The 43,808-nt window shown below is 70.3% G+C and carries 36 protein-coding genes and 1 pseudogene (1 of these 37 only partly in view); 12 read left to right on the plus strand and 25 right to left on the minus strand.

Annotated elements, in window-relative coordinates:
• A protein-coding gene (locus MET9862_RS05280) for an HPP family protein (RefSeq protein ID WP_142582059.1) crosses the window boundary here: on the plus strand, window positions 1-556 show its 3' end. The gene continues 581 nt to the left of window position 1, outside the view; only the last 556 of its 1,137 coding nucleotides appear in the window; its start codon lies off the left edge, out of view; it ends in the stop codon at window positions 554-556.
• 787 nt (window positions 557-1,343) lie between these two features.
• On the opposite strand, the gene MET9862_RS05285 is transcribed toward MET9862_RS05280, so the two are convergent.
• The 5 genes from MET9862_RS05285 to MET9862_RS05300 all read right to left on the minus strand — a co-directional run bounded on the left by MET9862_RS05285 (window position 1,344) and on the right by MET9862_RS05300 (window position 6,799).
• A complete protein-coding gene (locus tag MET9862_RS05285; RefSeq protein ID WP_142582060.1) occupies window positions 1,344-2,051 on the minus strand; it encodes a class I SAM-dependent methyltransferase in 708 nt (235 codons plus the stop codon).
• Entirely contained in the window at window positions 2,048-2,506 is a 459-nt protein-coding gene (locus tag MET9862_RS05290; RefSeq protein WP_142582061.1) for an Rrf2 family transcriptional regulator, read from the minus strand. The genes MET9862_RS05285 and MET9862_RS05290 overlap by 4 nt, the downstream gene beginning before the upstream one ends.
• 119 nt (window positions 2,507-2,625) lie before the next feature.
• The gene (locus MET9862_RS05295; RefSeq protein ID WP_210248089.1) at window positions 2,626-4,305 is read right to left on the minus strand and encodes a PAS domain-containing protein; all 1,680 of its coding nucleotides are present in this window, start codon (window positions 4,303-4,305) and stop codon (window positions 2,626-2,628) included.
• 359 nt (window positions 4,306-4,664) lie between these two features.
• Complete coding sequence (locus MET9862_RS29175; protein WP_185156753.1) at window positions 4,665-4,802, minus strand: hypothetical protein; 138 nt, start codon at window positions 4,800-4,802, stop codon at window positions 4,665-4,667.
• A 305-nt stretch (window positions 4,803-5,107) separates the two neighbouring features.
• Window positions 5,108-6,799, minus strand: coding sequence for a methyl-accepting chemotaxis protein (locus tag MET9862_RS05300; protein WP_142582063.1), 1,692 nt, complete (start codon window positions 6,797-6,799; stop codon window positions 5,108-5,110).
• Between the two features lie 788 nt (window positions 6,800-7,587).
• On the opposite strand from MET9862_RS05300, the gene MET9862_RS05305 reads away from it, so the two are divergent.
• The gene (locus MET9862_RS05305) at window positions 7,588-7,998 is read left to right on the plus strand and encodes a helix-turn-helix domain-containing protein (RefSeq protein WP_244612579.1); all 411 of its coding nucleotides are present in this window, start codon (window positions 7,588-7,590) and stop codon (window positions 7,996-7,998) included.
• 92 nt (window positions 7,999-8,090) lie between these two features.
• Here MET9862_RS05305 and MET9862_RS05310 read toward each other — a convergent pair whose 3' ends face one another.
• The 4 genes from MET9862_RS05310 to MET9862_RS05325 all read right to left on the minus strand — a co-directional run bounded on the left by MET9862_RS05310 (window position 8,091) and on the right by MET9862_RS05325 (window position 12,788).
• A complete protein-coding gene (locus tag MET9862_RS05310; RefSeq protein ID WP_142582065.1) occupies window positions 8,091-9,020 on the minus strand; it encodes a DMT family transporter in 930 nt (309 codons plus the stop codon).
• Between the two features lie 33 nt (window positions 9,021-9,053).
• Window positions 9,054-10,325: an arsenic transporter gene (locus MET9862_RS05315; protein WP_142582066.1), complete on the minus strand. Its 1,272-nt coding sequence runs from the start codon at window positions 10,323-10,325 to the stop codon at window positions 9,054-9,056.
• Between the two features lie 85 nt (window positions 10,326-10,410).
• Window positions 10,411-11,676 carry a metallophosphoesterase family protein gene (locus MET9862_RS05320; protein ID WP_244612580.1) on the minus strand — a complete coding sequence of 422 codons (1,266 nt, stop codon included), beginning with the start codon at window positions 11,674-11,676 and terminating at the stop codon, window positions 10,411-10,413.
• 440 nt (window positions 11,677-12,116) lie between these two features.
• Window positions 12,117-12,788, minus strand: a complete 672-nt coding sequence (locus tag MET9862_RS05325) for a DNA-binding protein (protein ID WP_142582067.1) — start codon at window positions 12,786-12,788, stop codon at window positions 12,117-12,119.
• A 306-nt stretch (window positions 12,789-13,094) separates the two neighbouring features.
• On the opposite strand from MET9862_RS05325, the gene MET9862_RS05330 reads away from it, so the two are divergent.
• Both MET9862_RS05330 and MET9862_RS05335 read left to right on the plus strand, forming a co-directional pair.
• Window positions 13,095-13,763 (plus strand): response regulator, encoded by a 669-nt coding sequence (locus tag MET9862_RS05330; protein WP_142582068.1) that lies wholly within the window; start codon window positions 13,095-13,097, stop codon window positions 13,761-13,763.
• A 5-nt stretch (window positions 13,764-13,768) separates the two neighbouring features.
• On the plus strand, window positions 13,769-15,226 hold the full coding sequence (locus MET9862_RS05335; RefSeq protein WP_244612581.1) for a sensor histidine kinase: 1,458 nt from the start codon (window positions 13,769-13,771) through the stop codon (window positions 15,224-15,226).
• A 36-nt stretch (window positions 15,227-15,262) separates the two neighbouring features.
• Here the strand turns inward: MET9862_RS05335 and MET9862_RS05340 are convergent, their stop codons facing one another.
• The 3 genes from MET9862_RS05340 to MET9862_RS05350 all read right to left on the minus strand — a co-directional run bounded on the left by MET9862_RS05340 (window position 15,263) and on the right by MET9862_RS05350 (window position 18,930).
• Window positions 15,263-16,021 (minus strand): response regulator transcription factor, encoded by a 759-nt coding sequence (locus tag MET9862_RS05340; RefSeq protein ID WP_142582069.1) that lies wholly within the window; start codon window positions 16,019-16,021, stop codon window positions 15,263-15,265.
• A gap of 275 nt (window positions 16,022-16,296) precedes the next feature.
• A complete protein-coding gene (locus MET9862_RS05345) occupies window positions 16,297-16,659 on the minus strand; it encodes a winged helix-turn-helix domain-containing protein (protein WP_142582070.1) in 363 nt (120 codons plus the stop codon).
• A 138-nt stretch (window positions 16,660-16,797) separates the two neighbouring features.
• The gene (locus MET9862_RS05350; protein WP_185156754.1) at window positions 16,798-18,930 is read right to left on the minus strand and encodes a molybdopterin-containing oxidoreductase family protein; all 2,133 of its coding nucleotides are present in this window, start codon (window positions 18,928-18,930) and stop codon (window positions 16,798-16,800) included.
• A 627-nt stretch (window positions 18,931-19,557) separates the two neighbouring features.
• Between MET9862_RS05350 and MET9862_RS05355 the strand changes: the two genes are divergently transcribed.
• On the plus strand, window positions 19,558-20,394 hold the full coding sequence (locus MET9862_RS05355; protein ID WP_142582072.1) for a formate/nitrite transporter family protein: 837 nt from the start codon (window positions 19,558-19,560) through the stop codon (window positions 20,392-20,394).
• A 64-nt stretch (window positions 20,395-20,458) separates the two neighbouring features.
• On the plus strand, window positions 20,459-22,195 hold the full coding sequence (locus tag MET9862_RS05360; protein WP_142582073.1) for a bifunctional protein-serine/threonine kinase/phosphatase: 1,737 nt from the start codon (window positions 20,459-20,461) through the stop codon (window positions 22,193-22,195).
• A 13-nt stretch (window positions 22,196-22,208) separates the two neighbouring features.
• Here MET9862_RS05360 and MET9862_RS05365 read toward each other — a convergent pair whose 3' ends face one another.
• Together MET9862_RS05365 and MET9862_RS05370 are read right to left on the minus strand one after the other, a co-directional pair.
• Window positions 22,209-23,774, minus strand: a complete 1,566-nt coding sequence (locus MET9862_RS05365; protein WP_142582074.1) for a PepSY-associated TM helix domain-containing protein — start codon at window positions 23,772-23,774, stop codon at window positions 22,209-22,211.
• Between the two features lie 10 nt (window positions 23,775-23,784).
• Window positions 23,785-26,121 carry a TonB-dependent siderophore receptor gene (locus tag MET9862_RS05370; RefSeq protein WP_142582075.1) on the minus strand — a complete coding sequence of 779 codons (2,337 nt, stop codon included), beginning with the start codon at window positions 26,119-26,121 and terminating at the stop codon, window positions 23,785-23,787.
• A 367-nt stretch (window positions 26,122-26,488) separates the two neighbouring features.
• Between MET9862_RS05370 and MET9862_RS05375 the strand changes: the two genes are divergently transcribed.
• Genes MET9862_RS05375 through MET9862_RS05385 form a run of 3 tightly spaced genes read left to right on the plus strand, consistent with a single transcriptional unit; the run spans window position 26,489 to window position 30,347 of the window.
• Window positions 26,489-27,736 (plus strand): MFS transporter, encoded by a 1,248-nt coding sequence (locus MET9862_RS05375; protein WP_142582076.1) that lies wholly within the window; start codon window positions 26,489-26,491, stop codon window positions 27,734-27,736.
• Complete coding sequence (gene fhuF, locus MET9862_RS05380; RefSeq protein ID WP_142582077.1) at window positions 27,733-28,605, plus strand: siderophore-iron reductase FhuF; 873 nt, start codon at window positions 27,733-27,735, stop codon at window positions 28,603-28,605. The genes MET9862_RS05375 and fhuF overlap by 4 nt, the downstream gene beginning before the upstream one ends.
• Window positions 28,599-30,347 carry an ABC transporter ATP-binding protein gene (locus MET9862_RS05385; protein ID WP_142582078.1) on the plus strand — a complete coding sequence of 583 codons (1,749 nt, stop codon included), beginning with the start codon at window positions 28,599-28,601 and terminating at the stop codon, window positions 30,345-30,347. The genes fhuF and MET9862_RS05385 overlap by 7 nt, the downstream gene beginning before the upstream one ends.
• A gap of 15 nt (window positions 30,348-30,362) precedes the next feature.
• Here the strand turns inward: MET9862_RS05385 and MET9862_RS05390 are convergent, their stop codons facing one another.
• The 8 genes and pseudogenes from MET9862_RS05390 to MET9862_RS05420 form a co-directional block, all read right to left on the minus strand.
• Window positions 30,363-31,547: an alanine racemase gene (locus tag MET9862_RS05390; RefSeq protein WP_142582079.1), complete on the minus strand. Its 1,185-nt coding sequence runs from the start codon at window positions 31,545-31,547 to the stop codon at window positions 30,363-30,365.
• A 123-nt stretch (window positions 31,548-31,670) separates the two neighbouring features.
• Window positions 31,671-32,153 carry a VOC family protein gene (locus MET9862_RS05395; protein ID WP_142582080.1) on the minus strand — a complete coding sequence of 161 codons (483 nt, stop codon included), beginning with the start codon at window positions 32,151-32,153 and terminating at the stop codon, window positions 31,671-31,673.
• 45 nt (window positions 32,154-32,198) lie between these two features.
• A complete protein-coding gene (locus MET9862_RS05400) occupies window positions 32,199-32,663 on the minus strand; it encodes an SRPBCC family protein (protein WP_142582081.1) in 465 nt (154 codons plus the stop codon).
• Between the two features lie 29 nt (window positions 32,664-32,692).
• A complete protein-coding gene (locus MET9862_RS29960; RefSeq protein WP_244612583.1) occupies window positions 32,693-33,106 on the minus strand; it encodes a VOC family protein in 414 nt (137 codons plus the stop codon).
• 114 nt (window positions 33,107-33,220) lie between these two features.
• Window positions 33,221-34,468: pseudogene (locus MET9862_RS05405) on the minus strand (RNA polymerase sigma factor); the annotation flags it as partial.
• Complete coding sequence (locus MET9862_RS05410) at window positions 34,465-34,857, minus strand: YciI family protein (protein ID WP_142582083.1); 393 nt, start codon at window positions 34,855-34,857, stop codon at window positions 34,465-34,467. The pseudogene MET9862_RS05405 and the gene MET9862_RS05410, both read right to left, overlap by 4 nt.
• A 127-nt stretch (window positions 34,858-34,984) precedes the next feature.
• Entirely contained in the window at window positions 34,985-36,163 is a 1,179-nt protein-coding gene (locus tag MET9862_RS05415; protein WP_142582084.1) for an amidohydrolase family protein, read from the minus strand.
• Complete coding sequence (locus MET9862_RS05420) at window positions 36,160-37,296, minus strand: NHL repeat-containing protein (protein ID WP_142582085.1); 1,137 nt, start codon at window positions 37,294-37,296, stop codon at window positions 36,160-36,162. Before MET9862_RS05420 ends, MET9862_RS05415 begins: the two co-directional genes overlap by 4 nt.
• Window positions 37,297-37,502: 206 nt before the next feature.
• Here MET9862_RS05420 and MET9862_RS05425 point away from each other — a divergent pair, with 206 nt between their 5' ends.
• Window positions 37,503-38,282: an ArsR/SmtB family transcription factor gene (locus MET9862_RS05425; protein ID WP_142582086.1), complete on the plus strand. Its 780-nt coding sequence runs from the start codon at window positions 37,503-37,505 to the stop codon at window positions 38,280-38,282.
• Here the strand turns inward: MET9862_RS05425 and MET9862_RS05430 are convergent.
• Window positions 38,258-39,733, minus strand: a complete 1,476-nt coding sequence (locus MET9862_RS05430; RefSeq protein WP_142582087.1) for a protein adenylyltransferase SelO — start codon at window positions 39,731-39,733, stop codon at window positions 38,258-38,260. The genes MET9862_RS05425 and MET9862_RS05430 overlap by 25 nt on opposite strands.
• Window positions 39,734-39,879: 146 nt before the next feature.
• On the opposite strand from MET9862_RS05430, the gene MET9862_RS05435 reads away from it, so the two are divergent.
• Window positions 39,880-40,359 carry a hypothetical protein gene (locus MET9862_RS05435; protein WP_142582088.1) on the plus strand — a complete coding sequence of 160 codons (480 nt, stop codon included), beginning with the start codon at window positions 39,880-39,882 and terminating at the stop codon, window positions 40,357-40,359.
• A 90-nt stretch (window positions 40,360-40,449) separates the two neighbouring features.
• On the opposite strand, the gene MET9862_RS05440 is transcribed toward MET9862_RS05435, so the two are convergent.
• Window positions 40,450-40,719: a hypothetical protein gene (locus MET9862_RS05440; RefSeq protein ID WP_142582089.1), complete on the minus strand. Its 270-nt coding sequence runs from the start codon at window positions 40,717-40,719 to the stop codon at window positions 40,450-40,452.
• 298 nt (window positions 40,720-41,017) lie between these two features.
• Between MET9862_RS05440 and MET9862_RS05445 the strand changes: the two genes are divergently transcribed.
• On the plus strand, window positions 41,018-41,491 hold the full coding sequence (locus MET9862_RS05445; protein WP_185156755.1) for a hypothetical protein: 474 nt from the start codon (window positions 41,018-41,020) through the stop codon (window positions 41,489-41,491).
• A gap of 108 nt (window positions 41,492-41,599) precedes the next feature.
• On the opposite strand, the gene MET9862_RS05450 is transcribed toward MET9862_RS05445, so the two are convergent.
• Window positions 41,600-43,720 carry a TonB-dependent receptor family protein gene (locus MET9862_RS05450; RefSeq protein ID WP_142582090.1) on the minus strand — a complete coding sequence of 707 codons (2,121 nt, stop codon included), beginning with the start codon at window positions 43,718-43,720 and terminating at the stop codon, window positions 41,600-41,602.
• Between the last annotated feature and the right edge of the window lie 88 nt (window positions 43,721-43,808).

Raw genomic sequence — 43,808 nt, forward strand, 5'->3', positions numbered from 1 at the left:
GACGGGAGACCTGCCCGCGCCGCTCCGGGTCGGCTTCAGGCCCGAGGACGTGGATGCGGCCCTGGGCGAACTGCACGAGACCTTGGACATCGACCGCGCCGACCTCGACCGGCTCCTCCGCCAAGTCGAGCTTCACGCGCTCGTCCGCTCGCAGGGCGAGCCGACCTGCGGCGCGGTCATGTCGCGCGATGTCGTCACCATCGGGTTGGATGGCAGCATCGCGCGGGCGCGGGACCTCCTGATCGCGCACAACATCCGGACGCTGCCCGTCGTGGACGGGGGTGGCCGGCTGGCGGGCACGCTCGGCCTGCGCGAATTGACGCTGCACGGCGACGGGGGCATCGCGCAGGTGATGTCCGAGGCGCAGACGGCCGGGCCGGACGAGCCCGTGGTCGCGCTCGCCGCCTCGCTGTCCGATGGCCGCACCCATGCGGTGGTCGTCGTGGACGCAGAGCGCCGCATCCTCGGGATCATCACGCAGACCGACCTGCTCGCGACTCTGACGCGTCTTCTGTCGGCCAAGGCCCTCGCGCGTCCCGACCCCGTCGCCGCATAGGCGGTCGCCGCAGCCCAAACGGAGATGCTCACCCGAACCCGCAACGGCGCGGTGCGCCGTCTCGGCTGTTGGCCCGGTTGTTGCCAGGATTCCCGCAATCCTGGCGCAGCCAGGCCCACGGGATTGATCCGATGCAAGATGGGCCGCTTCTCCTCCACCTGCTGCACGCCGCCTTGATGGCGTCGAGCATGATGCTGACGTGGCAGGTCTATCGCCTTCGCAACAAGGCGGAGTAGGACCGATTCCGGCGAGTGATACGGAAGCCGCTTGATCAGAGCGGGCTCCGTATCACCAAGCCCGCGCGGCGCTTGAGCGAAGCCCAGATTCGCCATCCCGAAGGGATCAACCGGATTTGGTATGATACGGGCTTCGCTTGATCGAAGCAGAGCCCGTATCGGAAGCCCGCGCGGCGCTTGAGCGAAGCCCAGATTCGCCATCCCGAAGGGATCAACCGAATCTGGTATGATACGGGCTTCGCTTGATCGAAGCAGAGCCCGTATCGGAAGCCCGCGCGGCGCTTGAGCGAAGCCCAGATTCGCCATCCCGAAGGGATCAACCGAATCTGGTATGATACGGGCTTCGCTTGATCGAAGCAGAGCCCGTATCGGAAGCCCGCGCGGCGCTTGAGCGAAGCCCAGATTCGCCATCCCGAAGGGATCAACCGAATCTGGTATGATACGGGCTTCGCTTGATCGAAGCAGAGCCCGTATCGGAAGCCCGCGCGGCGCTTGAGCGAAGCCCAGATTCGCCATCCCGAAGGGATCAACCGAATCTGGTATGACGCGTCTCACGCTCGCCCCACCCAACCACGCCACGTGAAGGCGGCGAAGAACGGCTCGACATCGCGGAAGCCGCCGCTCCGCAGGATGGCTTCGTCCTGATCGGGGTCGAGCGCCGGGAGGTTGGCGTCGACGGCCGCCCGGGCCCTCATCGCCTGCTCGGGATCGGCTCCCGATGCCACCGCATAGGCCTCGTAGCGCGCAAGCCAGCGCGCGCGGCTTCCGGCTCCTTGCGGAAAGCTGCCATGCGCCGCGACGAACGGGGCGCCCGGCCGCAGGCGCCGATGGATGCCCCGGACCGTCTCCTCGCGTGCCCCCGCGTCGAGGAAGTGCAGGGTGAGGAGGCAGGTTGCCGCGTCGAAGGGGCCAGCCGGCGCGTCCTCGATGTAGCCTTCGACCAGGGTGACGCGCGCCATCAGGGGGCCGAGCGTCCGCTCGGCCTGGCGGAGCATCGCCCCTGCCGGGTCGACGCCGACGAGGGTCCAGCCAGGATGGGCCTCGGCCAGGGCGCGCAGCTCCAGGCCGCCTCCGGCACCGAGAACCAGGACCCTTGCGTCGGGCGGGGCGCGCTCGGCGAGCAGGATCCCGGTCATCCGATGGAGCGCCTCGAAGCCCGGCACGAAGCGGCGCGGCCCGTCGGCATATCGTGCGGCGGCCTCCGGGTCGGAGAAGGCCGCCACGAAGTCCAAAGGCTGCGGGTTGGCGCTCAGCGTCATCTGTCGGAAAGCTCCTGTCCACAGAGGCCACGCTCGGCCATCCGCGCATGGAACTCGGCACTGAGACGGCCGAGGGTGATCTCGCGCAGCCGCGCGAGCAGCAGGGTTTCCGCATCCCGGAAGGCGCTCGCGAGGGACGCGTTGACCGCCTGCTCGACAAGGCAGCTCGGCGCTTCGCTCCGGTGGCCCATCGCGAAGACCTCCGGTGAGCCCAGGGCGACGTAGACGTCGTGCAGGGTCACGCGGTCGAGGTCGCAGGCGATGGTCCAGCCGCCGCCATGACCCTTCCCGGAGGCGACGAGCCCGAGATCGCGCAGGCCTGCCATGATCCGGCGCACCACGACCGGATTGGTCCCCATCGCGGAGGCCAGTCGCTCGGATGTCACCGGTCCATCCGCCTCGGCCATGTGGAGAAGGACGTGGAGGACGCCCGACAATCTGCTGTCCCGTCTCATGCAGCAAATCATGTTGCATGAGACGGGATGCTGTCAATCGGCATCCGGATCACGCGATCGCCGAGGTCCCGCGCGTCAGGCCAAAGCGGACGAGGTCCGACTCGGAGTTCTGCGTGGCGCTACGCTTGCGCGTGACCGAAGTCGGAGGTCTGTCGCCCGGGCCCGGTCCGCGCGCCCCTGCGCAACGCGGCCTGCACACGGTCGATCAGCTCGCTGCGCCGATAGGGCTTTCCCAACACGTCCATGGCGTGGGGCTGCGGACCGTCGATGGCCATCTCGTCGTTGTAGCCTGTGGTGAGCAGGATCGGCACATTCGGGTCGCGGCTGCGGACCTGCTCGGCGAGGACGAGGCCGTTCGCGCCGCCCGGCATGATCACATCCGAGAACACGAGCTTGAACCCGTCCCCGCTCGTTCGCGCCTCCTCGAACCGCTCCAGCGCCTCCTCGGCGCTGTGGGCGATCACGACGCGATAGCCGATATCCTGCAACGCCTCGCCCGCCATGGCGGCAGCCTCGCGGCTGTCGTCGACCACGAGGACGAGCGGCGGTGCGGCCAGATGGTCGAGCGGTTGGGCTTGGTATCCCGTCAGTGCTTCGGGGTATCCGGCCTCGTCCGCCTTCTGACGGAGCACGGGAAACAGCATGCGGATGGTCGTGCCGTTCCCGACCGCGCTGTCGATCTCCAGTCGTCCGCCCGATTGCTGGATGAAACCGTGCGCCATCGCGAGGCCGAGGCCCGTTCCCTCGCCGCGCGACTTGGTGGTGAAGAACGGCTCGGTCGCCCGGGCCGCGATATGCGGCGCCATCCCGGTGCCCTCGTCGGAGACGCACAGCAGCACGTAGTCGCCCGGCTCCAGGTGCCGCGAGGCGGCATCGCCGTTGAGGTGGATCTGCCGCGTCGTGACCGTGATGGCGCCGCCGTTCGGAGACGCATCCCGCGCATTCACGACAACGTTCAGGAGGGCCATCTCCAAGTGGGTTGCATCGACCCGGACCTGCGGCAGCCGCCGCTGCAGGTTCAGGTACAAGGTCGCCTTGCTGCCCACCGAGGTCTCCAGCAACTCGGCGACGGAATTGACCATCTCGCTCAGGTCGACGCCCTTCGGCTCCAGGCGGCCGCGGCGGGCGAAGGCGAGCAGCTGATGGGTCAGCTTCGCGCCCCGGTCGGCCGCGGACGTGGCCGCGGCGAGATAGCGTTCGAAGGCCTTGTCGTCGTGACGCTTGGCCGCCAGACGCTCCAGGCTGCCATTGATGACGTGCAGGAGGTTGTTGAAGTCGTGGGCGAGCCCGGCCGTCAGCTGCCCGATGGCCTCCATCTTCTGGGCCTGCCGGAACTGCTGCTCCGCGTCCCGTCGGTGCGTCACGTCCAGCTGGCTGGCGAAGTAGTAGATGATCTCGCCGTCCGGGTTGTGCACCGGCCCCATGAACACGGCATTCCAGAACGGCGTGCCGTCCCGGCGATAGTTCAGGATCTCCACGGCCGTGGCCTTGCCGGCCGCGAGGGCCTCCCGGAGCTGCCGCACGTGATCCGGGTCGGTGCCCGCACCCTGCAGGAAACGGCAGTTGCGGCCGAGCACCTCGCCCTCCTCGTAGCCGGTCAGGTCGAGGAAGGCGTTGTTGGCGAAGACGATCGGGATGTCGTCCTGGCGGGGATCGGCCAGGATCATCGGCATGCGAGTCATCTCGACGGCGGCGAAGAAGACGCTGCCGCGCTCGTTCAGGTCGGGATCGGTGATGGTGCTCTGTTGCCAGTGGCGCAGCCCCGGCTGCCCGAGCGGCTCCATGGCGCCCTGGTCCATGCGGCCCCGGGCCGGCTCGCCCGTGCTCGCGTCATCGTCTCCGCCGGCGCGATCCGGCGCTTTCTGGTCATCGTTCATGGCGGACATGTAGCGGAAAACGCGGCTGTCCGCCGAATGGTCCCGCTCCGGTGAGCCTCGCGCCGAAGATTGATGAATGCGGAGGCCAGAGCCGATCTCGGTCGCGCTTCAACCGGGACCGGACAGGCATCCGATGGATCCCTTCGGACGGCGGATGTCGACGTCGCGCAGGCGCCGCCCGGGCTTGCCGATCCCAGCCTGCCTCTCAGACACGACAAAGCCCGCCTCGGCGGACCGGGCGGGCTGCATTGGTCCGGCCGCGTCGGCGGCCGTGCCGTGGTTCAGGCGAGGGTCGGGACAGCGCCGGCGGCACCGGCGTTCCGCGTGTCGCCATCGAAGGTCTTGGCGAGCGCGATCACGAGCGAGACCTGAACGGCGGCGGCGAAGGGGAGGAGGGCGAGAGCGGTCAGGAGGGCCATCGGCGGTGTCCTTTGGTGCGGTGCGTTGAGAGGCTTATCGCACCGCAAACGCCGTCTTGGTATGCCACATGCCTCACGCCAGATATGCGATCGCTGCATGCGACCGGGAAGGATCGACCGGAAGTTGCATCAAAATGCATGGCTCGCGGCTGGGTCGGTGCAAAAAATTTCCGGGCTGCAGTCTAAGATTTCACCGCGACCGCCCAGGTCTGCCAACGCCGTGCGGCTCCTCAGTCCATGATCACAAACAGAAACCCCGCCCGATTCCGGGCGGGGCTCGTTGGTTGATCGTCTTTCGGGCCGTCTCAGGCTGCGCGCACGGTCGCCAGGAAGCGATGCACCTCGGCTGAAAGGTGTTCCGACTGACGCGACAGTTCGGAGGCCGACGACAGAACCTGGGATGCCGCTGCGCCTGTCTCTTCCGAGGCGTGGGCCACGCCGGCAATATTGCTCGTGACCTCGCCCGTGCCGATCGAGGCCTGCGCCACGTTGCGGACGATCTCCTGCGTCGCAGCACTCTGCTGCTCGACCGCCGCGGCGATGCTGGCCGCGACCATATCGATCTCGCGGATGCGATCGGTCATCGTGCCGATGGCCGTCGCCGCCTGATCGGTGACGCCCTGGATCTCGCCGATCTGACTGACGATGTCGTCGGCGGCCCGCGCCGTCTGGTTGGCGAGCTCCTTCACCTCCGCGGCCACCACCGCGAAGCCGCGCCCCGCCTCGCCGGCCCGCGCCGCCTCGATCGTGGCATTCAGCGCCAGCAGGTTCGTCTGGCTGGCGATGGTCGAGATCAGCCCGACCATGTCGCCGATCCGCGCCGAGGTGGTCTTCATCACCTGAACCAGACGGACCGTCTGATCCGCCTCGCCGACGGCGCCCTGGGCCAGATCGGCCGAGCCGTGCACCTGGCGGCCGATCTCCTGGATTGAGGCGCCGAGCTCCTCGGCGGCGGCGGCGACGGTGCCGACATTGGCGGCGGCCTCCTCGGCGGCCGCCGCGACGGTGTTCGACTGGCCGGCGGTCTCGGTCGCGGTCGCGGTCATCTGCTGGGCGGTGGCCTGCAATTCCGTCGCTGCCGACGAGACCAGCCCGACGATGCCGCCCACCGCGTGCTCGAAGCTGTCGGCGAGCTCCATCATCGTGCGCTTGCGCTCGGCCGCCGCTGCAGCGTCCGCGATCTGCTTGCGCTCGGCTTCCTCGGCCGCCTTCTTGGTCACCATGGCCTTGATGCCCTCGACGGCCCGCCCCACGGCTCCGATCTCGTCGCCGCGCTCCGCTTCCCGGATCTCCGCGTCGATCTCGCCCTTGGCCATGCGCTCGAGGACGCCGACGAGGCTCCCGAGCGGACGTGTGATGCCGGCCATCGAGATGAACGCCGCCGCAATCAGGCCGATCAGCATGCCGAGTGCGCTGAATCCCATGAGCGTGTACCGCGTGGCGTTGGTCTGGTCCGTGAGATCGTCGGATGCACGCGAGACATAGGCCGCGATGTCGTCGCCCAGCTTGCCGTTATCCTTTGCGATAGCGAAGAAGAGAGGATCGACCTTGCTGTGCATGGCATCCAGCGCCACGGAGTTGCGACCCGCCATGGCTTGACGGCGCGCCTCGGTCGCCTCGACGACCAACGTCTCGATCCGTCTCGTCAAGCTTTCGATTTCGGTCTGAAAGGTGGGGGCTTTGTCCTTCAGGTCCTTCACTTCGTCGTTAAGCCTGGGCAGCACCTTGTCGAAGGCCGCATTGGCCGCCGTTATCTGCTCGGGATCGATTTCGGCGATGGTCCGGTAGACCCAGTAGTTCAGCTCGATGACGAGCCGGTTGATCCGGCGTGACACGGCCTCCGCACGCGCCTCACGCACGATATAGATGCTGTAGGCGTCATCGATACGGGTCATGCGCGCCTGTGCGTACCAGATGCAGACGCCTACGGTCAGGGCGATCAGCCCGATCGCCAGGGACAGCTTGGGAAGGATTTTCAATCGAGCTAAAAGCAGCATTTGAGCCCTCGTCGCACGTAATCGTGATGTCATCGCGCAGGCCATGTTTCGATAATCTTAATGTGAGGCCTGGATTCGGAAAAAAGATACAACAGAGAATAGCATATTCATTGCCATGCACGCCTTGATTGTGTGCGGAGATCCATTGGTCAGGCGGCCCGCTGCTAGGCCCGCGGTGCCATCCGGCTCGCCGGCCTCCATCGCGGCAGGACGTTCCCGTCACGCATGATGCCCGGAAAGGTGACGCGCAGGGTGGCAACCATGCCGTGCGGTCTCGAAAGCGGCCGCTGTCGGGAGCCTGATGTTCAACGTCCGGGCTTCGGACGCCTCAATCCTGGGTTCGACGCGCCTTCGTTGGTCGAACCAGTGGCCACGTACCGGGCAAGACATGTGCAGAAAAACGCCGGTATCTGGCAAGACGATTGCCTTAGCTTGCACAATGGCGCGCTCCGGATGGCGCGACAAACCGTGCGACCCGACATGACGCAACACGCCGTAAGCTCGCACGACGGAGCGGTATATCGGATCTGAATGGATCGCTGATGAATTGGAATTGGACTTTGCTTCCGATTCGAAGGATAGTCTGAAGACTGTCCTCTCCATGGATCGATCGGACGACCGTCTCGAAGTTCTCGCCAGTCAGCGGTGTGTAGCGAAGACTATCGTAACTTAAATCAAGATCTGCCGATGTCGCTCAGGCGCATCGGCGTCCAATGCCCGGCTCCGTGGCTGCCTGCCGTCCGGATCCCGGTGTTCCCCTTGCCTGCCGGTTCCAGCCGAGTCCCGCCATGTCAGTCGATCCTGCCGTCGATCCCAAGGACGTCGCCAGCCTGCGCAGCGACAGGCTCGTGCGGCCGATGACCTGGATCCCCGCAGGGCTGTGGACGACGCCCGATCCTGGTCTGGACGCGCTGTTCGAGGCCGAAGCGACGGGCGCTCCGAGGCAAGATCCTCTGGCATCGGATCATCGGATCGAGAGCTGTCATATCCGCGCGGCCCGCGGCCTGCTCGACTGGTCCATGCAGGACCTGGCCGAGGCAAGCGGCCTGTCCTTCTCCACCGTGCGGCGTCTTGAGGAAGGACGTTCCAGCCGCGCCAGCCGCAGCCGCCGCGCGGCCCTGGCCGCGCTCAGGCAGGCAGGGATCCGTTTCCTTCTCCTGGAGGGCGGCTCGCTCGTCGCGGTGGCCCGGATCCCCTGAGCTGAAACACGGCAGGCCGTCCGGATGCCGTGCGGCTGGACCGGTCGCCCGCTCCGAGCGCCTGTCCCCTGCGCTCCTCGGGGCTCCCGCCCTCAGAACAGCGAGATGAGGACGATTCCGGCCACCATGAGCGCGGCCCCGCCGAGCCGTGCGGGGCCGGCGCGCACCTGCCTCATGCCGAGCCAGCCGAAATGGTCGAGCGCCACGGAGGTCAGCAGGTTGGCCGTGATCAGCAGGCCGTTGAAGGCGCCCGCCCCGACCTTGTCGACGAACAGCAGGCCCGCGAACACGGCCACCGCGCCGGTCAGGCCCGCGAGCGGCATCCACCAGCGCACGCCTTCGATATCCGCCCTCTGCGGCAGGGGCTTCTGGCGCAGCAGGAAGACCAGCACGAACACGAACACCACCGGCAGGAACGACACCAGCGCCGCGAGCCAGGGATTGACCAGGGCGCCGCGCAGCTGCGCGTTCCAGACGACGCCGATGGCCTGAAGCGCACCCGCGACGACGATGAAGGGGTAGAGCAGCTTCGGATTGAGGCCGTGCCCCGTCTCCTTCGTCTCGCCCTTGTCGGGGGTGACGCGGGCGATGAAGGTCACGCCCACGGCCATGAGCAGCCCGCCGAGCCAGGGCATCGGCTTGAAGCCGCCGCCCGCCAGCCCGAACAGGCCGAAGGAGTCCAGCGCGAGCGAGGTCAGGATGTTGGCCGTCAGCGTCAGGCCGTTGAAGGGGCCGGCGCCGACCTTGTCCACGAAGGCGAGCCCGCCGAACACCGCCACCGCGCCGGCCACGCCGCCGAGGGGCGCGTACCAGGGCATGGTGCCGAGGCTGTCCAGGCTGGGCAGCGGCGTCGGCATCACCAGGAACAGCGTCGCGAAGACGAAGACGATCGGCAGGAAGGAGACGGACGCCGCCAGGAACGGGTTGACGAGGTGCCCGCGCAGCTGCGCGTTCATGGAATTGCCGAGCGCCTGCAGGGCGCCGGCCACGATGATGAAGGGATAGAGCAGGGCGGCGGTCACGCGGTCACGTCTCCGGAGCGGGCGGGGGCGGGATCAGACGAGGATCAGGGCGGCGAGCGCCAGGGCGAGGGCCGGCGGCATCACGAGGAGCCCGAGCTTCAGGAAGGCCCAGGCGGACACGGTCTCGCCCTCGCGGCGGATGGCGGTGAGCCACAGGATGGTGGCGAGCGAGCCGGTCACCGACAGGTTCGGCCCGAGATCGACCCCGATCAGGATCGCGCCGGCGACCTTCTCCGGCACCTGGGCGGCCTGCACCGCCGCGCCTGCCAGAAGGCCCGCGGGCAGGTTGTTCACGAGGTTCGAGCCGAGCGCCACGAGGGCGCCCCCGGCCCAGGCGGCCGTGGCCGGATCGCCCTGCGCCGTGCGCTTCAGGAGATCGGCGAGCATCGTGAGCACGCCGGTCTTCTCCAGGGCCTCGACCAGGACGAAGAGGCCGGCCACCAGCGGCAGCACGCTCCAGGACACATCCTTGGCGACCTCCACAATGCCGCCGCGGTTGATGAGCAGCACGAGGAGGGTGGTGGCGAGACCCGCCACGAAGGTCGGCAGGCCGAGGTCGATCCCGGCTGCCGAGGCGCCGATCAGGGCCGCGCCGGTGGCGATGATCCCGGCGCCCGCGACCTTGCCGCCGAGCCCGAGGGCCGGCGTCTCGACATCGGTCGCCACCGTCTCGCCCGTCAGGGCGCGGTTCTGGGTGAGGCGCAGCGCGACATAGGTCGCCACGATGGCGAGGATGGAGGGGAGGGTGAAGGTCGCGAGCCAGCGTCCGAGCGGCGGCATGTGCTCGGCGAAGACGACGAGATTGGCCGGGTTGGAGATCGGCAGCACGAAGCTCGCGGCGTTCGCGATGAAGGCGCAGATGAGCAGGTAGGGCAGGGGCTGCTTGACCCCGGCCGCCTTGGTCGCGGCGAACACGGCCGGCGTCAGCACGACCGCACAGGCGTCGTTCGACAGGAACACCGTCACCACCGTGCCGACGACGTAGACGAGCAGGAAGAGCCGCGTGGCCGAGCCCCGGGCGGCGCGCACGGCGTGGGAGGCGAGCCAGTCGAACAGCCCCTCCTTCCGGGCGATCTCCGAGAGCAGCATCATGCCGACGAGGAAGAGGTAGACGTCGGTGCCCTTGAGGACGCCGTCCCAGGCCGTGCCGGGCGCCAGCAGGCCGAGGGCGACGAGGGCGCCGGCGCCCAGCACGGCCCAGATCGCCTCCGGCCAGGAGAAGGGTCTCAGGATCACGCCGAGGGTCGCCAGCGCGGCGATGATCCAAGTGGTCAGGTTGAGGGGAAGCCCCCAGGCGGCAGCCACGTTCGTCGTCCCCGTTGTCTCGTGGTGTTTCGTGAGGCCTATCGGCCGGGTTCTGACCGGCGGCAGGTCGGTCGAGACCCGCCGTCTACCATTTGCGGCCGGCTCGGTTCGGGCCGAGCTGGTCGCCGCGCACGCCTTTCACCGGCCAGGCCGGAAGCCGGAACGTATCGCTGCCGGGGCGCTGCGGCGCCGGCGGCGGCACGAAGCTGCGCCGGACAGGCTCGATCACGTCGATATCGGTGTTCGGCATGGTCGCGCCGACGGTCGCGGTCCCATCCGTGACCTCGACGGAGAGGCGGCGCGCCCCCTCCGGCCAGTCGATCCAGGCATGGACAGCGCGCGGGCCGTCCGGCTTCATCGGTTGCGCAGGACCGTCATCGACGCGGACATAGCAGCGCCACGCGCTCTGGGCTGCTTTCGACAGCACGAGCGCGCGCACCTCGATCCGTCCGTCGGTGGAGTCGAGCGCCGCCGTGGCGAGGCGGCGGTCGGCAGGGCTCGTGATCATCACGAAGGGCAATGCCCTGTCGAGCGGCTTGAAGCGCCAGCTCGTGACCGCCCCATCGATCGCCGCGACGGCGTAGCCGACCGAGCCGTCCTCGTTCTGGCCGACGGAGCGGGCCGCCGCGTAGAGGGTGCGCCCGTCATGCGCCAGCTCGTTGTAGTGGGTGTGGCCCATCTCGACGAGGCGTACGCCATAGCCCCGGATCAGGCCCGCGAGCGCGATCCGCTCCTCGGGGACTCGCAGATCGTCCGGATAGGTGTGGGCGAAGACGGCGCAGGGCAGCCCGGCGGCGGCGGCTTTCTTGAGTTTGCGGCCGAGCCAATCGAGTTGGCAGGGACCGAGCCGGAAATCGAGGCCGAAGCCCTTCTCGCCGTAGCCGGCGCTGACCATGTCGAGGAACAGGCAACGCACGCCGCCGATCGTCTCAGCGTAGTAGTACTGCGTCACGGATCCCGGCGCTCGCGGCCGGGGCAGATGATTGTGGCGGGCGCGGTGCGTCCCGCCACGGGGGCTGCCCGCGATCCGGGCGAACGTCGCGTCGAAATCGATCATCGTGCCGTATTGGCGATCGTGGTCTCCGGCAATCAGCCGGACCGGCAAATCGGGATGACGATTCAGGGCGCCCTCCAGAATCGCATACTGTGCGGCCGTGCCGTCCTCCGCGTGGTCGCCCGGCAGGTACACGAAGTCGAAGGCCCCGCGCGGCGCGAGCCCGGCGATCTCGTCGAGGATGGCGGCGAAGTCGCGGACATTGGCTTGGCCGCTGCCGGTCAGATGAAGATCCCCGACATGGAGGACGACGAAGGGATCGCGCATCGCAGAGCCCGGGCTGTGGGATGACGCCATCTCAACCGCCGCTCGCCAAGGGGGCAACGATATCCGCGCCGTGGACCGGACGGATCGCCAGCCGGACGATCCTGATGGGGGACGGAACCCATTCGCTAGGCATGGACGGGGCTCCGTCTTGAATCGACGCTTTTCTGCGCGAACGCAGCGCTGACCCTCGCGAGCAGCCGCCGCTCAAGTTCTGGCGCCCGGGTGGGTTCCGGTGGAGCAGATCACGAGGCCGCGAGAGAGCCTGGTATGCAGGAAGCAGCCATCGGTTCCGGCTTGAAGATAGCAATGATGCAACGGACGGTTGTTCTGCTTTGATTTTGATCTTGAAAATTGTGCCGCCCGCCGTGCCACCCTGAGGCGTTCGTTCACCGGACCGTCCGCCGTCGCGCCGGCCGGTCCGGCGCGCGACGAATCCGGCCTCGTCCGGCCATCGTCGCGCGTCGCAGTGGTCAGAGCAGCGGTCGCTCGCGGATGCGGCCGTCGAAATCGACATGCAGCAGGCGTTCCCGCCCGTCCGGACCCTTGGCCGCGACATCCAGATGGCGCGGGCCGCGACCGGTGACGCGGATGTCGCCGTAGCCGGCCTTCTCGATGGCGGCGGTCAGGGCGGGCAGGTCGGGCTGCGGGCCGAGCCCGACCTTGTCCTTGGCCCAGTCCACCGTGCCGGGCGGCGGACCGCCGGGCCGGCCGAGAAGGATCGGACTGCCCTCCGCGCGGGTGATCATCCGGGCGTGCAGGAACCCCTTCTCGAAGCGGCCCTGGACGGTGACGGTCTCGCCCTTGGTGACGAGTGCGCCGTCCTCACCCGCGCGGCCGGTCTCGACCAGGGCCCGGCCGGTGGCGTCCTGAATCACGAACTTGTTGCCGAAGATCTCGGTGACCTCGCCCTTGGCCGCGATGGCGCCGGACGGGGCGAGGGCCGAGATGGCGGTCGGTGCGACCGGCGTGGGAGACAGGTCCGGTCCGGGGCGGGCGAGGGAGAGGCCGGCCGCGCCGAGGGCGAGGGGGGCCGCGATGGCGCCGACCACGAGACCCCGGCGGGGCCGGTGGGGGCGTGCCGGGCTGGAAGCCCGCTCCGCCGCGTCGTGCGCCGTGCCGTCGATGACCGTCTTGTCGCTCATGATGATCTGATGTCCTGATGATCGTTGGCCCTTTCGGGTTGGCGAATGTCTAGGACGCCGGGCGAAACCCATGCTGAACCGCTTCGTTCAGGTTCGGTTAAACAGCGGATTCTAGAGCGGCTCCCGATCGCGTTGCGCTCCAGGCCGGATCTATCCGCTTGAGAGCGCCTGATTTTTTGGCGGAACCGGCAACCACGTCCGAGGAAAAGGCCTTACGTGCTTGCTCCGACGCGCTCTCCTCCGCCGAGCCGGTCGCCGCTTCGATGGAGGGGCCCCCGGATCCGCGGCCTCAAGATTTGGACGGTCATGAAGATCCTGCTGGTCGAGGACGACGCGGCGCTCGCCGCCGAACTGGCCAAGGCGTTGCGCGCGGAAGGCTTCGCCCTCGATCTGGCCCGCGACGGCCTGGATGCCGGCCATCTCGGCGAGACGGAGGCCTACGATGCCGTCGTGCTCGATCTCGGCCTGCCCAAGCGGGACGGCGTCGCGGTGCTGCAGGGCTGGCGCGCCGCCGGACGCACGATGCCGGTGCTGATCCTCACGGCGCGCGACGGCTGGAGCGACAAGGTCGCGGGCTTCAAGGCCGGGGCCGACGATTATCTCGTCAAGCCGTTCCGGGTGGAGGAGCTCGTGATGCGCCTGCGCGCCCTGGTGCGCCGCAGCCAGGCCAGCGGGGCGCCCCGGATCGCCTGCGGGCCGCTCACCTACGATCCCGGGCTCGGCACCGTCGAGCACCATGGCCTGCCGTTGCGGCTCACCGGGCTGGAATGGCGCGTGCTGTGCTGCCTCATCCTGCGCAAGGAGGCGGTGGTGCCGCGCAGCCAGCTCATCGAGCGCGTCTATGACGGTGATGCCGAGGTCGATTCGAACTCGATCGAGGTGATCATCACGCGCCTGCGCCGGAAGATCGCGCCCGCCGCCATCGAGACGGTGCGCGGCCACGGATACCGGCTGATGCCGCAGGGCAGCCTGTGAGGGACGTGCCCGCGCCCCACGCGCTCCGCCCGAAACCGCGACGCCGCGCCTGGCTCGGCGGACCGGGCTCGCTGCAGCGCCGTCTCCTGCTGGCGGCCGGGCTGTTCCTCGGCGTGGCCCTGGTGGCGGCCGGCCTCTCCATCGGCTTCGTCCTGCACCGCTTCGTTCGCGGACAGATCGACGGCCGGCTCGACGACCGCATCCTGTCCCTGGTCGCCGACCTGCGCCAGGATCCCGGGGCGCTCTCTCCCGACCCGGATGCGCGTTCGGCGAAGGCGGATGCGGCGCGGCACGGGCCCGGCTCCGGAGGTCTCCCGCTCGGCGGTGGCCGCGACGGCTCGCCCTTCGAGCGGCATCGCTCCGGCTGGTACTGGCAGATCCGGCGCGGCGAGACGGTGCTCGGTTCCGCCTCGCTGGGCGGTCGGATCCTGTCCCTTCCCGAGATTCCGGAGAAGCGGCAGGACGGGGATCGGCCCGTCCCGGCCGACGGCACGGATCCCTGGGGCGAGAGCCTGATCCTGCGCATCCTGACATGGCCCGGCGAGGCGGGCGGGCCGCCGACGATCCTCGTCGCCTCGGCCCCGGCCGCGGCCCTGCGCGGGCCGGTCCTCGAGGCGCTGCGCACGCTCGGCCTCTGCCTCGGCGTGGTCGGCCTGTTCCTGTTCGCCGGCGTCCTCCTGCAGGTCCATCTCGGCCTGCGTCCCCTGCGCCGCCTGCGCGATCAGCTGGCCGCGGTGCGGGCCGGCGGAATCGCGCGGCTGCCCCTGCGGCAGCCCGCGGAGGTCCGCCCCCTGGTCGCGGAGATCAACGCTCTCCTCGACCAGAACGCGGCCAGCCTGGACCATGCCCGCGGCCACGTCGCCAACCTCGCGCACGGGTTGAAGACGCCGCTCGCGACGCTGTCGATGGCGCTGGCGGAGACCGGTGCCGACCGGGACGGCGCGCTCGCGCCGCTGGTCGCGAGCATGGACCGACGGATCCGGCACCATCTGCGCCGCGCCCGCGCCGCGGCTGTCGGAGGTCCCGCCCGGGCGCGGGTCGATCTCGCCGCGCATGTGGCCGACCTCGCGATGGTGCTGGCGCGGATCCATGCCGAGAAGGGCGTCGACGTCGTCAGCCGGGTGCCGGACGGCCTGGGGGTGGCCTGCGATCCTCAGGACCTCGACGAGATGCTGGGGAACCTGATCGAGAATGCGTGCCGCTGGTGCCGCGGCCGCGTGCGGATCGAGGCGCGGCGGGCCGGCGCGGAGGTCGTCGTCTGGGTCGAGGATGACGGGCAGGGGCTGGACGCGGAGGCCAGGGCGGCGGTGCTGAAGCGGGGTCGCCGCCTCGACGAGAGCCAGCCCGGCCACGGGTTCGGGTTGCCGATCGCCCTGGAGCTCGCCGAACTGTACGGGGGATCCCTCGTGCTCGAGGATGCCGCGCTCGGCGGCCTCCGGGTGCGCCTGACCCTGCCGGGCTGACGGCCCGCTCCGTGGCCGCGGCCCGCGCGGCTCCCCTCAGATGCCGACCCGTCCGGCGGCTGCCCGGCCCGCATGTCGCCCCGGCGCGTTCAGATCGAGCATGAAGCCGCGCCCGCGCACGGTCACGACCGCGCCGCCGCCGAGCTGTTCGATCTCGGAGAGCTTCACCCGAAGGTATCCGACATAGACATCGACCACGTTGAGGGACTGGCCGCCCTGGTTGGCCCAGACCTTGTTGAAGATCTGCGCGCGCGACACCGGCCGGTTGGCGTTCTCCATGAACAGCAGCAGCAGATCCGCCTCGCGCGGCGTCAGCCGGACGGAGGCTTCGCCCATCTGGACCTGCCGCGTGGTCAGATCGAGGGTGAGACGGCCCGCCCTGACGCTCGTGCGGGCGGCATCGGCCTCGCGGCGCATCACCTGGGCCTGCACGCGGGCCAGCAATTCATCGAAATCGAAGGGCTTCACGATGTAATCGTCGGCCCCGAGGGCGAGGCCCTCGGCACGGTCGCGCACCTCGTCGCGGGCACTCAGGAAGAGGATCGCACCGGGATAGCCGCCCGCGCGCAGGGAGCGGCAGATCTCGTGCCCCGAGCCGTCCGGAAGCTGGATGTCCACCAGGATCGCGTTCGGCTGGCGATCCTGCGCCGCCCTGAGCGCGTCGTCGACCCCGCCGGCTTCGGCGACGGAGAAGCCCTCCGCCGTGAAGCCGCGGGCGAGCACGCCACGGATATCGCCGTCGTCCTCGACGATCAGGATGCGCGTCGTCGCGTCGGTGTCGGATTCGTCCAGCATGCGTCTCAAGGCACAAACGTGCGCCGAACCGGTGGTCCCTTCGGCGGAGGGCGCTCTAGCAGGGGCTTGCGCGAACGGGAAGCGTTCGGCGGCCATCGCGCGGCCCGATCATCAGTATCGGATGAAATGCCAATCTGATGTCTGGACTGCCGGCAAGAAAACGAGGGCTTTTATGGCAATTCTCATAAGTAGAATATAAGAAAACCGTGCCGATCCGAGGCGGGGCTGCGGACCTTGAACCCGCCCCAGCGTGCGAAGCGGGGGAGCGCCTGCGCTCAGGCCTGCCCCTTCGCGCGGATGTCGGGCGCGGGGGCGGCCGTCAGGCGCGCCAGGAAGGGGGCCGCCGCCGTCTCGGCCGCCTGCTCGATCGCCCGGTAATGGGCGACCACGTCCGTGCCGAAGGGCGAGAGCCGCGCGCCGCCGCCGGCCTTGCCGCCGACCTGGGCTTCGACGAGCGGCTGACCGAAGCCGATATTCAGGGCCTCCACCAGCAGCCAGGCCCGGCGATAGGACATGCCCAGCGCCCGGCCCGCGGCCGAGATCGAGCCGTGCTCGGCGATCATCTCGAGGAGCTGCACTTTGCCCGGGCCCAGGCGGTTGTCGGGGCCGAGATCGATACGGATGCTCAAGCGGGCCATTCTGCGCTCCTCCCGGCTCGCGGCCGTTCTAGAACGCGCACCGCCGAGGTGGCTACCGGTTCGGTGCGAGCGCGCCGCCCGACGCGATGCGAGCCGGGCAGGGGCGGCGGCGCCCTCCGCGCCGCCGCCGGGCCTGCCCTACTGTGCGAGCCCGACCTCGACGAGGTTGTCGCTGAAGGTCGGCGAGTGTCCCATCCCGCCATAGGTCGAGGCGCTGATCACGTTGACGGCGCCGTCGCGGTTGAGCGCGTGCCAGTAGCCGAGCGAGGCGACGACGAGGCCGGGCGGCACGTCCTCCGTGACCTTGGCCTGCCCGTGGAAGGCGCCGCGCGCGTTGAACACCCGCACGAGCGCGCCTTCCGTGATCTCCCGCGACTGCGCGTCCTGCGGATTGATCAGGATCGCCTGGGCCCCCTGCCGGGCGATCTTGTGCGCCTCGTTCGCGTATTGCGAGTTCAGGAAGCCGTGGCTCTTGGGCGAGACGATGTTGAGCGGGTAGCGCTCGGCCTGGGCCGGGTTGGTCTCGGGCCGCTCGTTGGCCGGCACGTAGCCTGGCAGCGGATCGAGCGCCTCGCCGCCCTGCTTCTGCTCGTACATCTGCCGGAAGGGCGGGGCCACGAAGTTGCCGGTGGTCGCGGCCGTCTCCGAGTAGAACTCGCACTTGCCCGAGGGCGTCGGGAAGTTGCCCTCCGCGTGGGGCGTGCGGCTCTCCGGATTCCCGAGGTTGAGCCGATACCAGCCGTGCTCGCGGAAATGGTCCATGGTGATGCCGCCGAGCTTGGGGCTGTCCCAGTCGAGGTACCATTCCATCAGCTCGGTCTCGCTCATCGCGAATTGCGGCTCGGTGAAGCCGAACCGCTTGGCGAGCCGCCGGAACAGCTCGGCGTTCGAGACCGTCTCGCCCGGCGGCTCGATCGCCTTTTGGTTGAGCGTGAAGAAGAAGTGCCCCCACGAGAACATCATGTCGTCGTGCTCGGCCGCCATGGTGGCGGGCAGCAGGATGTCGGCATAGCGGGCGGTGTCGGTGACGAAATGCTCGCTGACCACCGTGAACAGATCCTCGCGGGCGAGCCCGCGCTTGATCTTGGCCGTCTCGGTCGCGTTCGAGACCGGGTTGGCGTTGTAGACCATCAGCGCGTGAATGCCGGGCTCGATGCCGGCCTCGCCGGTCAGGATCGCGCCGAGCTTGAGCACGTTGAGCGCGCGCGTGCCCTCCGGGATCAGGTCCGGCCGGCAGACCCGGTCCCAGTGGACCGGGAATTCCCAGAGCGGCATCTGATAGACGCCGCCGCCCGGATCCTTCCACGAGCCGGTGAGGGCCGGCAGCGAGAAGATCGCCCGGAGCGCCTGCGCGCCGCCCGCGCTGCGCTCGACCGCGATGCCGGGCCGCAGCGCCGCGTTGCGGGTGGTGGCGTATTCGCGCGCCAGCCTGCGGATATCCTCGGCGGGGATGCCGCAGATCCCGGCCGCGTAGTCGGGGGTGAACGGGGCGGCACGCTCCTTGAGCTGTTCGAAGCCGACCGTGTGACGGGCGATGTAGTCGTCGTCGGTCAGCCCTTCCGCGATGATGACCTGGATCAGCGCCATCGCGAGCGCCCCGTCGGTGCCGGGCTTCGGAGCGAGGTGCCAGTCGGCCTCCTTCGCGGTGCGCGAGCGATAGGGGTCGATCACAACCACCTTCGCGCCGTTGCGCTGCGCCTCCTTCACGATGTGCCAGTGATGGAGATTGGTCGAGACCGAGTTGCAGCCCCAGATCACGATATAGTTTGACTGCGCGAAGCTCAGAGGATCGGTGCCGTTGGTCGGGCCGACCGTCAGCAGCCAGGCCGTGCACGAGCCAGAGCCGCAGAAGGTCTTCTCGGCGACCGTGGCGCCGAGCCGGTTGAAGAAGGCGTCCCCGACGGTCAGCCCCTGCACCGTGCCCTCGTTGCCGAGATAGTTGTAGGGCAGGATCGCCTCGGCCCCGTGCGTCTCGATGATGGCGCCCCAGCGCCGGTGGATCTCGTCGAGGGCCTCCGTCCAGCTGATGCGCTCGAACAGGCCGCTGCCCTTCGGGCCGGCGCGCCGCATCGGATAGAGCAGGCGGTCGGGATTGTAGTGGTGCTTGTCGAAGTCGTTGAGCTTCGCGCAGAGCGCGCCGCGGGTCATCGGGTGGTCGGGATTGCCACGGACCTCGGTCAGACGTCCGTCCGTCACCGTATAGATCATCGAGCAGGTATCGGGACAGTCGTGCGGACAGGCCCCGAGCTTGGTCGTCGCCTCTTGCAGCATCGTTTCACTCCCATTTTGTGGTTCTATGTGTTGTGTTTTCTTCTTGTCGGATCGGACTCCCCGAGAGCCGTTTCCCATCGCGGTGCCATCGAGGTCGCCTCTAGGGTCTTGATTTCGCGCGTTCTCTTTCGCCGAGCGAGCCTCCCCTTCGGCTCAGGAGCGCTCTGGCCGAGCGGTGCCGGGACCGGGGGCGGAACAGGTCGGCGAAGGGCGGAAGCGCGGGCGTGACAGCGCCGGAGGCGCGGCAGACGAGGCTCGCGGACAGGCGCAACGCCCGGCCGGCTTCGGCGCGGATCGAGGTCGGGAGTGCCGCGTCCACAACGACCGCGTGCATCCTGTGCTCCGTCCCGAAGCGCGCTGTCCGGCCGCGCCGGGACGCCACTCGCGTAGAACGGGAATAGCACGGCCCCGCTCGGCAGACCATTCGGCGGCTCAGGACGTCCTGGACGCGGGCCGTGTCCGCAGAGGTCCGGATCTTGCTAGCCCCGCATTCGACAGGCGTGCGGGCCGGTATTCCCGCATCCGGCACGCCTGCTGCAAGCCGCGCAACGGAGCGCGGCCGGGGGGCGGGATCATCCGGCCCTGCCGGCTGGCCTTGCAGACGCATCGAACCGAACAGGAGACGACATGGCCTATCTCGCGCCTGCAGAATTCGCCACCAAGATGGTGGATGCCGGAGAATCCAAGATCCTGATGTCGACCCGCGACACCGTGATCCGCGCCTACATGGCCGGCGCGATCCTGGCGCTCGCGGCGGTCTTCGCCGTCACCATCACGCAGCAGACCGGCATCCCGATCCTCGGCGCGGCCCTGTTCCCGGTCGGCTTCTGCATGCTCTACCTGCTGGGCTTCGACCTGCTCACCGGGGTGTTCGTGCTGGCGCCGCTGGCCCTCCTCGACGGCCGGCCGGGCGTCACCTGGGGCGGCGTGCTGCGCAATTGGGGTCTGGTCTTCCTCGGCAACTTCCTCGGCGCGCTGACGGTCGCCTTCATGATGGGCTTCGTCTTCACCTTCGGCTTCACCGGCCCGGCCGACAAGGTCGGCGAATTCATCGCCCATATCGGCGAGCGCCGCACCGTCGGCTACGCCGCGCACGGCGTGGGCGGCTGGTTCACGATCTTCATCCGCGGCATGCTGTGCAACTGGATGGTCTCCACCGGCGTCGTCGGCGCGATGATCTCGACGACGGTCAGCGGCAAGGTGATCGCCATGTGGATGCCGATCATGGTGTTCTTCTACATGACCTTCGAGCACTCCGTGGTGAACATGTTCCTGTTCCCCTTCGGCCTGCTCATGGGCGGCCAGTTCTCGATCGGCGACTACTTCTTCTGGAACGAGATCCCGACCGTGCTGGGCAACCTGGTCGGCGGCCTCGCCTTCACCGGTCTCACTCTCTACACCACCCATGTCCGCACCGCCCCGAAGCGGAGTGTGGTGGCGGCCGGGCGTCGCCTCGCCGCCTGATCCCGGCTTGACCGCCGGATCCCGCGCCGCACAGGCCCGGGGTCCGGTCTGCCGGGACCCGCCGATGCCCTCGGACCTCACGCTCACCCTCGGCCAGCACAGCGAAGCCGGCCGCAAGGCGGCCAACCAGGATTTCCACGGCGCCCTCATCCCCGGGCGCCCCGCCCTCGCGCTCAAGGGCGCCGCCATCGCCATCGCCGATGGGATCGGCAGCAGCCCCGTCAGCCACGTGGCCAGCGAGACGGCGGTCAAGAGCTTCCTCACCGACTACTACGACACGCCCGACACATGGTCGGTGAAGACGTCGGCGCGCCGCGTGATCGGCGCGACCAATTCCTGGCTCCACGCCGAGACCCGGCGCAACCGGCACCTGCATGATCCCGAGGGCGGCCGGGACAGGGGCTACGTCACCACCTTCAGCGCCCTCGTCCTGCGCTCGCGCACCGCCCACATCTTCCATGTGGGCGACGCCCGCATCGCGCGCGTCGCCGGGCGCTCGCTCGAAGACCTCACCGAGGACCACCGCGTCGTGGTCGCGGCCGGCGAGACCTATCTCGGCCGGGCGCTCGGGGCGGCAGCGCATGTCGAGATCGACCACCGCACGGTCGCGATCGAGCGCGGCGACGTCTTCGTCCTGACCACGGACGGAGTGCACGAGCATGTGCGGCCCGAGGCCATCGTCGCGGCGATCGCCCGCAACGGCGACGATCTCGGCCAGGCTGCCCGCGACATCGTGCGCTGCGCCTACGAGAACGGCAGCGGCGACAATCTCACCGTCCAGATCGTGCGCATCGATGCCGTCCCGGCTGGCGATCGGGCCGAGCTCGCGGATCGGGTCGAGGATCTGCCTCCGGCCCCGCTGCTCGACCCGCCGACGGAGTTCGACGGCTACCACGTCCTGCGCACGCTCCATGCGAGCGCACGCAGCCACGTCTACCTTGCCCGTGACACCGAGACCGGAGACCCGGTCGCCCTCAAGGTGCCCGCGACGGAGTTGCGCGCCGATCCCGCTGCGCTCCGCCGGCTGGTGATGGAGGAATGGGTCGCCCGGCGCGTCGACAGCCCGCACCTCCTGAAGGCCCCGCCCCAGACCCGGCGGCGCAGCCACCTCTACGCGGTGATGGCCTATGTCGAGGGCCAGAGCCTGGCCCAGTGGATGCGGGACAATCCCCTGCCGGAGCCCGAGGCGGTGCGGCGCATCGTCGAGCAGATCGCGCGCGGCGTGCAGGCCCTGCACCGGCGCGAGATGGTGCACCAGGACCTGCGCCCGCAGAACATCCTCATCGATGCGGCCGAGACGGTCCGCATCGTCGATTTCGGCTCGACGCGGGTCGCGGGGCTCGCGGAGGAGGGCGCGGCGGCCGAGCCGATGCTCGGCACGCTCCAGTACACGGCGCCCGAATGCCTAGCGGGCGACCCGGCGAGCCCGGCTTCGGACATCTTCTCGGTGGGCGTCATCGCCTATCAGATGCTCACCGGGCGTCTGCCCTACGGTGCCGAGGCGGCGCGGTCGCTCGGCGCGGCGCGGGGACGGCGCCTGCACTACGTCTCCGTCGCCGCTGCGCGGCCGGGCCTGCCACCCTATCTCGACGCGGCCCTGCGCAAGGCGGTGCACCCCAACCCGGCCCTGCGCTACGACGCGCTCTCCGCCTTCGTCCACGACCTGCGCCACCCGAATCCGTCGCTTCCGGGCGTACGCCGAGCAGCGCTCCTCGAGCGCAACCCGGTGCTGTTCTGGAAGCTCGTCTCGCTGGCTCTCGCCCTGACGGTTCTCGCCCTGCTCCTGAGCCGCGTGGCCTGAAGCGGAGGCGGGGTCAGGCCGCCGATTGCGAGGCGCGGGCCGGTCCGGCGCGATCGGCCGCGGTTCTGGAGCCCGAGCCGGCCTTGCGGGCCGCGCCATGGAGGAGAGCGGCGAGGCCCAGCATCACCCCGTCGAAGGCAAGGCCCGGCGGCCACGAAAGCCCGGCCGGGTCCAGGGCGGCGCCGAGGAGCCGTGGGCCGTCCGCGACGCAGACGGCGGCGTAGAGGGCGGCCGCCGCGGACAGCATGTCCGGCCACGCCCGCACCCGGGGCCGGAACGGGGCGATCAGGGCGACCGCGAGCCAGACGGCGAAGAAGGCCCGGATCTCCCAAGCGGCGCGATCCGCCAGGCCCACCGGCAGCAGGCGATTGGCCAGGAAATAGGCGGCGATCGCCATCGGCAGGCCGGCGATGGTCGCGATGTTGAGCCCTTCGACGAGGCGCAGGATCCAGGGGGGCCGGACGCCCGGCTTGGGAAGGCGCGCGACCGTCCAGAGCAGCAGGCCGGTGGCGACCATGGCGCAGCCGCCGAGGCCGCAGAGGAAGAACAGGAGGCGTAGGACAGGGCCGGCGAAATGCGCCTCGTGCAGGCCGACCATCGTCGTGAAGGTCTTCGAGGCCGGCTTGAGGCCGCCCTTGCGGATCTCGCGGACCTCGCCGGTCGTCCCGTCGAAGGCGACCTGCGGGTGCTCGTGCGAGAGGCCGTGCGGCTCCTCGAACACCGCGACGACCGAGGCGTGCGCGTCGCGCGGGTTGACGACCGAGATCCGCTCCAGCGGCTCGGACACCGCCTCCATCGCCTGCCGCACCATCGGTCCGACCGGGGCCAGGGTGCCGGGCCGGCCGGCGGGCGGGCGCGACGCGGTGACCTGCCCGGTCTCGGCGAAGAAGCGCTGCTGGTCGCCCTTGTAGGCCGTCTGCACGCCCCAGGGCATATACATCAGCGCCAGCGTGACGAGGCCGGTATAGGTGATCATCAGGTGGAAGGGCAGCGCCAGCACGCCCGAGACGTTGTGCGCGTCGAGCCAGCCGCGCTGCGCGGATTTGGCGTGGCGGCGGAAGGTGAAGAAGTCGGCGAAGATGCGCCGGTGCGTGATCACGCCGGAGACCAGCGCCACCAGCATGATCATGGCGCAGATGCCGACGATCCAGCGGCCCCAGAGCGGGGCCATGTGCAGCTCGAAATGGAAGCGGTAGAGGAAATCGCCGCCGCGCGTCTCGCGCACGGCGGCCGGGTTTCCGGTCTCGGGATCGAGCAGGACTTGGTTCGGCGGCAGGCCGGGGCCGTTCCGCCAGAACAGCCCCGTCAGCGGCTTCTCGGCGCTGGGCAGCGTGATGAACCACGCCCGCGCCTCCGGCGCGTGCCGCTGGAGATAGGCGACCGCCCGGTCCGCGGCCGTCGCCAGGGCCTCGGGTCCGAGATCCCTGCTCTGGCGCAGCTCGGGCTGCATCCAGCGCGAGATCTCCGGCCGGTAATAGCTCGCGGTCCCCGTGACGAAGACCGCGAACAGCACCCAGCCGACCACGAGCCCCGACCAGGCGTGCAGCCATGCCATCGACTGGCGGAAGCCGTTGCGCATGGGACGCCTCCTACCAGCGGTAGCGCAGGGTGGCGAGGACGGTGCGCGGCAGGCCGTAATAGCAGCCCGAATAGCTGAAGCAGCCCGTCACGTAGCGCTCGTCGAGAAGGTTCTGCGCGTTCACCTGCACTTGGAAGCCCGCCAGCGTCGGGGTGAGGTATTTCAGGTCGTAGCTCAGCACCGCATCGACGAGGACGCTCGGCGGCACCTTGAAGGTGTTGGCCGGATCGCCCCAGGAGGGGCCGAGATAGCGCACGCCGCCGCCGAGCCCGAGGCCGGCGAGCGCCCCGTCCGTGAAGCGGTAATCCACGAACAGCGAGGCGGTGGTGTCCGGCACCAGCACCGGCCGCCGGCCGACAAGCGGCACTTGCTGACCGGTCAAGTCATTGCTGGTCGTGCCGATGTCGCGGGTGTTGCGGATGTCGAGGAAGGAGAAGCCACCAACCAGCGAGAGGGATTCGGTGACGTTCGCCCGCGCCTCGAACTCGACGCCCTGCACGCCGACCTCGCCGGTCTGCAGGACGAAGCTGGGATTGGCCGGATCGGTGTTGGTCGCGTTCGAGCGCCGGATGTCGAAGAAGGCGGTGGTGAGCAGGATGTCGGTGCCGGGCGGCTGGTACTTGATGCCGGCCTCGTACTGGTTGCTGGTGATCGGGTCGGGGATGCGCCCGGCGGCGCCGAAGGCCGGATCGAAGATGCGGCCGTTGACGATCGGCTCGAAGGCCTCGCTGTAGGCGACGTAAGGGGCGATCCCGTTGTCGAACAGGTAGAGCAGGCTGGCCCGGCCCGTGAAGGCCTCGGCCGGCACGTCCTGGTTGGTGACGAGATTGGTGGTGAGGTTGCGGGTCGGCCCGGTCTGGCGCGCCCAGTCGTAGCGGCCGCCCAGCGTCAGGACCAGGCGGTCGAACTTGATCTGGTCCTGGAAGTAGATGCCGGTCTGCTCGGCGGTGATGCGCGCATCCGCCGTGAAGGGCACCTGCGGGATGTTCGTGAAGTAGTTGGGCGCCAGCGCGTTCAGGCTGGGCGCCGTCGGGAAGGGGCCCGAGAGGGTCCGCGTCTCGATGGAGCGGTAATCGACGCCGACGAGGGCGGTGTGCCCGAAGATGCCGGTGTCGAAGGTCGCCACGAGGTTGTTGTCGAAGGTCAGGGCGTCGATGTCGACATTCGTGCCGCCGCGCGAGCGCGCGATGATCGGCCCGCTGGTGAAGGGGCCGTTGGCGGTGTTGAAGGCGCTGTAGACGCTGCGGTAATCGCCCTGCGAGGTCAGCCAGCGCCCGGCCGAGTGGAAGCGCAGGTTCTCGTTGAAGCGGTGGTCGAACAGGTAGCTGACCGAGGCCTGCGTGCGGTCCGAGCGCTCGAAGTTGCGGTCGCCGTCGTAGAAGTCGACCGGCAGGCGGCCGACGATGCCGTTGCCGAAATTGCGCGGGAACACCGTGCCCACCGCCGGGAAGCCGCCGTAGAAGCCCGAGAAGGGATCGCGCTGGTAGTTGCCGATCACGGTGAGCTGCGTGTCGGCCGACGGCCGCCACGTCAGGCTCGGATTGATGAAGGCGCGCTCCACGCGCGTCGTCACGGCCGGCCCGTCGGCGTTCCAGCCGGAGGCGATCAGGCGGTAGGCAAACTGGTCGGCGAGCGGCCCGGCCTCGGCCGGGATCGGGCCGCCGACATCGACGCCGCCGCGCACCGTGTTGAAATCGCCGCCCTGCACGAAGATCTCGCCGTGGCGCACGAACTGGGGCACCTTCGAGACGAGGTTGACGATGCCGCCGGCCCCCGCCTGCCCGTAGAGCACCGAGGTCGGCCCCTTGATGATGTCGACGCGCTCGACCCGGTAGGGGTCGACGGTGGGGAAGGCGTCGCGGCTGCCGGGCAGCACCATCCCGTCGAGGAAGATCGGCGCCTGGAAGCCGCGGATGTAGAACTGCTCCAGCCGGGTCGAGCCCGCGCCGCCGCGCTGCTCGGTGGTGACGCTCGGCGTATAGCGCAGGGCCTGGTTGATGGTGAGGGCGTTCTGGTCCTCGATCTGCTTGCGGCCGACGACCGAGATCGATTGCGGCGTCTCGATGATCGGCGTGTCGGTCTTGGTGGCGACGGTGCTGCGGCTCGCCACGTAGCCCGGCACCGCGCCCGAGGCGCCGCCCGGCCCGTACAGGCTCCCGCCGAGGCTGCGTCCCTCGCCGGTGACGCTCAATTCGGACAGCTCGATCGCCGTCGCCGGTGCGTCCTGGGCCTGCGTCGCGGCAATGAGGCTGAGGCTACAGGTCGTCGACAGAAGGGCCAGGCACAAAGGTCCGCGGAAAAGGCATCCCAGCACATGCGCCTTCGGTGTTGCGCAAGATAGAATCATTTTAAGATGCCCTCGGCACGGCACAAGACCGGCAGATTATTTACGTTCTACATTCGCATCACGGCGATGTGATCGCGTTGATAGCGCGTTGCATGCAATTGCCAAGCACTATGTTGTGTAATTATTCTAAATTGAAGAACTTGCTTCTCTCCTCTTCCGGTTGTGCGTTCAGCTGGCCGTGAGGCTTCGCCGCTGCGCGCCGGGACGGTCGGCGAGACGCCGCAGGTCCGCCGCCTTGAACATCCCCGGCCGCTCGACTAATCGGGAAAGATGAAGCGGACCAATAGTTTAGTGTGATTATAAACTGCCGCCGCATCGGGTCTTTCCGCCCTCCGGTCCGCTGCTGGTGCGCCGGAACGCGATCGCGATGAGCGGATCCGCCACCATCCGGCTGAGCGAGCGGGCCGGGGCCGCACTGACGGGCCTGCGCCCGCTGGCGCCGTTCTTCTGCCTGTACGTCACCTTCGGCGCGACGATCGGCTTCCTTGCCGGCGGCGCCCCGCTGATCCTGCGGGCACGCGGCATGGACCTCGCCGAGGTCGGCCTGCTGCAGCTCATCAACCTGCCGGTCGGGCTCACCTTCCTGTGGGCGGCGGCGCTCGACCGCGTCCGCCTGCCGGTCCTGCCGCACCGGGTCGGCTGGATCGCGGCGGCGCAGGGGCTGACCGTCGCGCTGCTCGCCACCCTGAGCTTCGGTGAGCACTGGCCCCTGCCGGTGCTCCTGGCTCTGGCGATCGCGGCCTGCGCCTGCGTCGCGACGATGGACATCGCCCTCGAAGCCCTGGTCGTCGAGACCGTGCCGACGGAGCGGCGGGCCTTCGTCGCCTCGGCCAAGCTCTGCGGCGCCTCCCTCGGCGGCATTCTCGGCGTCGGCGTGCTGGTCGGATCCTACGACGTCCTCGGATGGCGCTTGGCGGTCCTCGCCTGCGCCGGGCTCGACGCGCTCTGCCTGCTGCCGATCCTGGCCTATCCGGAGCGGCGCCTGCGTGGGGCCGGCGGCGCGCCCGAGCGGTGGTCCGGCTCGTTCGCGCGCCTGCGTGCCCTCGTGTCGCGCATCCTGGTGCTCGGCGCCTACTTCGCCGCCTCCTATCTGCTGGCCGGGCCGAACACCCTGGCTCTGCTCGACCTCGGGGTCTCGTTGCAGCAGGTCGGCTTCCTGACCGGAAGCGTCCTGCCGGGGGTCAATCTCGTGATGGCCCTGGTGGCCGGCGGCCTCGCCGCGCGCTTCGGAACCGTGCGGCTGATCCTGGTCGGCGGGTTCGGATGTCTCGCCTCGGGTGGCCTCATGGCCGCCGCCTGCGCCGCCGCAGCGCCCGGCCCCGCCGTCGCTGCCGCCATCCTCAACTTCGTGTGCGGCGGCCTCCTCGGCGTTCCGGTGTTCAACATGATCTATCGCTGGGCGCAGGGTCCACGGCCCGCCACGGACTACGCGCTCCTGTTCGGCGCGGCCTTCTTCGCGGCGATGCCCCTGCGCGTGGCCGCACCGGCGCTTGCGGGCTGGGCCGGCTGGGCGGCCTATTTCCTCGCCGCGATGCCGGTCTATGCCGCCTCCGTCGCCTGGCTCGCCGTGGCGGTCGCGCGGACGCCGCCCGCGGGCCGCGAGCGTACGCGATGATCGCGGATGTCGCCCGGCGCGTGCCCGACTCGCTCCGGGCCTATCGCGACGGGGTCGCCGCCGGGCCCGGCGGTCCGGCCTCGGTGCCCCTTGTCGCGCTGCGCGACCCGGCCGTGTTCGACGCCGCGCTGTCGGCCTTCGGCGCGGGGCTCGGTGCGGTCTCCGCAGGGGTCGATCGCCGCGCCCTGGTCTCGTACTGGAGCCAGTTCTACTTCGCCGCCCTGGCCACCCCGGCCCTGACCGCGCTGGTGCGGCTCGGGCGCCCCCTGCCGCTCGCCTTCGACACGACGAGCCTCGAACTCGATGCGCAGGGGCGTCCCCTGCGCCTGCTCGTGGAACCCGACGCGCCGGATCAGGCGCCGGGCCTCGCGGGATTGATCGCGGAGCACCTGCATCCCTTCGTGGATCTCTGCCACGCCCGCTGCGGGCTTGCGCCCCGGGTCCTGTGGGGCAATGCCGCGGTCATCTTCGACCATGTCGCGCGGGAGCTCGGGGAGACGGATGCGCCGGCCTGCGCCGAGATCGGCGCCTGCCTCGGTTGGTGCCCGGGGCCGGCTTGCGCTAAAGCGCTCTCCGCCGACGTGGAGGCCGGTTCGGCGCAAGAGAGCGCTCCTCAAGCGCTCTCCGCCGACGTGGAGGCCGGTTCGGCCTCGGGCGGCGCGTCACGACAAAGGCCGAAAGACGTGATCCGGTCGGATCGCGGCGGGCACGGCTCCGGCAGCCCGCTCGCCCGGGCCCTGTGCGCCGGCCCCTCCGGCTGCCGGCGGCGCACCTGCTGCCTGCGCCAACGCCTGCCGGGCGTTCCGTCCTGCGGAGCGCTCTGTCCCCTCGAATGCGCGACCGGTCGCTGTCCCGAATCCCGATGCTGAAGGCCTTCCTCGCCTATTACCGGCCGCACCGGACGCTGTTCCTGGTGGATTTCGGCTGCGCCGTGCTCTCGGGCCTGCTCGAACTCGGCTTTCCGCTGGCCGTGAAGGCGTTCGTGGACCGGCTCCTGCCCCAGCAGGATTGGGGGCTGATCGTGCTGGCCGCGGCCGGCCTCGCGGCTCTCTACGTCGCCAATGCGGGCCTGATGGTCGTCGTCACCTATTGGGGCCACGTGCTCGGCATCAACATCGAGACCACGATGCGGGCGCGGGCCTTCGACCACCTGCAGAAGCTCTCCTTCCGCTTCTACGACAGCCAGAAGACCGGGCACCTCGTCGCCCGCGTGACGAAGGATCTCGAGGAGATCGGCGAGGTCGCCCATCATGGGCCGGAGGACCTGTTCATCGCGGTGATGACGCTGTTCGGCGCCTTCGGCCTGATGATCTGGGTGCATTCGCCGCTCGCCCTGATGACGGCGGCGATCCTGCCGGTGATCGCCTTCGTGACGCTGCGCTACGGCGGGCGCATGACCCGCAACTGGCAGGCCCAGTACGGCCGCGTCGGCGCCTTCAACGCCCGCATTGAGGAGAATGTCGGCGGCGTGCGCGTGGTGCGCGCCTTCGCCAACGAGGCGCATGAGCGCGCGCTCTTCGCGGCCGACAACCAGCGCTACCGCGCCACCAAGCTCGAGGCCTACCGCATCATGGCGGCGAGCCTGTCGATCAACTATCTCGGCATGCGCCTCGTCCAGATCGTGGTGCTGCTGGGCGGCGCCGCCTTCGTGGTGCGCGGCGATCTCACCGCGGGCGGCTTCGTCGGCTTCCTGCTGCTGGTCGGCGTGTTCTACCGGCCGCTGGAGAAGATCGGTGCGGTGGTCGAGACCTATCCGAAGGGCATCGCCGGGTTCCGGCGCTATATGGGTCTGCTCGGCACCGAGCCCGACATCGTCGACCGGCCGGACGCGGTCGCGGCCGGGGCCTTGCGCGGCGACATCCGCTTCGAGGACGTCTCCTTCGGCTACAGCCCGGATCGGCCGGTCCTCGCGGGGCTCAACCTCGCGGTCGGCGCGGGGGAGACGGTGGCGCTCGTCGGCCCCTCGGGCGCCGGCAAGACCACGCTCTGCTCGCTGATCCCGCGCTTCTACGAGGTCGAGGCCGGACGCATCACGATCGACGGGCGCGACATCCGCGCCTACACGCTCGCATCCCTCCGCGGGCAGATCGGCATCGTGCAGCAGGACGTGTTCCTGTTCGCCGGCACGATCCGCGAGAACATCGCCTATGGCCGGCTCGACGCCAGCGAGGCCGAGATCCTGGAGGCGGCCCGGCGCGCCCGCCTCGGCGACCTGATCGCGGGGCTGCCCGACGGGCTCGACACCGTGGTCGGCGAGCGCGGCGTGAAGCTCTCCGGCGGGCAGAAGCAGCGCCTCGCCATCGCGCGGGTGTTCCTGAAGAACCCGCCGATCTTGATCCTCGACGAGGCGACCTCGGCGCTCGACACCGAGACCGAGCGGGAGATCCAGGCGGCGCTCGCCGATCTCGCCATTGGCCGGACCACCCTGGTCATCGCGCATCGCCTCGCCACGGTTCGGCACGCCGACCGCATCGTGGTGGTGACGCAGGACGGCGTCGTCGAGGAGGGACGGCACGAGGCGCTGCTGGCGGCGGGCGGCTATTACCGGCGCCTGCATGCCGCTCAATTCGCCGCGGCCGGCGCGGACGTGCCGCGGACCGCCGCCGAGTAGGCGGCGGATCCCGCGCTACCAGCCGTTGATCCGGGGCCAGATCGCGGAGACGCGGCCGCCCTCGTCGAGGACGTGGTAGCGGTCGTGCTGCGCGCCGGTGGCGCAGGCATGGTTCGGCAGGATGCGGATCCGCGATCCGACCGGCAGGTCGGGCAGGGCGGCCTTGGCGCCGCGCCGGAGCGCCACGATGCCGTGCTCCTGGTTGGCGTCGGCGACGATGAGATCCGGGTAGGGCCGCCCCGACAGGTCGCAGACCAGACCGTAGCCCTGGTCCACGGCCTGCTTGGCCGTGCCGCGGTCGCGCGACAGCGCCATCCAGCCGGCATCGACGATGATCCAGCCCTTCGCCCGCTGGTGCCCGATCACGGTGGCGAGCACCGAGAGGGCGATGTCCTCCACCGCCACCGCGCCGGTGCCGGCCTGGTACAGGTCGCCGAACATGAAGACGCCGGCCCGCATCTCGGTGACGCCGGTGAGGTCGCGAGCGAAGCGTGCCGTCGGGGTCGAGCCGACGCTGACCACGGGGCAGGGCAGCCCTGCGCCCCGTAAGGTATCCGCCGCCGTCACCGCCGCGCGGCGCTCGGCCTCGGCGGCCGCCGCGAGCGCCTCGGGATCGCTGAGGGCGTAGCTGTCGCCCGCATGGAGCAGCACGCCGCGCAGGGCGGCGCCCCCCTCCGTCAGGCCCCGGCCGAGCGCCACGAGTGCCGCCGCGTCGCCGGGCGCGACGCCCGAGCGGTGGCCGTCGGCATCCACCTCGATCAGGACCGGCAAGGCATCGCCGGTGGTCCGGGCCTGCGCCGCCACGGCCTCGGCCTGTTCCGGGCTGTCGAGGATGACGGCGAGGTCGATGCCGCGCGCCCGCAGGGCCGAGACGCGGGCGAGCTTCGCCGGGGCGATGCCGACCCCGTAGATCATGTCGCGCACCCCGCCCTCGGCGAAATACTCCGCCTCGCGCAACGTGGAGACCATGGCGGGGCCTTCGGGCGCCGTCATGGCGATGCGGGCCACGTCGAGGGATTTGGCGGTCTTGAGATGCGGCCGGAAGGCAACGCCGAGGCCGGTCAGGTGCGCGCGCATCCGGTCCACATTCGCCCGGACCTTCGCCGCATCGAGGAGGAGGCAGGGCGTCTGCAGCGCGTCCCGCCTCGGATCGGCCGGGAGGTCTGACCGCGCCGCGTGATCGGGTTCGTTGGACTGCATGCCTCTGTCTCTCCGCCGCGGGGACCGCCGCGCCAGAGATCATGGTGGCGCGCGAATGGCCACCCGCATCCGCCACGCCCGGTCGTCAATCCGGGCCTGATGTCGGGACCGGATGAGCCGCCGTCAGCCCGGCCCGGCCGCCGCGCGCTCCAGGGCCGCGATGTCGAGCTTCACCATGCCCTGCATGGCCGTGAAGGCCCGGGACGAGACCCCGGGATCGGGATCGGCGAGGAGGCGCAGCATGGCCTCGGGCACGATCTGCCAGGGCACGCCCCAGCGGTCGCGCAGCCAGCCGCAGGCGATCTCCTGGCCGCCATCGGCGGTGAGGGCGTCCCAGAGACGGTCCACCTCGGCCTGGTCGGCGCAGGTGACCGAGATCGAGGCGGCCGTCCCGTAATCGGCCGCCATGCCGCCGTTGAGCGCCTGGTAGCTCTGCCCGCCCAGCGTGAAGGCGAGCAGGATCGCGTCGCCGGTCTGGCCGCCCGGCCAGGGACCCGGCGCGCGCTGGATGTGATCGATCCTGGAATCCGGCACGAGCGAGACGTAGAGGCGGACCGCCGCCTCGGCGTCCCGGTCGAACCAGAGGCAGGTGCTGACCTTCGGCATGTGTCGTTCCGTCCTGTTCGAGGATGGGACCGGGATCCGATCCCGTCAGAGGGTCGCGACGAGGTCCGCGAGCTGGTCGGCGCAGCGGCCCCAGCCCTCGTGGAAGCCCATGGCCTCGTGCGCCGCGCGGTCCTCCGCCGTCCAGTGCAGCGCCCGCGCCGTGTAGCGGGTGCCACCCTCCACCGGCTCGAAGGTGATGATCCCGGTGAAGAAGGGCTTGGCCGACGGTTCCCAGGCGCGGGTATAGGCGTCGGTGAAGACGAGGCGCGCGTTCTCCTCCACTTCGAGATAGACGCCCGTGCTCGGGAACTCGGTGCCATCCGGCCCGCGCATGACGATGCGGCTGGAGCCGCCGGGGCGCGGATCGGTCTCGGCCTCGGCCACCGACCAGGGCTTCGGGGCGAACCAGCGCTGCAGGAGCGCCGGCTCGGTCCAGGCCCGGTAGAGGGCGGCGGGGGAGGCGGGGATGATGCGCGTCAGGACGAGTTCGCGCGCGCTCGGATCGGTCATGGTCGGCCTCGTCGGGTTTGGGGGGCGCGTCAGCGCTTCTGCTGGTTCATGGCCCAGAGGACGCCGAACGGGTCGCGAAGCTGGCCGTAGCGGTCGCCCCAGAACATCTCGGTGGGCGGCATCACCGCGGTCGCCCCGGCCTCGACGGCGCGGGCGTAGCGGGCGTCGATCTCGTCCACCATCAGCGTCAGGTTGAAGCCCTGGGGATCCCGGAACGGGTGGCCGTGCTCCGGATAGGCGTCGCTCAGCATCAGCGACGAGCCGTTCACGTGGAGGTGGACATGCATCGTCCGGCCCTGCTCGTCGGCGGGCATGGCCGTGACGGTCTCGGCGCCGAAGGCGCGGGCGTAGAACTCGGCGGCCTTCAGGGCGCCGTCCACGGTCAGGTAGGCGACGAGGCCGCCCTTCACGGGGGCTGGCGCGGTCTCGGGATTCTGGCTCATGCGGGTCCTCTCCTCCTCGGCCGCATCCCCTGGTTTCCTTGCGGCCTCACCCCAAGGACGCGCGGGCCGGGCGGCCCCCGACACCCGCGCGGATCTTTTTTTCCAGGGTCGCTCGGCGTCCCGGCTCAGCCGGTCGAGCTGCATGCGGATATGGGCGGCCTCGGCCGCGGTGCCGGCGAGCGCGATCGCCCGGCCCATCGCCGCGCGCGCCTCCCCGTCCCGGCCAAGCTGCATGAGCAGGGCGCCGCGCAGGCCGTGGAAGTGGAAATAGCCGTTGAGCGACTTGGCCAGCGGTTCGACGCGGGCGAGCCCCGCCGCAGGGCCGCCGATCTTGGCGGTCGCGACCGCGCGGTTGAGACTCACCACCGGCGAGGGCTGCAACCGCTCCAGCGTCGCATAGAGCGCGTCGATTCCCGCCCAGTCGGTTTCCTGCGGGCGTGCCGCGCGAGCGTGCAGGGCGGCAATCGCGGCCTGGACCTGGTAGGGGCCCGGCGCCCGGTGGCGCATCGCCTTGTCCACGAGGGCGAGCCCCTCCGCAATCATCGGCCGGCGCCAGAGGCCGCGGTCCTGGTCGTCGAGGAGGATGATGGCGCCCTCGGCGTCGAATCGCGCCGGCGTGCGGGCATGCTGGAGGAGCATCAGGGCCATCAGCCCCATCACCTCCGGGTCGCTGCCGAACAGGCGCAGGAGCAGGCGCCCGAGGCGGATCGCCTCCTCGCAGAGCGCCGCCCGCTCCGTGCCGGTCCCTGCGGAATAGCCGGCGTTGAAGACGAGGTAGACCATGGCCGAGACCGTGCCGAGCCGCTCTGCGCGCTCGGCCGGCCCCGGCGCCTCGTAGGGCACCGCGCTGCGCGCGATTCGCCCCTTGGCGCGGGTGATGCGCTGCTCCATCGCGGCCTCCGAGGCGAGGAAGGCGCGGGCGATGCGCGCGACGCTCAGGCCGGAGACGATGCGCAGGGCCAATGCGATCTGCTGCGTTGCCGGAAGCTCCGGATGGCAGCAGATGAAGAGCAGCCGCAGGATGTCGTCGCGATAGGCGGAGGCATCCATCCGCTCGGCGAGCGCCGCCTCGGCGTCGTCGCGGTCGGACAGGGCCTCCTCGGGCGGCAGCGGCGTCTCCCGGACACGGCGACGCTTGCCGTCGAGGGCGGCGTTGCGGCCGACCAGGATCAGCCAGGCGGCGGCGTCCCGCGGCGGCCCGGTGCGTGGCCAGGTCCGCAGGGCGCGCAGGACCGCTTCGTGATAGGCCTCCTCGGCCGTGTCGAGGTCGCGGAAGGCGCGGAGCAGAGCCGCGATGACCCGCGGGCGGGACGCGGCGAGCGCCGCCGCGATCCAGGCGCTGTCGGGATCGGTCGCGCTCATCCCGCAGCCTTGCGCGGGTCGGGCATCCGCGGATCTGGGTTGTAGAGCAGGACCGGCCGCAGCTCGTAGGCGCCGCCGGGATTGGCAGCGGCGAGGTCGCGGGCGATGGCGAGCGCCTCGTCGAGATCGGCGACGTCCACCACGTAGAAGCCGAGCAGCTGCTCCTTGGTCTCGGCGAAGGGGCCGTCGATCACGAGCGGCGGCTCGCCGCCCTTGCGCAGGGTGGTGGCGGCGGTGGTCGGCAGGAGGCGTAAGGATGGCCCGAGCTTGCCCTGGCGCTCCAGCCGCTCGTGCACGGTCCCGAGCCGGGCCATGACGGCAGCATCCTCCGCCTCGGTCCAGGCGGCGACGACGTCTTCGTCCTTGTAGCAGAGGATGGCGTAGAGCATGCGGTCTCCTTCCCCGGGCGAGGACACGGATCGCCGACGGGATCCGACAGGGGCGGGACGACTTTTTTGCGCGGGCGGGCGTGATTCGTCACGGGGCCGGGGGAGCCTGCGCTCCCCCTCGAGCCCTTCAGTTCTTCAGCCCGGCTGCCTCGAGACGGGCGGCGAGCCGCGGATACACTGTGAGGGCGTTGCCGGCGTAGATCCTCGCTCGGTCGGCCTCGGAGATCGCGGCGGCCTCGACGTAGCGCTTGGTGTCGTCGTAGGCGTGGCCGGTCTCGGGATCGATCCCGTTCACCGCCCCGACCATCTCGGAGGCGAACAGCACGTTCTCGCGCGGCACGACCTTGAGCAGCAGGTCGATGCCGGGCTGATGGTAGACGCAGGTGTCGAAGTAGACGTTGCGCATCAGCTCCGACAGAGGTGGGCGCTTCATGTCCTGCGCCAGCCCTCGGTAGCGGCCCCAATGATAGGGCACCGCACCGCCGCCATGGGGGATGATCAGGCGCAGCGTCGGGAAGTCCTTGAACAGGTCCGAGGTGACGAACTGCATGAAGGCGGAGGTGTCGCCGTTGATGTAATGCGCCCCCGTCGCGTGGAAATTGCGGTTGGCCGAGGCGCTGACATGGACCATGCCCGGCACGTCGAGCTCGACCATCTTCTCCCAGAGCGGGTACCAGAAGCGGTCGGAGAGCGGCGGATCGGTCCAGAAGCCGCCCGACGGGTCCGGGTTGACGTTGCAGCCGACGAAGCCGAGCTCCTTCACGCAGCGCTCCAGCTCGGCCGTGCAGTTCTTCGGCGAGACGCCCGGCGTCTGCGGCAGCTGGCAGACGCCCACGAAGTTCTGCGGCATCAGGCTCGCCACGCGGTGGATCATGTCGTTCGACACGATCGACCAGTCGAGGCTGGTGCGCGCGTTGCCGATATGGTGGCCCATGCCGCCGGCCCGCGGCGAGAACAGGGCGAGCGAGATGCCGCGCTCGGACTGGAGCTTGAGCTGGCGCCCGCTCACGCTCGCCCGCACCTCGTCGTCGCTGACCCTGAGGTCGGAGGGGGAGGGCGACTGGGCGGGATCGTTGATCGCGTCGATCTGGCGCTTGCGCCAGGCGAGCATCGCGGGCGGCTCGGTGGTGTAGTGCCCGTGGCAATCGATCACGAGGCCGGTGTAGCGCGCGGGCTCGGCCCTTGCCGCGGCGGGCGCGGCGGCCAGCGCCGCGGCGCCGAGCCCGGCAAGGCCGCGCATGAAGCCGCGGCGCGGCAGGCAGCACGGGCAGGCCGCGCCCAAGACGGGATCGGACGCGGCGATCATCGCTTGTCCCCCTCCAGGGCGGCGCGCTTGCGCAGCACCATGTCACCCCGGAACAGGAATTTCTGCGCCCGTTTGCCGGTGTCGACCTCGGTGGTGAAGACGTTGCCCTTCGAATCGACCGCGAGGTTGTGGACCCAGTGGAAGTCGCCGGCCTGCCGGCCGTTGCGGCCGAAGCGGCCGAGCACCTCGCCGGTGTCGCGGCTCAGCGTGCGCACCTCGTTGTTGGCGCCGTCCGCGTTGAGCAGGTAGCTCTGGCGCTCGTCCGGCCAGAGGGCCAGCTCCCAGACAGCGCCGTTGGCGCGCGTGCCCTTCTCGACGAACATCTCCTTCACGAAGCTGCCATCCTTGTTGAACACCTGGATGCGGTTGTTCGTGCGGTCGCAGACGTAGACGAGGCCGTCGCGGGCAATCTGCACGCAGTGGACCGGGTTGCGGAACTGCGTGGCGGGGGCCGCCGCCGGATCGTAGGGGCCGAGCTTCTCGTCGGTCGGCGGCTTGCCGTAGGCGCCCCACATCCGCTTGAACGCGCCGGTCTCGGCGTCGAATACGATGATGCGGTGGTTGTAGTAGCCGTCGGCCACGTAGAGTTCGTTCGTCGCAGGGTCGACCATCATGCCGGCCGGCTTGCCGAGGCGGGTCGTGTCCTGGCTGTCGGTCTGCGGGCCCTGCTTGCCGATCTGCAGCACGAAGCGGCCGTCCTGCGTGAACTTCAGGATCTGTCCGTCGGTGTCGCCATTGCCCGCGAGCCAGACGAAGCCCTTGTGGTCGATGTGGATGCCATGCTCGTTCTGCGGCCACTGATAGCCCTCGCCGGGGCCGCCCCAGGACTTGATCAGGGTCCCGGCCTGATCGAAGACCAGAACCGGCGGGGCCGGCTTGCAGCATTTCGTGCGGGGCGGATCGAGGCTCGCGGCCTTCTCGTCGTCGGTGAGGGTGCGCGGGCGCTGCACCACCCAGACATTGTCCTGCGCATCCACCGCGACGCCCGCGGCCTGCCCCATGATCCAGTCGTTCGGCAGGCGTTTGGGCCAGGCCGGGTCGACCTCGAAGCGCAGGGGTTCCTCGGCCAGCGCCGGTCCCACGAGGGCCAGCATGGCGGCAGCCGCCAGCGGACGCAGAGCGCGTCGCAGCATCAGGTATCCTCCCTCGATCCTATTGTGGCGTGATCGTTTTTCGGGATGTCCATTAGGGCGCGGCAGGGTCGTGCGTGTCCAGCCGAGGGGGCTGCCGATGGGCTCTCTTCGGCGACGCTTCGCGCCGGATGTCTCCCCCTGAGGCTTCGGCCGGGACCGAAGCGTCGGGGCGTGATCGGGCGGAGGAGGGGGCGTAATCTGCGCCCATGACGACCGCCGCGAGCCTTGCCGCAACCGCCGCCCTGGTCGGCGATCCCGCCCGCGCCGCCATGCTCGGCGCGCTCCTCGACGGGCTGGCGCTCACCGCCACCGAACTCGCCATCACCGCCGGGATCACGGCGCAGACCGCGAGCGGGCATCTCGGCCGGCTGGTGGAGGGGCGCCTGCTCGGGGTCGCCCGCCAGGGGCGCCACCGCTACTTCCGCCTCGCCTCGCCGGAGGTCGCGCGTATGCTGGAGAGCATCCTCGTGGCCGGAGCCGAGCCCTGGCCGGAGCCGAGCCGGGCGACGCCGAGGATCAGCCCGGCTCTCCGCGAGGCCCGAACCTGTTACGACCATCTCGCCGGGCGGCTCGGGGTCGGGCTTGCCGACGCGCTGGTGGCGCGCGGACTGATCGTGCTCGGCGAGGAGGCCGGCGAGGCGACCGAGGCGGGCCGCGCGTGGCTCGCGGCGTTCGGCCTGCCCGTGGCGCCCGCGCGCACGCGGCGCCTGTTCTGCCGGCCCTGCCTCGACTGGAGCGAGCGGCGCCCGCACCTTGCCGGAACGCTCGGTGCCGCCCTCTGCCGCCGCTGCGAGGATCTCGGCTGGATCGCCCGGGTCCGGGGCAGCCGGGCGGTCTCGGTCACCCCGGCCGGCCGGCGCGGCTTCGCGGAGGCGTTCGGGCTTGTGCTGCCGGACGACCGGAACTCCGGAGGGACCGGGCCTTCCGGCGGGGTCTGGGGGCGATCCCAGGGCGTCGGCGCTCAGGTCCCGCAGAAGGTCCGGTAGCCGACGCCCCGGTCGGCCGGCGGCTCGGCATAGGCGGCGGCGTCCGGCTGGTCGTCGTAGGGATGCGCGAGGACGGCCAGCATCCGCTCGAACGGGGCGAAGTCGTCACGCTCGACGGCCGCCGCGATCATCGCCTCGACCTGATGGTTGCGCGGGATGAAGGCCGGATTGACCGCCCGCATGGCGCGGGCCGTCTCGGCCCCGTCCCGCTGCTCCTGCCCGAGGCGCTGGCGCCAGCGCGCCGCCCAGTCGTCGTAGGCGGTCGGGTCGACGAAGAGGTCGCGCACCGTCCCGTCCGCCTCGGGCCGCGCGGCGGCGGCGCAGAGGTTGCGGAAGGTCAGGGTGAAGTCGGCCTGATTCTCGGCCATGCGCTTGAGGAGATCGCCTGCGAGCGCGGCGTCGTCCTCGCGCAGGTCGGCGAGCCCGATCTTGCGGCCGAGCCCGCCGTGATAGGCCGCCTCGAAGCGCGGCCCGAAGCCCTCCAGCACGCGCTCCGCCTCGGCCACCGCCTCGCCCTCGTCCGCGGCGAGGAGCGGCAGCAGGGCCTCGGCGAGGCGGGCCAGGTTCCACAGGGCGATGCGCGGCTGGTTGCCGTAGGCGTAGCGCCCGTGCTGATCGATGGAGCTGAAGGCGGTGCGCGGGTCGTAGACGTCGAGGAAGGCACAGGGACCGTAATCGATCGTCTCCCCGGCCACCGACATGTTGTCGGTGTTCATCACGCCGTGGACGAAGCCGACCAGCAGCCAGCGCGCCACCAGCTCGGCCTGGCGCGCCACGACGCCCGCGAGGAGGGCGCTATAGGGGTTCTCGGCCTGCGCCGCCTCCGGGTCGTGCCGGGCGAGGACGTGGTCGGCGAGGGTGCGCAGGCCCTCGACATCGCCGCGGGCGGAGAAGAACTGGAAGGTGCCGACGCGGATGTGGCTCGACGCCACGCGGGTCAGCACGGCGCCGGGCAGAAAGGTCTCGCGCGCGACGTGCTCGCCGGTAGAGACCGCGGCGAGCGCCCGGGTGGTCGGGATGCCGAGGGCCGCCATCGCCTCGCTGACGAGGTATTCGCGCAGGACCGGCCCGAGCGCCGCCCGGCCGTCCGCGTGGCGGGAGAAGGGCGTCGGCCCCGAGCCCTTGAGCTGGATGTCGCGGCGCCCGTCCCGGCCGATCACCTCGCCGAGCAGGATCGCCCGCCCGTCCCCGAGCTGCGGCACGAAGTTGCCGAACTGGTGCCCGGCATAGGCTGCGGCGAGCGGCTCGGCCCCCTCGGGCAGGCGGTTGCCGGCGAGCGCGGCGACGCCGTCCGGGCTCGCGAGCCAATCGGCATCGAGCCCGAGATCACGCGCGAGCGCACGGTTGAGCTGGATCAGCCGCGGCCGCTCGACGGGCGTCGGCGCGAGCCGCGCGTGGAAGCGGGCCGGCAGGCGGGCATAGCTGTTGTCGAAGGCGATGGGGGCCGTCATGCGCGGGCAGGGTCCTCGAAATCGGTCTTGAGGCGAACGGATGCGGGCGCCTCCGGTTCACGCATGGGAGATCTCGTGTTCGATCCGGCTACCGCGATCCGGCGGTCCGCGATAGGCTTGGCCCCTGCCGGTCGGGGATGGACGCCGTGCGACGCCTCATGAAGTTCCTCCATACGATGGGGGCGATCGGCCTGATGGGCGCGATGGCGGCGCTGCTCGTCCTGCTCAGCGTCGCGCCGCCGCCGTCCTCGCTCGCCGGCTACGCCCTGATCCGGGGCGCGATGGGCGCTATCGCCACCTGGATCTTCCTGCCCTCGCTCGCCCTCGTGCTCCTCGCCGGCCTGCTCGCCATCGCCGTGCATCGGGGCTTCCACAGCGCCGGCTGGGCCTGGGTCAAGCTCGCCACCGGCATCCTGATCTTCGAGGGCGGCTTCGTCGGGATCCAGGGCCCGATGCAGGAGGAGGCCAAGCGCAGCGCCGCCGCGCTCGCCGGCCAGGCCGATCCGGCGACGCTCGCCGCGTCGCTGGGCCCGGAGCGCAACACGCTCTGGGTGCTGCTCGCTGTGGCGACCGCCAATGTCGTGCTCGGGGTGTGGCGTCCGCGGATCGGCCTGCGGATCCGGTAGAGCGCTCTCCATCGCCGTGGATGCCGGTTCGACGCAAGCGAGCGCGCCACGACAAGGGGTGGCAGTCGATCGGATTCGCCTCCGAAGACTTCAGCCCGCGAGGGCGGCCTGTTCCTGCACGAAGGCGTTCATCGCATCCGCGACGACACGGTTCAGGAGCGCGGCCCGCCGCTCGTGCTGCAGGATGCGCCGCGCCGCGGTGCGGGCAGTGGCCGCGCGCAGCGCCCCGTGGGGCATGCCGTCGCGGAGCGCCACCCAGGCGAGCGCCCGGAGCTGCCGGGCATGCGCGATCGCCTGCCTGCGGCGCTCCTCTACGCCGTCGGTCTCGGTCCGGGTCTCATGAAGTGCAACGACGGCCATGGAAGCGCGCCTCCACGCTTGGCAGCCCAGTGTCTCGATATGAGACGGACACTGCCACGCTTTTGTCACTGTGGCAAGATTGCGGCCAAGATCGGGCGACGATTTGTACGCACCCCGGCGGCACAGGCGTCCCGGAACGAGGCAGTCTCGGGGGCGCCTCCGTGCGGAACGGCGCGGTCCGGGCCGTTGCCTGCGCTGGCCGGTGTGTGGCTCCGGGACACGCGACACCGGCCGCCCGCCCGTCCATGATACGGCCAAGGTCCTGCGACGGGATGAGGGATCGGTGGGGAGGAAGCGCATGACCGTCCTCAGAGCGGCCTGCCTCGCAGGCCTCCTGCTCGCTGCCGGTGCCGCCTATCTCGGCTGGGCGCTGACGAGCGAGAGCGGCTACGCGTCGGGCGGCCGCGCCATCAAGGCGCGCTACGGCTACCTGTCCATGCCCCATGTCGAGCGCCAGAGCCTGCGCAAGCTCGCGCTGATGAAGGCGGCAGCGACCTGCGAGTGGGAACTCAACGAGGCGTTCTGGGACCGGGTCTACGGGCTCTATGTCGGCGATGCGCGCGGCGTGCGCGCCGCCGTGTTCGACACCCTGCTGGCGGATCAGGAGCGCTACTTTCGGGCCGATCCCGACCACAGCCGCTGCCGGGCCGCCTGGACGCGCTTCGGCACGCAGGGCGCCGACCTGCCCGGCATCCTGCGCGTGTCCGGAGGGGCCGCGCAGGAGCCCGCCGGGCCGCGCGTTCGCGGCGCCGAGGCGGCCTCCGGCCACTAGAGCCGCGCTCGATCGCGTTGCGACGGGGCGCGGCTCCAAGCCTGTGTTGTCACGCGCTCTCTGACGCCGAACCGGCATCCACGTCGGCTTGAGAGCGCTCTCGCCGGCTCAGAACGAGGCGCGCACCCCGCCGAACACCGCCCGTCCGACCCCGGGATAGAACGCCACCGGTGCCGTGGCCGAGGCCGCCGCGTTGGCGAGCACCGAGATGTCCGAGACGTAGCGCGCATCCGTCAGGTTGCGGGCATCCACGAAGAGCGAGACGCCGTTGGCGAAGTCGATCCCCGTCTGCAGATTGAAGAGCGCGTAGCCCGGCACCTTCAGGGTGTTGGCGTGGTCGGCGAAGGCGCCCTGCGGCACCCAGTCCACCGAGGGGCTGATGTAGAAGCCGCTCGGATGGGCGTAGCTCACCACGGTGCGCAGCACGTCCTGCGGGATGCCGGCGATCCGGTTCGAGCCGTAGACGGGGTCGCGCACGAAGCGGAAATCGTTGTGCGTCCAGATCTGGGTGACGCTCAGGGTGTCGCCGATGCCGGAGAGGTCGCGGGCGATGTCGAGGCCGATGGCGGCCTCGACGCCCTGGTGCCGGCTGCGCGGCGCGTTGAAGGTCGCGGCCGGCAGGTTGATCGCGGCGCCGGACGCCGTGTTGAAGTTGATCAACTCGTCGCGGATCTCGGCCCTGTAGAGCGTCACGTCGAAGCTGAGCCGGTCGACGCGCCCGCGTGCGCCCGCCTCGTAGGTCCAGGCGCGCTGGGCCTGGAGCGGCACGAAGGTGGTGCGGAGCGTGTTCGTCTGCACGAGGTCGGAGAAGTCCGGCACGTCGCGCGAGCGGGTGATGTCGCCGAAGACCTGGATCTCGGGCCGCGGCTGCCAGAGCAGGCCGATCTTGGGGTTCACGCCCTCGTAGGTCGTGTTGGCGAACTGCACGTTGGGGCTGGCGGCGAGGCCGCCCTTGTTGCTGTAGGTGCGGTTCGAGGAGAACAGCTTGACGCCGGTCATCAGCGCCACGTCCCGCAGGAACCAGAACCGGTTCTCGCCATAGGCCTCGTAGTTCGCTGCGCTCTGGAGCGCATTCAGCGTCTGCGTGCCGCGGTTGCCGGCGATGTTCACGAATTGCCGCGCCGCGTTCTGCCCGGCGAAGGCGCGCAGGCCCAGGATCGTGTCGTTGCGAAACCCCCCGATCTCGAAGGTGCCGGCCCAGTGCGGGCTGATGCCGTAGGTCCAGCCGTCCTGGTCGATCACCTGGAAGATCGGGTGGTAGAGCGATTTGTGGATCGCCCAGCTGTCGATGTCGAGCTTGCCGACATCGAGCACGAAGGAGGTGCGGTTGGCGATGCGTTCGGCCTCGACCTGCCGCGACTGGTTCTGGGTGATCGCAGTCGGGTTCGCTCGGGTCGGGTTGTTGAAGACGTCCGCGAGGTTCAGCGTGCCGGGCAGCTTCTGGTCGGTGAGGAACACGCCCGCGTAGAAGCGGGTCTCGACGCCCGGCGCGATTTGGTAGCCGAGATTGGCGTTGAAGTTCTGGGTGCGCTGGGTCTCGTGGGCCCGGTAGCTGTCCGCGTTCGTGATCGTGCCGTTGAGCAGCACATCGACTGGCCCGGAGATGCGCGAGACCTGGAAGCTCTCGCGGATCGTGTTGAAGGCGCCGCCGTCGATGCGCAGGATGTTGGGCGCGAGCGCGGTATAGGCGGTGGGCGTCACGAAATTGACCGCGCCGCCGAGGGTGGTGGCGCCGAAGGTGAGGGCGTTGCCGCCCTTGTAGACCTCGACCGAGCGTAAGGAGAGCGGATCGATCTGGTAGAAATCGCCGCTGCCATCGGCGAGGTTCACCGGGATGCCATCCTGCAGGAGTTCGAGGCCGCGCAGGTGGAAGCCGCGGCTGATGCCGGAGCCGCGGATCGAGAGCCGCAATTCCTGCCCGTAGCGGTTCTGCACGAAGACGCCGGGCGTATCCTTGAGGACGTCGCGCAGGGTGTTGGCGTAGCGGTTCTGGATGCTCGCCGCGTCGATGAAGGCGACCGAGCCGACGGTCGCGTTCACGGCGGCGCGCTGCTCGGCGACGCTCGGCACCGTGGCCGAGCCGCGGGGCACCGCGCCGCCGGCGCCGGAGACGGAGAGTTCGGAGAGCTCGACCGCGGCGGCGGCCTGCGCCAGGGCGGGGGCGGGGAGGACGAGCGGCAGGAGGAGGGCGGCGAGCGCCGGGGGCGCGCCGCGAGGCGGAAACGGCATGGACGGACTCCGGACGGGCCTCGGCTCGCGGGCGGGCACGCGTCGACAGAGGGAAGGGTGAGCGCGCGGCGCAAAGCCGCGCGGCAGG

This window comes from Methylobacterium symbioticum (genome assembly GCF_902141845.1).
GTDB lineage: Bacteria > Pseudomonadota > Alphaproteobacteria > Rhizobiales > Beijerinckiaceae > Methylobacterium > Methylobacterium symbioticum.

Excerpts from the sequence above, each read along its gene's own strand:
- MET9862_RS05285 (WP_142582060.1), bottom strand. The coding sequence starts at position 2,051 with ATGACGCTGAGCGCCAACCCGCAGCCTTTGGACTTCGTGGCGGCCTTC.
- MET9862_RS05290 (WP_142582061.1), bottom strand. The coding sequence starts at position 2,506 with ATGAGACGGGACAGCAGATTGTCGGGCGTCCTCCACGTCCTTCTCCAC.
- MET9862_RS05295 (WP_210248089.1), bottom strand. The coding sequence starts at position 4,305 with ATGGACCAGGGCGCCATGGAGCCGCTCGGGCAGCCGGGGCTGCGCCAC.
- MET9862_RS29175 (WP_185156753.1), bottom strand. The coding sequence starts at position 4,802 with ATGGCCCTCCTGACCGCTCTCGCCCTCCTCCCCTTCGCCGCCGCCGTT.
- MET9862_RS05300 (WP_142582063.1), bottom strand. The coding sequence starts at position 6,799 with ATGCTGCTTTTAGCTCGATTGAAAATCCTTCCCAAGCTGTCCCTGGCG.
- MET9862_RS05305 (WP_244612579.1), top strand. The coding sequence starts at position 7,588 with ATGTCAGTCGATCCTGCCGTCGATCCCAAGGACGTCGCCAGCCTGCGC.
- MET9862_RS05320 (WP_244612580.1), bottom strand. The coding sequence starts at position 11,676 with ATGGCGTCATCCCACAGCCCGGGCTCTGCGATGCGCGATCCCTTCGTC.
- MET9862_RS05325 (WP_142582067.1), bottom strand. The coding sequence starts at position 12,788 with ATGAGCGACAAGACGGTCATCGACGGCACGGCGCACGACGCGGCGGAG.
- MET9862_RS05330 (WP_142582068.1), top strand. The coding sequence starts at position 13,095 with ATGAAGATCCTGCTGGTCGAGGACGACGCGGCGCTCGCCGCCGAACTG.
- MET9862_RS05340 (WP_142582069.1), bottom strand. The coding sequence starts at position 16,021 with ATGCTGGACGAATCCGACACCGACGCGACGACGCGCATCCTGATCGTC.
- MET9862_RS05345 (WP_142582070.1), bottom strand. The coding sequence starts at position 16,659 with ATGGCCCGCTTGAGCATCCGTATCGATCTCGGCCCCGACAACCGCCTG.
- MET9862_RS05350 (WP_185156754.1), bottom strand. The coding sequence starts at position 18,930 with ATGCTGCAAGAGGCGACGACCAAGCTCGGGGCCTGTCCGCACGACTGT.
- MET9862_RS05355 (WP_142582072.1), top strand. The coding sequence starts at position 19,558 with ATGGCCTATCTCGCGCCTGCAGAATTCGCCACCAAGATGGTGGATGCC.
- MET9862_RS05360 (WP_142582073.1), top strand. The coding sequence starts at position 20,459 with ATGCCCTCGGACCTCACGCTCACCCTCGGCCAGCACAGCGAAGCCGGC.
- MET9862_RS05365 (WP_142582074.1), bottom strand. The coding sequence starts at position 23,774 with ATGCGCAACGGCTTCCGCCAGTCGATGGCATGGCTGCACGCCTGGTCG.
- MET9862_RS05370 (WP_142582075.1), bottom strand. The coding sequence starts at position 26,121 with ATGATTCTATCTTGCGCAACACCGAAGGCGCATGTGCTGGGATGCCTT.
- MET9862_RS05375 (WP_142582076.1), top strand. The coding sequence starts at position 26,489 with ATGAGCGGATCCGCCACCATCCGGCTGAGCGAGCGGGCCGGGGCCGCA.
- fhuF (WP_142582077.1), top strand. The coding sequence starts at position 27,733 with ATGATCGCGGATGTCGCCCGGCGCGTGCCCGACTCGCTCCGGGCCTAT.
- MET9862_RS05385 (WP_142582078.1), top strand. The coding sequence starts at position 28,599 with ATGCTGAAGGCCTTCCTCGCCTATTACCGGCCGCACCGGACGCTGTTC.
- MET9862_RS05390 (WP_142582079.1), bottom strand. The coding sequence starts at position 31,547 with ATGCAGTCCAACGAACCCGATCACGCGGCGCGGTCAGACCTCCCGGCC.
- MET9862_RS05395 (WP_142582080.1), bottom strand. The coding sequence starts at position 32,153 with ATGCCGAAGGTCAGCACCTGCCTCTGGTTCGACCGGGACGCCGAGGCG.
- MET9862_RS05400 (WP_142582081.1), bottom strand. The coding sequence starts at position 32,663 with ATGACCGATCCGAGCGCGCGCGAACTCGTCCTGACGCGCATCATCCCC.
- MET9862_RS29960 (WP_244612583.1), bottom strand. The coding sequence starts at position 33,106 with ATGAGCCAGAATCCCGAGACCGCGCCAGCCCCCGTGAAGGGCGGCCTC.
- MET9862_RS05410 (WP_142582083.1), bottom strand. The coding sequence starts at position 34,857 with ATGCTCTACGCCATCCTCTGCTACAAGGACGAAGACGTCGTCGCCGCC.
- MET9862_RS05415 (WP_142582084.1), bottom strand. The coding sequence starts at position 36,163 with ATGATCGCCGCGTCCGATCCCGTCTTGGGCGCGGCCTGCCCGTGCTGC.
- MET9862_RS05420 (WP_142582085.1), bottom strand. The coding sequence starts at position 37,296 with ATGCTGCGACGCGCTCTGCGTCCGCTGGCGGCTGCCGCCATGCTGGCC.
- MET9862_RS05425 (WP_142582086.1), top strand. The coding sequence starts at position 37,503 with ATGACGACCGCCGCGAGCCTTGCCGCAACCGCCGCCCTGGTCGGCGAT.
- MET9862_RS05430 (WP_142582087.1), bottom strand. The coding sequence starts at position 39,733 with ATGACGGCCCCCATCGCCTTCGACAACAGCTATGCCCGCCTGCCGGCC.
- MET9862_RS05440 (WP_142582089.1), bottom strand. The coding sequence starts at position 40,719 with ATGGCCGTCGTTGCACTTCATGAGACCCGGACCGAGACCGACGGCGTA.
- MET9862_RS05445 (WP_185156755.1), top strand. The coding sequence starts at position 41,018 with ATGACCGTCCTCAGAGCGGCCTGCCTCGCAGGCCTCCTGCTCGCTGCC.
- MET9862_RS05450 (WP_142582090.1), bottom strand. The coding sequence starts at position 43,720 with ATGCCGTTTCCGCCTCGCGGCGCGCCCCCGGCGCTCGCCGCCCTCCTC.